Raw genomic sequence first — 57,671 nt, forward strand, 5'->3', positions numbered from 1 at the left:
ATTAATACAGCGTTGCTGCAAGGAGGAAATCATTGAAACATGCTTGAAAATTTGTGTCATGTTATAATGATTCCATTGATTGAGACAGCGTTGCTGATAGGAAGGAATCATTGAAACATGCTTGTAAGCTTGTGTCATGTTATAATGGTTCTGATGATTAAAAATGTTTAAAATTTCAATATAGGATAAACTATATTGTAAAGCTATATAAATTTATAATGTATAATTCTGTTTGTATAAAAAATAAAATAAATAAGGAGGCAAATATATGGCTGATATGTTAAAAAAGACGGAAGAGAAATCGAATGAACAGATAGATTCAAACTTTATTCATAATATGATAGATAAGGATATAGAGAATCAAGTTTACGGAAACAGAGATATCTATACAAGATTTCCACCAGAGCCAAATGGTTATCTGCATATAGGACATGCAAAATCAATTTGTTTAAATTTTTCAACTGCGCAAAAATATAAAGGGAAATGTAATCTTAGATTTGATGATACAAACCCTGTTAAAGAAGATACAGAGTATGTTGAATCGATTCAAGGTGATGTAAAATGGTTAGGATTTAATTGGAAGAAATTACTTTTTGCTTCTGATTATTTTGATAAAATGTATGAGTTTGCAGTTGAATTAATAAAAAAGGGAAAAGCTTTTGTTTGTGATCTCAGTGCAGATAAGATAAAGGAACTTAGAGGTACGCTTACTCAGCCAGGAAAAGAAAGCCCTTATAGAAATAGAAGTATACAAGAAAACTTAGAATTGTTTGAGAATATGAAAAAAGGTATGTTTGCTGATGGAGAAAAAGTATTAAGAGCGAAAATTGATATGTCATCTCCTAATATAAATATGAGAGATCCTGTCATTTATAGAATCGCACATACAAAACATCATAATACAGGCGACAAATGGTGTATTTATCCTATGTATGACTTTGCACATCCTATAGAAGATGCTATTGAGGGTATTACCCATTCAATTTGTACACTGGAGTTTGAAGATCACAGACCTTTGTATGATTGGGTACTTAAATCATTAAACTGGGAAATGCCTCCAAGGCAAATTGAATTCGCTAGATTGAATTTAACTAATACAGTAATGAGTAAACGTTATCTTAAGGCACTTGTGGATGACGGTGTGGTTGAAGGATGGGATGATCCTAGAATGCCGACAATTGCAGGATTGAGAAGAAGGGGATATACACCTGAGTCAATCAGAGACTTTTGTGAAAGAATAGGAGTTTCAAAAGCAAACAGTTTAGTTGACATAGCACTTTTGGAGCATTGTATAAGGGAAGATTTAAATCCAAAAGTGGAAAGCAGAATGGTTGTAGAAAATCCTATTAAAATAGTAATTACAAATTATCCTGAGGACAAAAGTGAAGAAGTTGAAATAGAAAATAAAGCGCAAGATCCAGATGCAGGAGTAAGGATGGTACCTTTCTCAAGAGAGCTTTATGTAGATGGACAAGACTTTATGGAAGTTCCAGTAAAGAAATATTTTAGATTATTTCCGGGAAATGAAGTTAGATTTAAAGGAGCATATTTTATTACTTGTAATGATGTTATAAAAGATGAAGAAGGTAATATAAAAGAACTTCATTGCACTTATGATCCCGAAACAAAAAGTGGAAGCGGTTTTTCAGGGCGTAAAGTAAAAGGAACAATTCATTGGGTGGATGCAAAAACCGCTGTAAAAATCAAAATTAGAGAATATGATCACCTTATGAATGAAGATGAAAACGGAGAAAATGTACTAAACGAAAATTCTGTTAATATTATTGATGCATATGCAGAACCAAGTATAAAAGATGCAAAAGCAGGAGAAAGATATCAATTTTTCAGACATGGATACTATATAGCAGATGAAAAGCTCACGACAGAAAGCAGTAAGGTATTTAATCGTATTGTAGATTTAAAGAGTTCTTGGAAGAAATAGCAATTTAACATTGCATTATGTAACAAATGATTGTAGGTACATATCAAGTAAGGTATTGTACCTACAATTTTATACTTATATTTTAAAATTGATAGAGGAGAGAAAATATGGATTACTATAAAGAATCATTAAAACTACATGCAGAACATAAAGGTAAAATTGCTGTTTCCAGCAAAGTACCACTAAATAATAAAGATGATCTCAGCACAGCTTATACACCGGGTGTAGCAGAACCATGCAAGGAAATACATAAAGATCCGAAACAAGTTTATACTTATACATCTAAAGGTAATACCGTGGCTGTAATTAGTGATGGGTCAGCAGTTTTGGGACTTGGCAATATTGGAGGGAAAGCTGCAATTCCAGTAATGGAGGGCAAAGCAGTTTTATTTAAATCCTTTGCAGATATAGATGCCATACCTATTTGTTTAGAAACTCAAGATACAGAAGAAATAATTAATATTGCGAAAAATATTTCTCCGACTTTTGGAGGCATTAATTTGGAAGATATTTCTGCACCTAGATGTTTTGAAATAGAAAGAAGATTGCAAGAGCTCGTAGATATTCCAGTTTTTCATGATGATCAGCATGGTACGGCAATTATTGTATCAGCAGCAGTTATTAATGCTCTTAAAGTTGTGAATAAAAATATTTCAGATGTAAAAATAGTAGTTAATGGAGCAGGTTCAGCGGGAAATGCAATAGTAAACATGCTGCTGTCCATTGGAGTTAAAAATATTATAGTTTGTGATAGAGCAGGAATACTTTGCAGAGAAGATAATACATTGTCTCCGCATATGATGGCACTTGCAGAAGTTACAAACAAAGAACTCCTCAGAGGAAATCTTGAAGATGCAGTAAAAGGAAGAGATTTATTTATAGGAGTATCGGCACCTAAGGTTTTGACAGAAAAAATGGTTTCCAGTATGGCAAAAGATCCTGTTATATTTGCTATGGCAAATCCGGAACCGGAAATTATGCCTGATTTAGCTAAAAAAGCTGGTGCAAGGGTTGTTGGAACTGGCAGATCGGACTTCCCTAATCAAATAAATAATGTTCTCGCTTTCCCAGGTGTTTTCAAAGGAGCATTAAAAGTACGTGCTAAAAGAATTACAGAAGCTATGAAAGTTGCGGCAGCTTACGCAGTAGCAAATGTTATCAAAGAAGATGATTTAAATGAAGACAATATAATACCTAGTCCTTTTAATAGAAATGTTGCTGAAAAAGTTGCAGAGGCTGTTGGAAAAGCGTGGGAAGAAGAGGTAAGAAAGTGAAAGAAAATATAGAAGAAAAAAATTACAGAATAGAACATGATTCCATGGGAGATATTAAAGTAGCAGTAGACAAATTGTGGGGAGCTCAGACTCAAAGAAGTTTACAAAATTTCCAAATAGGAACAGAAAAAATGCCTCTTGAGATTATTAAAGCTCTGGTAATTTTAAAAAAGGCGGCAGCCGTAAGTAATTTTGAATTACAATTAATGCCGCTTAATATTAAGGATGCTGTTATTTATGCATGTGATGAAATTTTATTAGGCAAATATAATGATCAGTTTCCACTTTCTATATGGCAGACGGGAAGCGGAACCCAAACTAATATGAATGTAAATGAAGTTATAGCTCATTTAGGGAATGATTATTTAGGAGAAAAAGGAAATATTCATCCTAATGATGATGTGAATAAAGGACAAAGTTCTAATGATACTTTCCCAACAGCTATGCATATGGTTACAGTTTTGGAAATTGAGGATAAGCTTATACCAGCTATAAAAAAATTAGAGGATACTTTTAAAGTTTTGTCAAAACAATATAAATCACTGAAAAAAATAGGAAGAACTCATTTGCAGGATGCTACCCCACTTACATTAGGGCAAGAAATAAGCGGCTGGGAATTCTGTTTAAATAAAACAAAATCTATGATAGAAAGCAGCTTAGAGTACTTAAGAGAGCTTGCTATAGGAGGAACGGCTGTAGGAACAGGAATAAATGCACATCCTGATTTCGGAAAAATGGTAGCTGAAAAAATCAGTTCCTTTACAGGAACAAAATTTGTTTCTGCTGAAAATAAATTTCATGCATTGACCAGCAAAGATGCGTTGGTTAATGCTCATGGAGCTATTAAAGCGTTAGCAGCGGATTTGCTTAAAATTGCAAACGATATTAGATGGCTTGCAAGTGGGCCAAGATGTGGAATTGGTGAAATTATAATACCTGAGAATGAACCTGGGAGTTCTATTATGCCAGGTAAGGTTAATCCAACTCAATGTGAGGCTCTAAGCATGGTTTGCTGTCAAGTTATGGCAAATGATACAGCGGTTGCATTTGCTGCGTCTCAAGGTAATTTCCAGCTAAATGTATATATGCCAGTAATAATTCATAACGTATTGCAATCAATTAAAATTTTAACTGATTCAATTAATTCTTTTAATAAGAATTGTGCTATTGGAATAAGACCAAACAGGAAAAAAATTAACTCAAATTTAGAATCTTCGTTAATGCTTGTTACTGTATTGACTCCACATATTGGCTATGATAAGGCTGCAAAAATAGCAAAATATGCTCATGAAAATGATTTGACTTTAAAAGAGTCTGCAGAAAAATTAAATATTTTAACTAAAGAAGAGTTTGATACGCTTATGAAATATTAATAAAGGTATTAAAAATTGATTTAATGGAAAGCAAGACATATATTGACTAGTATATTGAAATAATAGTGCTTCGGGAAATTTTATTTTAAAAATCTTATTAATGTTTAAGAATTGCGTTTTAATATTGAAAAACCATGTTTCAATCAGTGATGAGATATGCAAGTAATCTTTTTCGACAAAAAATTATAAAAAATTATAAAAAACTATTGACAAAGAATATTTTACGGAGTATTATATATTTATTCAATGAAAGGCAAACTATACGAAAGTATAGGGCGCAAAACTAAAGGGTCTAAGTTCTATTTATAGAATATGATTGCCAGATGCCGTTGCTTATTTCCTAGTAACGTTTTTTATGAAGATTGAGTTAATATCATATTATTTGATTTAAATATAAGAACGTTATTGATAATTTGAAACAAGTAACGTAAGAAATCGGTGCGATTACATCATTGATAGAGCATAGACGTACCATTAAGTTTTGCAAGCATCATAACCATAACCCACACATAAGTTAAAAGTCCGAACTTTGTTCGGGCTTTTAACTTATGTGTGGGTTTATTATTATAAGTAAATTCTATGAAATATAAATGTCATATCTAAAAGCACTTTAATAAAAAAGATTAAAAAAATAAAATGTTTTTTTATTTCATGCTATTCTTTAGAAAATCAATTTATTTCTAAACCATAAATACCTAAAAAATATAATACCACATTAATTTTAGATGTAAATTTTTAAGAAATAAGATTTTTATAATAAATCTTAAAATAAAGGATAATATTTACAAAGAAATATTGCATTTAATAGACCAATAATGATAATTTTATTACGTAATTTTCCCAGCCTTTCATAGAAAGCTCATCAAGTATTATATCTTCATAAAAATAAGGCCCTATATTTAATCCATGTTTTTTTGTATATTCAGCTAGATTTTGATAATCATTATAAATTCCATCATATCCTTTATGATAAATTACGGCATAGTTGCCAGCAGGTTTAATTGAGATTACGGAAGAAAGATTTGTATCAGAGGAATGAGAATAATCAGTTTTACTTAGTTTTGTATAAAAGTGTGAATAGTTATAATTTAAATCTTCTGGTATTTGTGTTGTAGGAATCATTCCGCCGATTGTATGGGCACTGTAAACATCTACACTGTGACAAAAATTTAAATGTTTAATAATAGCAGCTGCTATATCTTTTTCATTTTCTGAGCCCTTATAATCAGATACAATCATATACTCTTTTTTCGATTTTTCAATATAAATTTCTCCCGACTTTGCAGATAAGCCTGCTTTAGTTAATTGAGTTTTAGTATTAATGAAGCCTTTCATCCATTCCAGTTCTTCCATCTTTTTATTAATTTCTTTTTCTTGCTCATTGAGTAAGTCAATTAGAGCCTTAGGATTTCTATTATCTAAGTATTTTTTTATGTCTTTTAAAGGCATATTTAAATCTTTTAACATTGAAATAACTGAAAAAATTTCAAGTTGTCGATAGGAATAATATCTATAACCATTATTTGTTTTAATTTCCGGCGAAAAAATACCAATATCATCATAATGGAAGAGAGTTTGTTTTTTTACATTACATAATTTGGCAAACTCACCTGTTGTAAAATGACTGTAAGTATTCTTCTTTTGAATTTTATTCATTACTAAAAACACCACCTTATTACTTAGGTAAAATAATATTTAACATTAATTTACATGGACATTAATAGGATTACCAAATAATATTTTTTAAAATATATTATTGACTATATGGTTACCGTATACTTTATCATATTATATGAAAGGGGGCAATTAATTGTGGAAACAATATTTAACGACGAAATAACAGTTAAAAAATTTACTAAGTTTGTAACACCATCTGTGATAATGCTTGTGTTTATGGCTATGTATTATATAATAGATTCAATTTTTGTATCAAATATTGTAGGATCAGATGCATTGGCAGCAGTTAATATTGTCTATCCAATATGTGGATTGGGATGGGGTATTTCAGTTATGCTTGCCGCAGGTTCCAGTGCTATTGTAGCAATTAAAATGGGAGAAGGCAATGAACGTGAAGCTAATGAGAAATTTACACTTATTTGTATAGTATCAACTGTTTTATCAGTTATATTTGTGATATTAGGTTTGTTATTTTTGGATGAATTACTATCGTTTTTAGGTTCTACAGAAAAATTAGGGAGTTATTGTATCGATTATGCAAAGATTATATTGCTTGGAATTCCAGGAGTATTTTTAGGTGTTGTATTGGAATATTTTATCAGAATAGATGGAAGACCAGGGTTTACATTATTGTTATATACTTTAGGCGGTGCAGTAAATATTATTCTGGATTATCTTTTTATTGCAAAACTGCACTTTGGAGTTTCGGGAGCAGCCTGGGCAACAGTAGCAGGACAATATATGGTAATGATTATAGGAATTTTATACTTTATATTTCAAAATACAAGATTAAAGCTTGCGATTCCAAAGCTTGATATTAAATATATTAAAGATAGTATAGTAAATGGTTCTTCAGAAATGGTATCTGAGTCTTCCGCGGCTATTATAATTTTCATGTTTAACATTATAGCCTTAGGTTTTGCAGGAGAAGATGGTGTGGCTGCAATCAGTATTGTTATAAATGCGCATTATCTGCTTATCTCTATTCATTTGGGATTTATAACGGGGGTAGCGCCTCTTATAAGCTATTATTTTGGTGCTAAAGATTATGGAAAGCTAAATGTTTGTTTAAAGTATTGTAAAACATTTATGTGGGTAGCATCACTTGGAGTATCTTTACTTTGTTTGATCGGAGCACCGATTATTACTAGAATATATGTGGAATATGGCAGTGAAGTATATTTTCTGTCTGTAAGGGGAGTAAGATTTTTATCTGTAGCATTTCTCTTTACAGGAATTAATGTATTTGCATCAGGATTTTTTACAGCATATGCAAATGGTAAAATTTCAGCGGTCATTTCTCTAAGCAGAGGCTTGATCATGGTTGTTATAGGTGCAGCTATATTACCATTTATATTTGGTATTGACGGAATTTGGCTGGCTATTACTTTTGCAGAAGCTACAACTTTAGTTCTTTCTTTATACATGTTTAAAAAATATAAAGACGTATATCATTATACTTTTTTTAACGCATAAAGTTAATTTACAAAATATACGCTTTGAGAAAATTGAAATCTTCTTATAATAATAATAATAAATGCAGAGAAAGCCTTGCAAACTTAAAGCAAGGCTTTCTCTGCATTCAGAACAATTGACAGAAATCGTGAAAAATAGTATTATTATAAAATATGATAGAATTAGAAAAATGCAGGATTATAAAGATATAAATGAGTAAATAAATTAAAATAAAAAATTTAGACTAAACAGAAAGGACTAATATGATAACAAGTAAACAAAGAAGCTTTTTAAGAAGCCTAGCACATGATTTAGACCCAACTGTATATATAGGAAAATCCGGTATAACAGAAAATATTATAAAAGAAATAGAAATAGGTTTTGAATCGAGAGAATTAGTAAAAGTAAAAATTCAGGAAGGTTGTGAACTACAGCCTAAAGCTGTGGCAAATGATATAGCTGATAAATTAAAGGCTGAATTTGTACAAGCTATTGGCAGAAAATTTACATTGTACAGGGAATCAAAAGAAAAAAAACAAATTGAACTGCCCAGATAATTGATTTTTACTATATAAATAAGTTTTTATTAAATCAGATTTTTATAGCATAAAAATCTGATTTACTTATATTTAAAAATATGGAATGTGAATTTTATGATATTAAATAAAAGAAAAAAATACGTTTTAATATTGGTTATAGTATTAATTTTAATTATTTTAGTGCCATGTATTATTAATAAATATATGATATTAAAATCACAAAGTTATATTATAAATGGGGAAAGTTTTGAACAAATTTCAAATAAAACCAAAGCCCTTAATGCAGATTGTATTCTTGTTTTAGGAGCAGGATTAAAATCTGACGGTACACCAAATCATATGTTAGAAGATAGATTAGATGTTGGAATAAAACTATATCAAAGCGGTGGGGCACCTAAGATTCTTTTGAGCGGTGATAATGGACAAGATAGATATGATGAAGTAAATGCCATGAAAGCTTATGTTGTTAATAAAGGAATACCGTTAGAAGATATATTTTTGGATCATGCAGGATTTTCTACTTATGAATCCATGTACAGAGCTGGAGCAATTTTTAATGTAAAAAATGTAATTGTTGTGACACAAAAATACCATCAATATAGGGCTATTTATATAGGTAAGAGACTTAACCTTAATGTATATGGAGTAGTGTCTGAGCCAAGACAATATGTAGGGCAAGATTATCGCGATTTCAGAGAATTTCTTGCTAGGAATAAAGATTTTGTTAAAAGTATATATAAACCTAAACCTACTTACTTAGGCGATATTATTCCCATTAGTGGAAATGGTATAGCAAGCCATGATTAAAATATAAAGAACTGTATGTGATTTATTAAAACATGACACGTGCTTATAAACATGTTTCAATGGTTCCTTCATCCCAGCAACGCTGTTTCAATCATAGGAATCATTATGTATATTGAATATATAATAAATTTAAGGATTTATAAAGATGAAAAATATTCTTATTACAATAGAATATGACGGAACTAATTTCTTTGGATGGCAAAGACAGCCTGATAAACGTACGGTGCAGGGTGAGGTAGAAAAAGCCCTAAGCACTATTTGTGCTTCATCCATAAAAATAAACGGGACAAGCAGAACGGATGCAGGTGTGCATGCGTTTGGCCAGAGAGCAAGTTTTAAAGCAGATTTTAAAATTCCTGTAGAAAGAATAAAAGTTGCAGCTAACAATTTACTTGCAGGAGGACAAAACTCATTAGGTGCTGCCGCGGATGTACGAATTATTGAAGTTGCGGAAGTTCCTATGGATTTTCATGCGAGATTTAACGCAGTTGCAAAAACTTATATTTATAAAATAAGAAACTGCAAAGAAGCTGACGTATTTGACAGAAATTATTCATATCAAATAACAAAGCCACTTAATATTGGGGCCATGAAAAAAGGTGCTGCCCATATGGTAGGTACTCATGATTTTAAATGTTTCCAAGCGGCAGGCGGTAAAGAAATGGACTCCACAGTAAGGACTATTACAAGCTTGGAAGTTTGTGAGGATTATTTGGAAGACAATGATAAAATTATTACCATTGCAGTTACAGGAGACGGTTTTTTATATAATATGGTAAGAATTATTACCGGAACTTTAGTTGACATTGGTAAAGGTAAAATTTCTGAAGAAAAAATACCTGAAATAATAAAAGAAAAAAAACGTGAAAATGCAGGACATACAGCACCTCCACAAGGATTGTATCTTGCTGAGATTTATTATAAATAAGGAGAGTCACGATGAAAATAAAAGACTTATATGATATAAAAAAAACTGTGATATCATTGGAAATTTTTCCGCCCAAAATAGATTCACCTGTTGAGACAGTTTTTAAAACATTGGATGAATTAAAAGATATAAAACCTGATTTTATTAGTGTAACATATGGAGCTGGTGGTAAAGCAAAAGACAGAACTATTGAAATAGCATCAAAGATAAAAAATGATTATAAAATAGAAAGTTTAGCTCATTTAACTTGCATTTCAGCTACAAAAGAAGAGATTAAGTCTAATTTTATAGAAATGAAGGCAGGGAATATTGAAAATATATTAGCTATGAGAGGAGATCTTCCAGAGAACCCGGATTTTGAATTTCCTAATCCCCTTCAATATGAATTTGCTGCAGATTTAATAAAAGAGGTAAGAGAAGAAGAGAGCTTTTCCATAGGTGCAGCTTGTTATCCTGAAGGACATGTAGAATGTGAGAGCAAAGTTAAAGACATAAAGTATTTAAAAAATAAAGTTGAAATGGGAGCGGAATTCCTTATTTCTCAATTATTTTTTGACAATGAAATATTTTATAGATTCATGGAATCACTTGATTTGGCAGGTATTGAAGTTCCCGTTTCAGCAGGGATAATGCCTGTACTTAATAAGAATCAAATTATCAGAATGATAAAACTTGCAGGATGTAGTATTCCACCAAGATTTCAGAGAATTATTGATAGATATGAACATAATCCTGCGGCATTAAAAGAAGCAGGAGAAGCATATGCGATTGAGCAAATTATTGATCTTATGGCTTTTGGAGTAAGAGGTATACACCTTTATACAATGAATAAGCCTGATACTGCAAAGCGAATTATAGGCAATATAGAAAATATAAGGAGATTGCAAGATTAATAAAAGAATATAAAAACATATGAAACAAATAAAAAATATTTATGATGAAGGGAGGCATTAAATGAGTATAAGAGAATTAATTGGCAAAAAAATAGTAATTTGTGATGGAGCCATGGGCACCATGATACAAGAACATGGAATAAATACAGGAGAAAAACCTGAAGAAATAAATTTTGCTTATCCAGATGTAATTAAAAAAATTTATATGGATTATTTAGAGGCAGGAAGTGATTTTGTCGCTTCAAATACTTTTAGTGCAAACCGATATAAAATAGCAGGAACTGCTTATTCGGTTGAACAGGTTGTTACACAGGCCGTTAAGATAGCAAGAGATGCAGTTGATGAATATATGAAAAAATCATTAGACCTTAAAAATGAAGATTCATCTAATATATTCAAAAAATATGTTGCCCTTGATATCGCTCCTATTGGTAAACTTATGAAGCCTGTGGGAGATATGTCTTTTGATGAAGCCTATGATATATTTAAGGAACAAATCCTGGCAGGAGATAAGGCTGGAGCAGATTTAATTTTATTTGAAACATTTACGGACATACATGAATTAAAAGCAGGAATATTGGCAGCTAAAGAAGCTTGTGATTTACCTATATTTTGTTCTGTTACATTTCAAGAAGATAAAAGAATGCTTATGGGAACTGATCCTCTGACTGTTGTAACGATTTTACAAGATTTAGGTATTGATGCGTTAGGAGTAAATTGCTCCCTTGGGCCCAAAGATATGGTTCCCATAGTAAAGGAAATTTTAACTTATTCCAGAATCCCTGTTTTAGTACAGCCTAACGCGGGATTGCCTGATTATGTAGACGGAAAAACTGTATTTAATGTTGAAATTAAAGAATTTACAGATGCAATGCTTGAAATGATAGAAGCAGGTATTGCAATTGCAGGTGGCTGCTGCGGCACTAATCCTGATTATATAAGAGAATTGGCAAAGAAAATTAATGAGAAGAAAAAAGATACATTATTCCCGGCATTATCTCAAGATATAGAAAAAGAAAGAGCAAATAAAGCAGTTACTTCTGTCAGCTCAGGAACAAAAACAGTAGTTTTAGATGACAGAATCAGAATTATTGGAGAAAGAATTAATCCTACGGGAAAGAAATTGTTAAAGGAAGCTTTAAAAGCTGAAGATCTAGCATATATAGAGAACGAAGCTATCAATCAAGCTAATGTAGGAGCTGAAATTTTAGATATTAACGTTGGTCTTCCCGAAATTGATGAAAAAGAAATGATGATAAAAGTTATAGAAAAAGTATCGTCAGTAGTTAATATCCCACTGCAAATTGACAGTTCAAGTCCCGAAGTAATAGAAGCTGCAGTTAGAATTTACAATGGTAAACCTATTATTAATTCTGTAAATGGTAAACAGGAAGTAATGGATGCCATATTTCCAATAGTTAAAAAATACGGTGCATGTGTTATTGCACTTACTTTAGACGAAAATGGATTACCTAAAAATGCAGAAGAAAGGATAAAGATAGCACAGCGCATTATTAATACTGCAAAATCTTACGGAATTGGAAGAGAACGAATAATCGTTGATTGTCTCACATTAACAGTTTCTGCTCAGCAAAATGCAGGCAGAGATACATTAGAAGCTATTAGAAATGTAAAACAAAAATTTGGAGTAAAGACTACATTAGGAGCTAGTAATGTTTCTTTTGGTCTTCCACAAAGAAAATTACTCAACAGAACCTTTTTAGCAATGGCATTAGAAGCAGGATTGGATGCACCTATTACTGATCCATTAGTTTCAGAGTATGTGGATACAATAAGGGCTTTTGAAACTTTAAGTTGTAAAGACATTGAATCAAGAGATTTTATTGCCTATTACAGTGATCAAGAAGATAGTCATGTTTCTAAAAGTCAGTCTTCTAAAAATAATGTTGCGGAGCTTACTCTTGAAGATATAATAATTAAGGGTTATGAAGATAGAGCGGCAAAGGCAACAGAAGAACTTTTAAAGACAATGGAGCCTCTGGAAATTGTTGAACAAAAGGTTATTCCCGCATTAGAAGTTGTGGGGAAAAGCTATGAAGAAGGGAAAAGTTTTCTGCCTCAGCTTATAAAATCCGCAGATACAGTGAGGGGAGCTTTTGATGTGCTTAAAGCAGCCATGGAAGTTTCAGGACAAAATATATCCTATGGAAAAATAATTGTAGCTACAGTAAAAGGAGATATTCATGATATAGGGAAAAATATTGTAAAGGTACTTCTTGAGAATTATGGCTATGATGTAATTGATTTAGGTAAAGATGTAGAAATTGAAACAATTGTAAGAACAGCTAAAGAGCAAAATATAAAGATGGTTGGATTATCTGCTTTGATGACGACTACAGTTGTTAATATGGATGAAACAATTAAAGCTTTAAAAGAAGAAAATCTGGACTGCTGTACAATAGTAGGGGGTGCCGTATTAACTCCTGAATATGCAAAGCAGATCGGAGCAGATTTTTATTGTAAAGATGCCATGGATGCTGTTAGAGTAGCAAATAAAATATTTAAAGAATAAAAGGAGTAAAAATCATGGACAGACCAAGTTGGGATGAATATTTCATGGAAGTGGCAGAAGTAACAGCTAAACGCTCAACCTGTATGCGAAGGAAAGTGGGTGCTGTTCTTGTAAAAGATAAGCATATATTGGCTACAGGATATAATGGGGCACCTATGGGTATTAAACATTGTGAAGATCGAGGAGGATGCCTGAGAGAAAAATTAAATGTACCATCAGGACAAAGGCATGAGCTTTGTATGGCTCTGCATGCAGAACAAAATGCAATTATACAAGCGGCTGTACTTGGTCAAAGTATTTTCGGAGGAACTATTTATGTAACAAATCAACCTTGCGCAATTTGTGCAAAGATGATTATTAATGCCGGAATAAAACGTATTGTAATAAAAGATGGATATCCTGATGAATTAGCCCTCGAAATACTGGAAGAAGCAGGGCTGGAACTTGAAAAACTATAAAATGTATCAGCAGAGAAACAATTTAAGGTACTTGAAAGGGATAAGAGTATGAATTATTTTTTAGTTATTTTTTTAACAGCATTTGTATTATCATTAATTTTTTCTCCGGCTGCAATAAAGCTGGCACCTAAGATTGGGGCAATAGATATTCCTAAAGACAATAGGAGAATGCACACTAAAGCAATGCCCAGATTTGGAGGCATGGCCATTTTTATTGGAGTAATAGCGGCATTGATCGTACTTGAATTTTTTATAATGGGAAAAGTTCAAGTTATGGGGAAAATTATAAAGACTGATACTAGATTAACAGGAGTAATTATAGGCGGTGCTTTAATTTATATTGTTGGAATAATTGATGATTTAAAAGGGATGTCTGCAAAGGTAAAGTTTTTTTGTCAAATAATATGTGCAGTTATTGTTTTTCAATTTGGAATTCGTATAGAATTTTTTACAAATCATTTTGGAGAAGGGCACAGCTATATATCAGGAATAATAAGTCTTATCGTTACAGTAATTTGGATCGTTGGAATTACAAATACGGTAAATTTAATAGATGGATTAGATGGTTTGGCAGCGGGAGTTGCCTGCATAGCATCCTTTTCAATTGCATATACTGCATATATCCATGGAATGTATTTAGTGGCGTTGGCAATGCTTGCAATTGGAGGCGGAGCATTAGGATTTCTTCCTTTCAATTTTCATCCTGCTAAAATTTTCATGGGCGATGGAGGATCATTGTTTTTAGGTTTTTTACTGGCATCTATTTCGATTATTGGCCCTGTTAAGGGAGCTGCTATGATGGCAACAGTTGTACCTGTTTTGGTTCTTGGTGTTCCCATCTTTGACACGGCGTTTGCAATATTAAGAAGACTGATTAATAGAAGGCCTATTATGGAAGCTGATAAAGGACATTTGCATCATAGGCTTATGGCTGCAGGTTTAGGGCAGAGAAGATCTGTGCTTACTTTATATGGTATAAGCGGCATTATGGGAGTTGCAGCTATTCTTTTCAGCAGGGATTTATTTCTTGAATCAGCGGGATTGTTTATTATTGCATTATCATTTATTTATATCTATTTAACAGATGAAAGCAGTCCTTTTTTACAACTTAACATTAAGGAGAAAAAACAATGAAAGTACTTACGGTATTCGGAACAAGACCGGAAGCCATAAAAATGGCACCCCTTGTAAAAAAATTAAATGAAGAAAAAGATATAGAATCAATTCTTTGTGTTACTGCACAGCATAGAGAAATGTTAGATCAAGTTTTGTCATTATTTGATCTGATACCTGATTATGATTTGAATATTATGAAACCAAATCAGACAATAAGTATGATTACGGCAAATGTAATAACTAAAATTGAAGAAGTCTTTCTTAAAGAAAAGCCTGATATAGTACTTGTTCATGGTGATACAACTACTACATTTGCCACAGCATTAGCCGGATTTTATCAGCAAGTAAAAGTAGGACATGTAGAGGCAGGACTTAGAACATATGATAAATATTCACCCTGGCCGGAAGAGATAAACAGAGTTTTAACAGGGCATATTGCAGATTTACATTTTTCTCCAACGCAGAGAAATAAAGATAATTTACTGAAAGAGGGCATTTCTGAGGATTCTATTTTTATTACGGGAAATACCGTAATTGATGCATTACTTGAAGTAACAAATAAACCCTATGAGTTTGAAGAAGAAACTTTGAAAAACATAGATTTTGAAAATAAAAGAGTTATTGCGGTAACTTGCCACAGACGTGAAAATTTAGGTGAAAACATGGTACATATTTTCAGTGCAATAAGAGATATTGCAGCTGAATTTGAGGATGTTGAAATCGTTTATCCGGTTCATATGAACCCTAAAGTAAGAGAAACTGCAAATAAAGTGCTTGGAAATTCAAAAAGAATTCATTTGATAGAGCCATTACAATATCAGCCGTTTGTTAATCTTATGGCAAAATCTTATTTCTTAATTACAGATTCTGGAGGGATGCAGGAAGAAGCACCTTCTTTAGGAAAGCCTGTACTAGTTGTGAGAAAAGAAACGGAAAGACCTGAAGCTATAGAAGCAGGGACAGTAAAACTTGCAGGTGTAGAAAGAGACACAATTTATGAAATGGCAAAACAACTTCTATCTGATAAAAAAGCATATGAAAATATGTCCCATGCTGTAAATCCTTATGGCGATGGCCATGCTTGTGAAAGGATAGTAGAAATACTTAAACAATATGATGAAACAAACAATAGTAATAGAAAATAAATCATTATATAGAACATTAGCAAGCGTTGCTCTGCCAATTGCTTTTCAAAGCCTTATAGCTTCTTCATTAAGCTTAATAGATAACTTAATGGTTGGAAGCCTGGGGGAAATAGAATTGGCAGCTGTTGGGCTTTCCGTTCAGATTTATTTTATCCATTGGATGGTTATGTTTGGATTTACAAGTGGATCATCTACTTTTATGTCACAATTTTGGGGAAATCAAGATTTATTTAATATAAGAAAAGTAACGGGCTTTGCCATAACCGTTTGCTTTACTGTGAGCTTTATTATTTTTTTTGTTCCTGCTGTATTTTTCCCAGAAACAATACTTAGAATTTTTACGGATATTGATGAACCTATTAAATTAGGTGTAGAGTATATAAGAACAGCGGCAATTTGTTTTTTGGCAATTAGTATTACCGTTCCGTTTACGGCAGCATTGAGAGCAACTCAGCAGACGAGTATACCTTTAAAGATAAGTATTTTAGTTTTTACAACAAATACTGTTTTAAATTATATTTTTATCTTTGGCAAATTCGGTGCGCCGGAGCTAGGAGTAAAAGGTGCGGCACTTGCTACGGCCATATCCAGATGTTTGGAATTGCTTATCATGATACTAGTCGTATTTGTAGGTAAGAACAAAATAGCCGGTAAATTAAATGAGTTTTTTGGATGGTCAAAGATTTTAATGTTTAAAATTGTAAGTAATGCAGTACCTACTACATTAAATGAAACCATGTGGGGGATAGGAATGGCTACCTATAATGCCGCATATGGCAGAGTGGGAATTACAGAGTTTGCAGCAATTCAAGCCAGCAGCACTATAAATAATTTATTTGTAATGGCAATTTTTAGTCTTGGTGATGCTATTTTGATTCTTGTGGGGCAGAGATTGGGAAGAGGAGAACTTGAGTATGCGGTAGCTCTTTCTAAAAAGTTACTTAAAATAAGTGTGGTTATTGGAGTTATTGCCGGAATAGCACTTATCTTATCTTCAAAATTTATTATTCAGCTATTTAAGTTTACAAAAGAAGGTCAGCAGTTTACATTTCTAATTTTACTAATATATGGCTTATTTATGGCCCTTAAACTATTTAATGGAATTATGATTACAGGAACCCTTAGAAGCGGAGGGGATACAAAATACGCTATGTTGGCAGAAACCGGCTGTGTATGGCTAATTGGAGTGCCTTTAGTCTTTTTTGGAGCTCTTTATTTAAAACTTCCAATTTATTTTGTGGTACTTATGTCACAAACAGAAGAGATTGCTAAATTTATCACATTATATAGAAGATTTGTTTCTTTAAAATGGGTTAAAAATGTTATTTTTGATATATAATATATTTTAGTAGAAATTTTAACAAATCTTAATAAAAGTTTAAATTAAGGTTTAGATCGTTTAAATGTATTAAAGATCTAGCCTTATTTTATTATAGATAATTAAATTTTCAGAATGTTTATTTTTTAACTATCCTTTACATTTGAAAATATAGGATTATAATGTTATTTATTACGTTGATATTATATAATGCGGGCAATATTTTGAATTTTTGTTAATACAAAAAAAGAAAAGAATCGACATGAATGAAATGACAAAACTTAAAAATCAAATATTTAGATATGGTATTATTATAGCGCTTATTATTGAGCTGTGTTCCTTATTATTTTTAGGTTGGAATAAACAGTTTGCATATGGGCTGTTACTTGGTACAGTGATTTCCATAATAAATTTTATAATAATAGAAATATCCTCAAGAAATGTTTTACTTTCAGGTAATAAGTGGATAGGTCTTATAGGATATTTAGTTAGATTAATTATTTATGGCTTTACTTTTTACGTATCAATTAACGTGAGTAAAATCAGTGCCATGGGGACAATAATAGGATTTTGTACATTAAAAATGGGAATTTTTTACCTTTATGTAATAAAAACTAAATTATCTAAAATTAAAATTTTAAAATAAATGAAAGTTTTAGCTGGAAAAAATGGGTATATAATTAAAATGAAAAGAAAGAGAGGACTAAATTTATGGAATTAGGACCAAGAGTCATATTTAGTATCGGAAAAATCAACTTTACAGAAACTATTATATGGGCATGGATTATATGTATTGTATTGATTGCATTTGCATTTGTGTCTACTAGAAAAATGGAAAAAATTCCGAAAGGTTCTCAAGCGGTTGCAGAACTTATAGTTGAGTTTATCTACAAATTGGTACGAAATACAATGGGAAAAGAACATGAGAAATTTGCACCATATATCGGAACTTTATTTATGTTTTTAATATTGGCAAATTCCCTTGGTCTCATAGATCAAAGACCGGTTACAGCTGATATAAATACAACTTTTGCTCTTGCAGGAATTACCTTTTTCTTAATTCACTATAATTCAATTAGAAGCAGAAGTTTTAAAGGGTATATTAAGCATATGGCAGATCCTTATCCCTTTATGTTACCCATTAATGTGATTGGAGATCTTGCCTTTCCACTGTCTCTTTCTTTCCGATTATTTGGAAATATCACAGCAGGAATGATAGTTCTTACTTTGATTTATGGAGGATTAGAAGGAATTACACAATCTATGGGTATCCCTATTCCATTTTTGCAGATAGGAATTCCATTACCAGCACATGCGTTTTTCGATATATTTGAACCTATTTTGCAAGCGTTTATTTTTAATATGCTAACAATGGTTTTCATTGCTATAGGAATGATTTCTGCTAATGAAAGTCATTAATAGAATAAATTTTATCAAGAACTAAATTAGAAAAATAAAGGAGGACAATTATTATGTCAACTATTACACCAGAAGCTTTCATATTAGGAATGTCGGCACTCGGAGCAGGAATAGCTATGATTGCTGCTGTAGGTATTGGTATTGGTCAAGGTTTTGCTGCGGGTAAAGCGGTTGAGGCTGTTGCCAGACAACCGGAGGCTCAAGGAGATATTTTAAAGACTATGTTTATAGGGCAGGCTGTAACTGAAACTATGGGTATCTTTGCATTTATCGTTTCTATTGTATTGTTATTTGCAAATCCGTACGTATAGTAAAAAGAATCCTAACAATTTTCAACTTATAGTTTTTAAAGATCAAATGTTTAAGGAAGGAGTTGAATGCATTGCGTCAAGAATTAATCGAATTTAGCTGGACATTGCCGATGGTTGCCATTACAATGATCATCTTATATTTAATAATGAAGCATTTCTTCTTCGAAAAAGTGCATAATTTTATGCTTGCCAGACAAAATCTTGTTGTTGAAGCTTTTGAACAAGCAGATGAAACTAACCGCATGGCGGATGAGAAGTTATTAGAATATAATAATCAAATAGAAGGACTTGAAAATGAAGGCAGAGAAATCATTAAAAAAGCTAAAATAAAAGCAGAATCACAAGCAAAAGTAATTGTTGATGAGGCAAATAAAAAAGCGGGAGAATTACTTTTGCAGGCAGAAAAAGAAATCGAGCGTGAACGGCTTAAAGCTATTAATGAGATGAGGCAACAAATTACCGGTCTTGCCATTTATGCTGCAGAAAAGATTTTGGAAAAACAACTTCAAGAAGCAGGACAGGATGAAATTATAGAAAAAATCATTGAACAGGCAGGTAAATCGGAATGGCAGAGTTAACAGTTGATTTAACATATGGGCAGGCTTTATTAGAAGCTGCTATAGATGTAAATAAAACGGAAAAGATCCTGGAGGAAGGAAAAGAACTTTCAGCCCTTTTTCAAAGAGAGCCTGAATTTTTTGAATTTATTAATACTCCTGTAATTTCTGCTGCTGAGAAGAAAGAAGTTATTGATATCTTGTTAAAAGATAAAATTACAACTGAGATGTTAAATTTTATTTATGTATTAATTGATAAAAGGAGAACAAGACATTTTAGTAAAATTATAAACAGATATCAGCATTTAATCGAAGAACAAAATGGATTTTCATATGGAATTATTTTTTCGGTGAAACCTTTAACAGAGGAACAACTTAAAGTGTTTGAAGAAAAGACGAGCAAATTACTCAGAAAGAATGTAAAACTGGAAAATAAAATTGATACAAAAATAATAGGTGGTATTAGGATCTATATAGAAGGTAAAGTAATTGATGCTACAATTAAAAAACGCCTGGACAATCTTAAGGAAAGCCTAAAATAGAGGAAGGAGGATGCTAACTATGAACTTAAAACCAGAAGAAATCAGTGCAGTAATAAAAGAGCAGATAAAGAATTATAAAAATGAACTGGAAATATCTAACTTCGGAACAGTAATACAAGTTGGTGACGGCATTGCCAGAATCTATGGGCTTGATAACTGTATGGCAGGAGAACTGCTGGAATTTCCAAATGAAATATATGGTATGGCATTAAACCTTGAAGAAGATAATGTTGGTACGGTTATATTAGGACCGGACACTGAAATAAAAGAGGGAGATGTTGTAAAACCAACAGGAAAAGTTGTAGAAGTGCCTGTTGGAAAAGAATTAATTGGACGTGTTGTAAATGCATTAGGTCAGCCTATTGATGGAAAAGGTCCTATAAAGACAAATAAATCAAGGCCTATCGAGAATCTTGCACCAGGAGTACTTCAGAGAAAATCTGTAAGTGAGCCTTTGCAGACTGGTATTAAAGCTATTGATTCAATGATTCCCATTGGAAAGGGACAAAGAGAGCTTATTATCGGAGACAGACAGACGGGTAAAACGGCAATAGCCATTGACACCATATTAAACCAGCAAAATGAAGATGTTATTTGTATTTATGTTGCTATTGGACAGAAAAAATCTACTGTTGCACAGCTTGTTCAGACTTTGGAGAACAAAGGTGCAATGAAATATACAATAATAGTTTCAGCTACAGCAAGTGAAGTTTCACCACTTCAGTATATAGCTCCATATGCAGGATGTGCCATGGCTGAAGAATTTATGTATGATGGAAAAGAAGTTCTTATTATATATGATGACCTTTCAAAACATGCGGTTGCATATAGATCAATGTCATTGCTTCTTAGAAGACCACCGGGAAGAGAAGCTTATCCAGGAGATGTATTCTACCTGCATAGCAGACTACTTGAAAGAGCAGCTAGACTTTCAGATGACCTTGGAGGAGGATCCATTACAGCTTTGCCAATCATAGAAACGCAGGCAGGGGATGTTTCTGCATATATTCCTACAAATGTAATTTCTATAACGGATGGTCAGATCTTTTTGGAAACAGAATTATTTTTCTCAGGGCAAAGACCAGCTGTTAATGCAGGTATTTCTGTATCACGTGTAGGCGGAAATGCACAGATTAAAGCAATGAAAAAGGTTTCGGGCAAAGTAAAACTGGAACTGGCACAATACAGAGAACTGGCAAGTTTCTCACAATTTGGATCTGACCTTGACAAAGATACAAAAGCAAGATTAGATCATGGCCTTATTCTTATGGAAATTATGAAGCAGGGACAATACAGCCCCATAAGTGTAGAAAATCAAGTTATGATTATTTATGCTGCGATAAATCAATATTTAAAAGATATCCCTATAGAAGAAATTAAGGATTTTGAAAAAGCATTATATGATTATATGGGAACTCATCATCCTGAAATAGGGAAAGAAATAAAAACTACAGGGCAGCTTTCTTCTGAGTCTGAAGAAAAATTGAAATCAGCCATTGATGAATTTAAAAAAATAAGAGGGTAGGAGGTGCTTATATGGGCGCTAACAATATGCGTGATATTAAGCGTAGAATAAAGAGCATAACAAGTACAGAACATATTACAAATGCCATGAAGCTCGTTTCTTCTGCCAAGCTTAGGAAAGCTAAACGCACCTTTGAAAAAACAAGAGAATATTTTCACTATGTAACAGAGTCTATTGAAGAAATTTTTAATAATACATCAGAAGTTCCAGAACAATATTTGGAAGGGAACAGAGAAATAAAAACTACAGCCTATATTATTATTACAAGTTGCAGAGGGTTATGTGGTAGTTTTAATATTAATGTTATTAAAGAAGCTCAAAAAGAGATTGATAAAGATTGGGAAGAGCCTGTTATTATAGCGGTGGGAACTAAAGGTAAAGAATACTTTGAGAGAAGAGGATATAAAATCCAAAGTGAATATATATCACCTCCCGAAAATATATCTTTTGTGGAAACACATGATATAAGCAAACCTATTATCGATATGTATGATTCAGGGCAAATCGACGAAGTTGTTCTTATTTATACTTCGTTTGTAAGTGGAATTGAGCAGAGAGTTAGAACTGTAACTTTGCTTCCGTTTTCAATAGAGAGGGATCCTGAAATAGAACCCTTGGGCAAACAAGTAGAATATGAGCCATCCGCTGCTGCTGTATTCAACTATTTGGTTCCAAAATATGTTGAAATAATGATATATGGAGCAATTGTTGAATCTGCCACTTGTGAACATGCAGCAAGGCGTATAGCAATGGAAAATGCAACTGATAACGCAAGGGATATGCTAGATAACTTAACGCTTTACTATAACAGGGCAAGACAAGCGGCTATAACGAATGAGCTTTCTGAGATAGTGGGCGGAGCGGAAGCATTAAAAGGATAGGAGGATATGAAATATGAATCAACATAAAGGTATGATACATCAAATCATAGGCCCTGTAATAGATATAAAGTTTAAGCCAGATGAGATGCCGGAACTATTAAATGCCATTAAAATATACTTTGAAGATAGACAAATTGTAGCAGAAGTAGCACAGCATATCGGTGATGATGTAGTTAGATGTGTTGCCTTATCATCAACGGATGGATTAACAAGAGGTATGGAAGCTGTGGACACAGGTGCACCTATAAGTGTTCCTGTTGGTAATGATGTTTTGGGTAGACTATTTAATGTAATTGGCGAGACTATTGATGAAAAAGGACCAGTCAAAACTGATAAAAAGATGTCTATTCACAGAGAGGCACCCAGTTTTGAGGAACAAGATACAACAGCACAAATTTTTGAGACAGGTATTAAAGTAGTAGATCTTATTGCACCATATACTAAAGGTGGAAAAGTTGGACTTTTCGGAGGTGCCGGAGTAGGAAAGACAGTGCTGATTCAGGAATTAATTAATAATATAGCAAAAGAACATGGAGGTCTCTCCGTTTTCGCCGGAGTAGGAGAAAGAACGAGAGAAGGAAATGATTTATATTATGAAATGATAGAATCCGGGGTTATTGAAAAAACTGCCATGGTATTCGGACAGATGAATGAGCCTCCTGGAGCAAGAATGCGTGTAGCTTTGACAGGGCTCACTATGGCAGAGTATTTTAGAGATCAAGAAGGACAAGATGTACTTTTATTTATTGATAATATATTTAGATTTACACAAGCGGGTTCAGAGGTATCTGCACTTTTGGGTCGTGTACCGTCAGCAGTTGGATATCAGCCTACATTGGCAACAGAAATGGGTGCTTTGCAGGAAAGAATAACGTCTACAAAAAAAGGCTCCATTACATCCGTGCAGGCAATATATGTACCGGCAGATGACTTGACTGACCCGGCACCTGCCACAACATTTGCGCATTTAGATGCTACAACAGTACTTTCTCGAGCTATAACTGAGCTTGGTATTTATCCTGCAGTAGATCCACTTGAGTCTAGTTCCAGAATAATGGATCCTTATATAATTGGCGAAGAACATTATAATACGGCAAGAGGAGTACAAGAAGTATTGCAAAAATATAAAGATCTGCAAGATATAATTGCTATTTTAGGTATGGACGAGTTATCTGATTCAGATAAACTTGTAGTATCAAGAGCAAGAAAGATTCAAAGATTTTTATCTCAACCTTTTAGCGTGGCTGAGCAGTTTTTAGGAACTCCAGGAAAATATGTTCCACTTAAAGAAACAGTAAGAGGATTTAAAGAAATTCTTGAGGGTAAGCATGATGAAATACCAGAAGGTTTATTCTTATTTGCAGGTGGAATAGACGAAGTTGTGGAAAGGTTCAAAAATAATGGCTAAGAGTGTAACTTTAGAGGTGGTAACACCTTCAAAACTATTTTATAAAGGTGAGATAGAGCTTGTTATTGTTAGAACGTTAATGGGTGACGAAGGCTTTATGGCAAATCATGCTTGGGCCTGTAAACTTTTAGATACCGGGGAACTTTGGATAAAAGAAGCCGGACAAAAAGAGTATAAAATTGCGGCTATTGCAGGAGGCTATATTGATGTAAAAGATGATATAATTATTTTTACAGATGCAGCAGAATGGCCTTATGAAATAGACTTAGACAGAGCCAAAAGTGAAAAAGAGAGAGCTGAAGAATGGCTTAGAGTTCGTACCCCTGAAAATACAGATAACTTAGAAGTTGCTAAAGCAAAACTTGCAATTGCAAAATCCTTAAACCGTATGCAGGTAAAAGGCGGTGGAAGTATACAAAGAAAATAAGATTAGAAAAGTAATAGATAAAAAAATTCAAAGTAGTAAATCTTCTTTGGATTTTTTTATATGTTAGAAAATATCGCAAACCTAAAACCATTTACATTTTTTAAAATATATTATACTAAACAAAGAAACTAAAACACAGACTATAATTATTAAGGAGTAACCGTAGGTCCATTTATATTCAGGCATAGAGAAGTTCATACCATACCAGCCTACAATAAGCGTTAAAGGTAAAAATATAGCAGTTATTACAGTAAATAATTTCATAATACTGTTTTGATCAATATCAACTTGTGATTGGTAAGCTTCACGTACTTGAGAAACGTAATCCTTAAGGTTTAAAACAGAATTTGTCAGCCTCTTTGTTCGATCAGAAAGCATTTTAAAATAGCGTACCATGTCTTCGCTTATTAATTGGTTTTCATTGTCTTTTAAAGCGTAAGCAAATTCTTGAAGCTGATCATAATAACTTTTTAAAGCTAATAGATTCTTTCTGAAAGTAATTATTTCTTTAATATAATCTCTTTTTTTTGAAGTAATCAATGATTCCTCTAAATCAGAAATATCTTGCTCAATCGTTTCCAAATAAAAAGAGTCACTAATAGTTAATTGGTCAAAAAATTCATAAAGAACACGCTCTAAAGTAAGAATATTAATCTCTTTCATTTGTATTTTGGATATTATTCCGGAAAGGATAGAAAACTCAAAAGCTTCTTCACAAATAAAAAGAAGAATATTTTTTTTAAAGTATATGGAAATTCTACTTTCCTTTTTTAATAAATCTGTTTTGTCAGGTATGTGAAGAGCTATAAAATCAAAGCAATCGTGACTTTCAAATTTAGAAACTTGTCCTGTTAAACATTCGGAAAGAATTCGTTCATTAATACCTAAATGAGTTTCCCAGTTTTTAATCTCTGACTTATTTAAAATACCAATGCAAGGTAATTTTCCTATTATTTCATCTTCCTTTAAGCTGTTTTTATTTAATATACTACCATCTAAAAGATATATCATATATAATTTTCTCCTATAAAATACTTCAAGAACATTGATTTTTAATATCTTTAGTTATGATGTCATTTTATAAAGAAATTATGTAAGTCCTAAACCTAATATATAGGATTAAAGATATTAATAATTTAGTATAAAAAATAATTATCAAATTTAAAAGATTAATAAATTATACAAAAATCACTAATGCCGACCATTACTACATCCAATGGTCGGCATTAGTGATGATTATTCTCGCTTAACATTTCTGGTGGACTCACCTCTTTCTTTTCAGTGGGAAATAGGTAATAACAATGTATTTACAAAAGCATTTGGTTTATACTTCTTTATCCGATTTTTGTTTTTAAATTTTTTCCCACAAACTTTAAAATTTATAAATATCGGTTGTTAAAAACCATTTGCTATTTTGTATCTACAGTATAACAAACAATAAAATAAATTGCAAGAATATTTAGAAAAAACATTCAATTTTTTTAAAATAAAAAAAACGGACACTTTTGCCCGTTTTAATATGTTATTTTATTTAATTTAAAATAGGTTTAAAGATATTATAAAGGATCCAATTTTATAAATAAGAAAAGCCACAATCCAAGCTATTGTAGTTTGTGCAAAAACTACTAAAATGGCGTTTTTCCATCCACCCATTTCTCTCTTTACTGTAGCCAATGTAGCGACACATGGCATATAAAGAAGACAGAAAACTAAAAAAGCATATGCGGAAAGAGGTGTAAAGATGGATGTCAATAAAGTTGACAGTGATGCCTGATCGGATGCACCAATAAGTACAGCAAGAGTACTTACAACAGCTTCTTTCGCAGATAGTCCTGTAATTAATGCAGTTGCTGCTCTCCAATCTCCAAAGCCTAGAGGAGAAAAAATCGGTGCTGCAGCTCTACCTAAAGAAGCTAACATACTGTCTTCACTGCTTGTAACCATATTAAGACCAAAATCAAAGCTTCTGAGCAGCCATATCACAATGGTTGCAATAAATATTACTGTAAAGGCTTTCTTAATAAATCCTTTTACATTTTCCCACATACGAAGCCATACGCTTTTTGCTGCTGGCAATCTGTAAGAGGGGAGAACCATAACAAAAGGAACAGGATTTCCATTAAAAACAGTAAAATTTAAAATCCTTGCGATAATGATAGCTACTATAATTCCTGTTAAATATATACACATCATAATTACTGCTCTGTATTCTGTAAAAAATGCTGTAGTAAATATAGCATAAATAGGTAATTTTGCGCTGCATGACATAAATGGAATCAGCATTGTAGTCATACGCCGGTCTCTTTCACTGGGAAGAGATCTAGTAGCCATGATTGCTGGTACCGAACAGCCAAAACCTATCAGCATAGGAACAATTGATTTTCCGGATAACCCTAATTTTCGTAATAATTTATCCATTACAAATGCCACACGAGGCATATAGCCACTATCTTCAAGTATTGATAGAAAGAAAAATAATACTGCAATAATAGGTAAAAAGGAAATAACGCTTCCAACTCCTGCAAAGACACCATCTATTATTAAAGAATGTAATGCAGGACTTACATTTAAAGATAAGAGTAAATCAGAAACTGTATTAGTGAAAGCATTAATTCCTATTGAAAAAATATCGCTGAAAAAAGCACCTATTACCCCAAAGGTAAGCCAAAATACTAAAAACATTATTCCTAAAAATATGGGAATGGCAAAATATTTATGGGTTAATATCAAGTCCATTTTAATAGAACGTAAATGCTCTTTACTCTCTCCTGTGGTAGTTACTATTTTTTTATATAAATTATCAATATAAGAATAACGCATATCAGCCATGGCAGCTTCGCGGTCTGTCCCAAGGTGATTTTCCATATCTTTAACTATTTCATCTATAATTTTAAGTTCAGGGTCCATTATAGAAAGAGCCTTTGAGATTGGTTCATCACCTTCAACAATTTTTGAACTGCAAAATCTTAATGGAAGATTTTCTCTTTTTGCATCATCTTCAATTAAATGTGAAATTGAGTGCAGCGCAGTATGAACATAACCGGAACAAAAATCAATCTTTTGCGGTTTTTTGTTTTCTAAAACGGTTTTAATTCCACAGTCTATTAAATCATGAATACCATCATTTTTACTTGCAGAAATGGGAACTACAGGAATAGTTAGCTCCTCTGACAGTTTTATAAGGTCAATTGAAGCTCCATTTGAAACTACTTCATCCATCATATTTAAAGCTAAGACTATGGGAATTTCCAATTCCATAAGTTGAAGAGTTAAATAAAGACCACGCTGCAAGCTGGTAGCATCTACCACGTTTATTATAACATCAGGTTTACCATTAATTAAAATATTTCTGGTGGAAATATCATCAGCGGAATAAGAAGAAAGAGAATAAGTCCCAGGAAGTTCAATTACATTTACACCTTTATGTCTTCTTACAGGACCTTCCTTAGTTTTCATTGAAGAATTTGAAAAAAATCCTTGGTTTTGAGTTCCGCCAGTCATCTGATTAAAAACAGTTGTAAGTCCACTATTTGGATTGCCTATTAGTGCAAAATTGATTTTCAATTTATTACCTCCTCAACCTCGATAGCTTTGGCATCTATAAGTCTTATTGTCAATTCATAGCCTCGCAGAAACAGTTCCATAGGATCTCCAAGAGGCGCTATTTTACGAACCATAATTTTAGTATTAGGCGTTAAACCCATATCCAAAAGGCTGCGTCTTAATGCACCTTCTCCTCCTACGGATTTTATAATAGCCTTTTGACCGGCTTTCAATTTATCTAGTGTCATATGTTCTATCTCCATTGTTAGCTTAAGCTAACATTATTTTAAAATATATTCAGGCTAAATATTTAGCTTGGAACATAATATTCTATTTCTATTATTTTGTCAACTGATTATTAAATCAATAAGCTATGAAGAGTAAGATTTTTAAATTCATAGCTTTTTTAATTTTAATATGACATTTATTTATGAATTTAAATAGAATAAAAAAGCCCCCTGATAAATTATCTTATGTATACTTAACATGTAAGATATCTATCTTTAGGGGACTTCTTATTTTTACAGCTAATAAGTTTGTTTTTTATAAAATGAGGGCTTATACATAGTAATAAAAATTACTGTAATTCTGTAAAACGCTTAAGTATAGCGGCAACTTCACCACGAGTTACAATATTTTTAGGTGCTACTATAGTTCCATCGCCTGTGCCTGTTATAATACCTACACTGCAGACCCAATCAAAGCTATCTCGTACTTCCGGTGAAACAGCAAAAACATCAGAATAATTATATACGCCCGGATAGTTACCTTTTGTAACATCCATTTCTTTATATTTTGCATATTTCCATAGCATATCTGCTAACTGTTCACGTGTTACAGATTCATTTGGACCAAATTTTCCATCCCAATTTGCAGAAACAATATTATTAGTTAAACCCCACTGTACAGCAGATTTATACCAACCATTACCTACATCTTCAGGCAACTCAATATCTTCTCTTACCTCTGGTGCTTCTGCCATATTGTAAAGAGTATAAACCATCATTGTACGAGTCATAGGTGCTTTCGGCTCAAAAGTGTTGCTGCTTGTACCCTTCATTAGACCTTTTTCATATGCGTACATTACATAGTCAAAATACCAAGACTTTTTAGGGACATCAACAAATAGAGAATCAGCCTTCTCTTCTTCCATACTCAATGTATTTGTAAAAAAATTCGGCAGCATATTTGTAGCAAGTTTAACAGTTCCTGTGTCCTTATCATAAACGCAAGGCAGCTTCTGAAGCTTACCTGATTCATCTAAGAAATACAGATTTAAAGAATATGTTAGCTGTCCTTCTTCCGGAGTATACGGAAGGTTAATATTCATAGAATTTTTAAAACTTTTTAAAGTTACATCACTTAATTTCACATCTATATCAAATCTAATTTCATAAGTTCGGAAAAATGGTGCTGAATAATTACTAAGATTAATTTTCCCAATAATACCACATTCTCCACCAAGTCCTTTAAAATATCTGCAATCTGTAAGATTGTCAATAATATCATTTACTGTAACATTATATTCAGAAGTTTTAAGTATTTTTTCAAGCTCTTTATTTACTATTTTAACTTGTTCATCACTTTGATAGAAATTACTTGTTGGATATTCTTTTGAAGTCAAATAATTATTGAATAATGTTTTTCCGCCGCCTCGTATATAACTAATATCCTTTTCATAGGAAAAAATCAGACCCTTTAAAAATGCAATATCCGCCTTATCACTGCTGTTATCTCTGCTGCATAAATACAAATAACGTGAAATACCGTTACACAGAGCTAATCCTATGGAATTACCCACAGTTCCCCAACTGCTGTAAGCAAGCAGCATGCTCATTTCACATTCTCTTATCATTCGGTATTCCAAATTGCCGCCATATGCGCTGGGGGCTGAATTAATAACTATAGTGGGAATACCTTTAGCAATATTGCTGTTTATATAATCAATCATCTTATTTATGTATTTTGAGTTAAGTGTTGCTGTAGAAGGTGAAGTTAATACTACAATTTCCATATCAGCTTTATCTTTATCTACCAAATTAACACCGATACTTTTTAGATGTTTTTGAATATTTTCCTTTACTGTTTCCATATCATATACAGAACCCGATCCAGAACTTTCGGTATTTCCAAAATATACAGTTGCTGCATTAACATTGTGACCATAATAATCAATCATTAAATTAAGTACAGCCATCATTCCCAGTTCATCTGCTCCAGAATATATTAATCCTCGATCTCCCAGTTTTTTCTTTATATATTCTACTTCATTTGTCTGTATGGTATTTTGAGGATTTGAATCATCAATTCCAATAAAGTATTTCATTTTCCCCGAAGAATCCATTGATAATATATAATCTATAATGCTTAATTTTCTTTTACGAGTTTTTAGCTGATTCCTAACTTCTTTTGAGTATTTTGGATCAACGGTAATCATTCTTCCTTTTTCATCTCTTGTATAATCTGATATAATATTTCTAATATTAAGACCTTTATTATTCAATACATACCTTGGTGTTAAATTATATTGGCGAAGATAGTTATAAGTATCCAGTGTTGCTCCCTGATATCCAACTGTACATGATGCCAAGCGTGTAACTGTATCAGTTATGTATAAATGGTTATTCTGTGAAATTTCAACAATCTTATCAATCATCTTATACTCTTCAAAATAGTTACTATTATATAAGGTACGAGAATTAACTAATCCACCTGAAAGAAGCTGATCAAGAGATATTACAAAATAATCAGTTTTCTTGTCCATCTCCATAATCCACTCCATTAATTTTTCACTGTCCCCATATGCAGTTCCATTAGAGTTTAAAGGTTGGCCGTCAAGTCTGGTAGCATATAAATCTTCATCTGGCATCATGACTTTAAATCCTGCCGACTCCGCTTCATATATTACCCTGTCTACATTTACCGGTCTGTTATCTAAAGGTATGTACGCCAAAATCGGTTCTGATTCTGGTTTTATTTCAGGCTCTTCATCTATTTGCGTTTTCTCTTCTGTTGTTTTTGCCGTATCAGCCCATACATTTATTGTAGCACCTTGCAGCATGGTTAATAGCATTGTTATACAAAGTAAGAAGCTCAAAATCTTTTTTCTCATTTTCCCCTTATCCCTTCTGTCAAAATTCTTTATAATTAAATACTTTTCGCTATATAACTTTACTATAATATGGATATAAAAGCAACACTTTGCACTCTATCAACTATGAAGAGTAAGTTTTTTAACTTATAGTATTTTGTTAATTTTAAAATGACATTTATGTCAAATTATTATATATTTAAGTCACTTCTAAGATGCGGTTTTTCTATACTTGTTATAGTTGTATTATTTCATATTTAACATGTTTTGGCATAATTTTATCAAATATTATTCTGAAGAATTTTTACTCTTCATAGTTATAAATCAATAGTGCTACTTTGTTAAATAAAGGAATTAAAGGTATAGAGTTTTTCTATTGGTAAATACTAACCTCTAATTGGGAATTTATAATAAAATAGAAAGGGTTTACTATGAAGCAGAAATATGATATTACTGGAATGAGTTGTGCAGCATGTTCTGCAAATATTGAAAAAAGTGTAGAAAAGTTAAGTGGAGTTAAAGATATTAATGTGAATCTTCTGTCTAATACAATGACTGTGGATTACGATGAACAAAAAATAGATGAAAAAGAGATAATAAAGTCAGTAGTCAATTTAGGATATGGAGTTAATTTAGAAAAAGAAAACATTAAAATAAATGAACTAAAGAATATAAAAATAAGAATTCTAATTTCATTTATCTTTCTAATACCTATATTTTATATAGCTATGGGTCACATGGCAGAATGGCCAATGCCTGCTGTTTTAAGAGGAACAGAAAATTCATTAGTATATTCTTTTATTCAGTTTTTACTTTTAATACCTATTATATATGTAAACAGAAAATATTATATTGTTGGATTCAGTTCTTTGTTTAAAGGAAAACCTAATATGGATTCACTTATTTCAATAGGATCTTTTACAGCTATTGTTTATGGAATCTATGCAATCTTTAAAATAGGACATGGTCTTGGTCATGGTTATGAATCTGTGGTAATAAAATATTCCAGGGAATTATATTTTGAATCTGCAGCTATGATTCTAACTCTTATAACTTTAGGAAAATATTTCGAAACTATATCTAAAGGAAAAACTTCAGAAGCTATATCTAAGCTGGTTAATTTAGCACCTAAAATGGCTTCTGTTGTTATTGAAGAAAAAGAAATAGAGATTCCTGTACAAGAAGTTAAGATTGGCGATATAATCGTTGTAAAGCCGGGACAGAGTATTCCTGTTGATGGAGTAATTTTAGAGGGAGAGACTTCTATTGATGAAGCAGCCCTTACAGGAGAGAGTATCCCTGTATTTAAGAAAGCAGGTGATAATGTGCTTGCTGCCACTATAAATAAATCAGGTTTTATTAAATTTAAGGCTGTAAAAGTTGGAAATGACACAACTTTAGCTAAAATTATAGAACTTGTGGAGGAAGCAAGCTCTTCTAAAATTCCCATTGCAAAATTAGCAGATAAAGTAAGCGGTGTTTTTGTACCCATTGTTATTACAATCTCAGTCTTAGCAGCAGCGGCTTGGATTTTGCTTGGATATTCCGTAGAATTTGCAATTTCTATAGGCATTTCAGTATTGGTTATATCGTGTCCTTGTGCTTTAGGTTTAGCTACACCTGTGGCAATTATGGTGGGAACCGGAAAGGGTGCAGAAAATGGTATTCTTATAAAGTCAGGAGAAGCATTAGAGATTGCAAAGTCAGTAGATACTGTAGTCATTGATAAAACAGGAACCCTAACTGAAGGGAAACCGGTGGTAACGGATATTATTCTTAAATCATTAATATTTGAAAATGAATTATTAATACTAGCTGCATCAATGGAAAAAGCATCAGAACATCCTCTTGGTCAAGCAATTGTAGAAGAAGCGCTAAGTAGGGAATTAACAATGAAAGAAGTTTATAATTTTAAGGCTGTACCAGGAAAGGGAATTGAAGCAGAAATTGAGGAAAAGATATATATTGCAGGAAACCTTCAATTTATGCTCGATAATAATGTTGATATAAAAGAGTTTATTTATAGAGTTGATTCTTTAGCAGAGATGGGGAAGACTCCAATATATTTTGCAAGTGAAAATAAATTATTAGGTATTATTGCAGTTGCTGATATATTAAAGAAAACAAGTAAAGAGGCTGTAAAAAAACTCACATCTTTAGGTCTTGACGTAATAATGCTTACCGGTGATAATAAAAGGACAGCAGAAGCTATTAAAAAGCAGCTTGGTATAAAAACCTTTATTTCAGAGGTACTTCCTCAGGATAAGGAAAAAGAAATCAAGAGATTGCAGGAATCGGGAAATAAAGTAGCAATGGTAGGGGATGGAATTAATGATGCGCCGGCATTAATGCGTGCAGATGTTGGAATTGCAGTGGGAGCTGCAACAGATATAGCCATAGAATCTGCGGATATTGTTTTGATGAAGAGTGATCTTTTGGATGTTTTTTATTCAATTCAGTTAAGCAAAGCTGTTATTAGAAATATAAAACAAAATTTATTTTGGGCATTTTTTTATAATTCCCTTGGAATACCCCTTGCAGCAGGAGTTTTTTATACTTCACTTGGATGGGATTTGAATCCTATGTTTGCTGCTGCTGCTATGAGTTTAAGTTCTTTATGTGTTGTTGGCAATGCATTAAGATTAAAATTCTTAAAGTTTAAATCCCATATTGATTCACAAAATGACATAAATAATTTACTAAATTCAGAAATAAAAAATGAGAAAGAAGAGGATAAAAAAATGAAAAAGATAATGAAGATTAATGGAATGATGTGTGATCATTGTTCAAGAAGAGTAGAAGATGCATTAAATGCATTGGAGAATGTTAATGCCAAAGTTGATTTAGATCAGAAAATTGCAACTATTGAAACCGCAAATGATATAGAAGATGAAATTCTTATAAATACAGTTACAGCTGCTGGATATGAAGTTGTCTCTATAGAGTAAGGATAATAAAGCCTTTTACAAGAGCTTTTTTATATATTGTTGCAGTTGTCTTTTAATGGCTACAGTAATTCTTGTTAATGATGCTATAATTAACAGAGCTAAAGCAATACTTCCTGCCATAAATAATGTTTCTGATCCAACAGCTGCAGCTCCTTCTAAATCATTTTCCAAAACATACTGCATTGTATTATACATTCCGGCCCCTGGAACTAAAGGTAGAATTCCGGGAATGATAAACAGAGTTGTTGCATCTTTTCCTGCTCTTGAAAAAATTTCTGCCAGAAGGGCAACTAAGCAAGACCCGAGGAAACATGAAATTACATTTGATTCACCATTCATAACCAAATATTTAAAAAGTGTCCAGCCACAACCTCCAATAAAAGCTGAAGAAATTAAATGTTTCTTAGGAACATGAAAAAGAAAACAAAATCCAAGTGTTGAAAAGAATGCAAATATAAAATGGGCATAAAGGGGATAAGATGTCATATGCTAATTCCTCCAAACAGATATGATAGCTTAAGAATTAAGCCTACACCCCCGGCGATGGCTATAGCGGCAATAAAAGCTTCAGTTGCCCTTGCAAGTCCAGACAACATATCTCCTGAAAGCAAGTCTCTTGCTGCATTGGTTATGGCCACTCCAGGAAGGAATATCGTAATAGATCCAATAATAATTGGACTGGTATTCTCTCCTAATCCAATTTTTACTAAAATGAGTGTAGTAATTGTAGATAAGGCACAACTGAGAAAAATTGTAATAAATGGATTCAATTGAAGCTTTTCTATGCATGTTGATATTATATATGTTACTGATACTACTAAAAATGCGCATATACAATCTAAAGCTCCTCCGTTAAACATGAGACAAAAAAAAGAAGAAACCAATATAGAGCCAAGTAATCTAATTATGAAAGTATAAGGTTTTAAAGCAGCTATTTCTTTTATAATCTCTGAACCTTCATCTATTGATAAATCAGTAGTTGTAAATAACCTGGAAAATTTATTTATTCTTGATATTTTTTCAAGATCAATTTGAGTATTTTTTATTCTTTTTATAAAAGTATGCATATCAGCATCTTTATCTCCGCTGTCTAAAGATAAAAAGATACCAGTAGTAGTTGCAAAACATTCTACATAAGGGATTTTACATGCATGGCAAATTCTTGTTATAGTATCTTCTACACGATAGATTTCTGCACCACTTTTCATCATAATTTCACCTGCATGAAGGGCAAGTATGAGCACTTTTTTTTGTAGTTGATTAATCATAACCGAAATCCTTTCATTATTGAATTAATTATATCATTTATAAGAAAAATTGTATAGTATTGATAGGTGCAAGAAAAGATAATATTATTGACCAAAGTAAAAAAAATGATATAATTTTAGCGTGGCATAATTGCCCGTTTCTTCTTTGATATATAGAAAAGGCTCATGGCAGGGTAAGATAAATTCTTTCTAACACCGGAGCGGATCCTAGATATATTAAAGTATATTTAGAAAAAGAAAGGAAGAATGAAACTATGGAAAGATTAGTAGGAACAGTAGCAAGAGGTCTGAGAGCTCCTATCATCAGAGAAGGAGATGATCTGGAAAAAATTGTAGTAGATACAATTCTTAATGCAGAAAAGGCCGGTGAATTCAAAATCGGAGATAAAGATGTAATTGCAATAACAGAAGCCGTTGTAGCAAGAGCACAAGGAAATTATGCAACAACCGATCAGCTTGCGGCAGATGTAAAGGCAAAATTGGGTGGAGATACAATTGGTGTCATCTTTCCAATTTTAAGCAGAAACAGATTTGCAATTTGTTTGCGTGGGATTGCAAAAGGAGCAAAAAAAATTGTGCTTATGCTGAGTTATCCAAGTGATGAGGTTGGAAATCATCTTGTAGATGTGGATTTACTTGACGAAAAAGGAATTGATCCATATAAGGATATTTTAACAGAAGCGGATTTTGAAAAACTTTTTGGCAAATCAAAGCATACTTTTACTGGAGTTGATTATGTAAGTTATTATAAAGAATTAGTTAAAGAAGAAGGGGCAGAAGTAGAAGTTATATTTTCCAATAATCCAAAGACAATATTAAATTACACAAAAAATGTATTAGCATGTGATATTCACACAAGAGCAAGAACTAAAAGAATCCTTAAAAATGCAGGAGGAGAAGTTGTTCTTGGACTGGATGATTTACTTAATGAAAGTGTTAATGGCAGTGGTTTTAATACAAAGTATGGAATATTAGGATCAAATAAAGCAACAGAAGGTACAATTAAACTTTTTCCAAATGACTGTACTACATTAGTAACAAATATTCAAGATATCATATATAAAAACACAAAAAAACATGTAGAAGTTATGGTTTATGGAGATGGTGCATTTAAAGATCCTGTAGGTAAAATCTGGGAACTTGCAGATCCTGTTGTATCTCCAGGTTACACAATGGGCCTTGACGGAACTCCTAATGAAGTGAAACTGAAATATCTTGCTGATAATGATTTTGCAGATTTAAGAGGCGAGGCTTTAAAAGAAGCAATTTCTGAATATATTAAGAAGAAGGACAGTAATCTTGGTAATTCCATGGTAGCGCAAGGTACTACGCCTAGAAGATTAACAGATTTAATAGGATCTCTTTGTGATTTAACTTCGGGAAGCGGAGATAAGGGTACTCCAATCGTATATATTCAAGGATATTTTGATAATTATACAAAATAAAATAAAGTTAGAATCCTAGGAAGAAAGAACAGCTATAAATTAAATTGCTGTTCTTTTTATATACAAATTTATATTCAAAAAACTATGAGTTAGATACCTAGATGGTTATTTGTAATAAATACGTCGTGTTATATATGTAATAGTTAGAAAATATTAAAAGATATATTGATAATTGTTAAAGATTGGATTATTAACTGCCAATATGTCCAAATAGAAATATGTGATATCGTAAACCATATTTTTTTGTTAAAATATAATAAATAAAGGTAAGAATAATGTTATAAAGAAGAAATTGAGAAATAGATAAAATAAAAGAAAGGAATGTATATTATGGATAATCAAAAGGTATTTCGTATTGGCCCCATAAGACCGCCTAGTGAAGCAAACAGTCTATTATTACAAGTAACAGCTGGATGTACGTGGAATAAATGTAAATTTTGCCAGCTATACAGGCATACTAAATTTAAAGCATATACAGTAGATAGTATTAAAACAGATATTGATGTTATGGAATATTATAAAGATTTGATTATGAAACATCAACGAAATGATGGAAGTTTTGACCATAGGGATATAATGGATGAAATACTTTCTAAAAGGTTAACGTCTGAGGAACAAAATTGCTTTTATATGATATACAACTGGCTATTAAATGGAGGGAAAAATGTATTTTTACAAGATGGAAATACTTTAGCATTAAGTGCAGGACGTTTAACAGAAGTTTTATATTATTTAAAGAGCAAATTTCCAACTATAAAAAGAATAACATCATATGGAAGAGCAGAGACTTTATCGAAAGTAACAGCAAGTCAATACAAAGAATTAAAAGAAGCAGGCCTTGACAGAATTCATTCGGGATTTGAATCAGGGTCAGATTTAGTATTAGAATTAATCAATAAAGGAGTAACATCAGAGGAGCAAATTATTGCAGGAAAAAATATAAAAGAAGGAGGAATTGAACTTTCTGTCTATTTTATGCCGGGAATAGGGGGGGAAACCCTATCGGAAGAAAATGCACTTGGAACATCAAGGGTAGTAAGAGAAATAAATCCTGATTTTGTTAGAATAAGAACAGCCGTAATAAAGGAAGGAACAGAACTTTGGCAGGAGTATATAAACAATGGTTTTGAATTATGCAGCGACAATGATAAGGTTCTTGAAATTAGAAAACTAATAGAAAATACAAATAGCTGCCAAGGTATTCTAGTAAGTGATCATATTATAAATTTATTGCAAGATGTGACAGGCAGATTAGATAAAGATAACAAGAAGATGCTTAGTATAATTGATGAATATTTAAATCTGTCAATTATAGAACAAAGAAGATATCAATTGGCAAGGAGAGCAGGTCTTGTAAGTAGAATTGAAGATATGCAACTGTTGACAGACATACAGCGAAATCAAATTGACAAATATTCTAAGGATGTATTCAGTGAAACAGAATGGGATAAAAAAATGAATGAATTAATTATGAATTATATTTAGAAAGTTCTCACTTACGATATCGAAATATGTCAAATGTGAGAAAAAGTATTAATTTTAATACTTTTTTTTAATTTTGATACATGTAGAAATTTGTTGATCTAGTCAAATTAATTAAAAAATATAATAAATATTAAGAGAGTGAATGATAGGAATTGCATACGAATTCAGAATATTACACAGATTTTTTTAAAAAAATTTAGTTTTATTAGTAATGTTGGCATGAAATTTGAACATAATAAAAAAGTATAAACGTTAGCTTCCCCAAAAAGGGGAGAAAAAAAGTGAAAAAAATGAGGAGGTACATACCATGACTGTATGTAACAAAGAATTAGCTTTAAAAGAGGCAAAAAGAGTAGTAGGCTATATTGAAAGCGAAGCTTTAACAAAAGAACAAAAGGATACAATTGTTAAAGATTCTATTGCTAATTTTAATGAGAATGTAAACCCAGGTTGGTTAGAGTACAGAAAGTCTGTATCAACTGATGCTGCGTTCGTAGAATGGACAGATTCTCTTGACCATTTTGAAGACCTTTATGGTACACAATTCATTGACTGCTTAGGTGGATTTGGTATCTTTACTGCTGGACACAGAAATCCTGCAATTTTAAAAACTGTAAAAGCACAGTTAGATAAATATGCTCTTCACTCACAGGAATTACTTGATCCACTAAGAGGATATCTTGCAAAATTAACTGCAATGATTACTCCAGGAGATTTACAGTATTGTTTCTTTACAAACGGTGGTGCTGAAGCTGTAGAAATGGCTCTTAAGTTAGCTAGATTAGCTACTGGCGGAAGATGGTACATTTCAACTACTGGTGCATTCCACGGTAAATCAATGGGTGCTATCTCAATGGGTGGTAAAGGTGCTTACAGAGAAGACTACACTCCAATGATTCAGCAGGTACAACACGTTGAATATGGTAATGCTGACGCTATGGAAACTGCAATCAAGAATTTACAAACAGTAGGTGAAAAGGTTGCCGGAGTTATTATCGAACCTATCCAGGGTGAAGCAGGTGTAATCATCCCTCCAGCTGGATACTTAAAGGCTGTAAGAGCTATCTGTGACAAGTATGGCGTAGCAATGATTTGTGACGAAATCCAAACTGGTATGGGTAGAACTGGTACAATGTTCAGATGCGAAGTTGAAGACATTACTCCAGATATCATGACTTACGGTAAAGCATTTGGTGGTGGTATCATGCCTATCACTGGTATCATTGCTAGACCTTGCATGTGGGTAGACAAGCTAATTGAAAATCCATGGATTCTTGGATCACCTACATTCGGTGGAAACCCTCTTGCATGCTCTGCTGCAATTTCAACAATTGCTTACATGCTTGAAAATGACATCCCAGGAATGGCAAAAGAAAAGGGTGACTACATCATGGGTAAACTAGAAGAATTAAAGAAAAAGTACCCTACAGTTCTTAAGGAATACAGAGGTGCTGGTCTTCTTATTTGTATGGAATTCCCAGAAGCAGAAGTTGGATATGCAGTAACTAAGGGTCTATTCGATAGACACGTAATGGTAGCTGGTACTCTTGTAAATGCGAAGACAGTAAGAATTGAGCCACCTGCAGTATTAACTTATGAATCAATTGATAAGGTAGTTAAGTGCCTTGATGAATCAATTGCAGACGCAAAGAAAGAATTCAAACTATAATTGAATAAAATAAACCAATTTTAAATTAAAAATAGTAATAATATCGCGAAGGACCCCGTCATTGACGGGGTTTTTTGTGTTTTTTCAATTATAATCGAGGAAGTATGCAGGGGATACAATATAGGAACAGGGGGTATACAAACAAGAAAAATGTGGTATACTAATATAGTCTATATTTAAAGACAAAAAGAAAGAGAGGGAAAATAGATATGGCCAAGAAGCTTTTATCTGTGTGGCTTTCATTGACGATCCTACTTTTCTCATCAATTTCTATATATGCAGAAGAAAATGTTCAAGGAGATTTTTTTATTAAAAATATTAATATTAATGGAGAAAAGATTATAAATTACGAATTACAGTATTCATTTATCACTTATAATTCTGCAGTTTACTTACCGCTAACAGAGGATATGGGTAAAATCTGTGGATTTGAAGCACAAATGGACTGGGAAAGCCGCACATTAAAACTATTGAAAACTAATCCGACACAAAAAAATATTAGTGAAAGATGGTTAAAAAACGACAATAAGGATATTCAAACTCAAGTAGCAAATGATATAAAAGTACTTGCTTATGAAGAACCTGAGCTTGAAGATGACATTATGGCAGAGTTAGAGCTGTCAGTTGAGGAGCTGGACTTAGGGGGGCTCCCTATATTGACGAAAGGAAAAAGAATCTTTTTACCGGTAAGGGCATTGACTAAAAGTAAAATCTTTAACTGGGATTCTTACTTTGATTCATATTATGGTCTATGTATAAGTACAAAAGATGGAGTTGCTGCCAGCACTTATTGGAATCAGGCTGAGTCGAATTATAATAAAGGTCTTGTAAAATATATTAAAAGTTACAATAAGAATCACTCGACAGAATATGCTCAGGAATTAGTGTTTTTATTCCAGAGGGCAGCTGATGTCTATAATATTGACGAAAAAGTTTTGATGGCAGTAGCTCAAAAAGAAAGCACATTTTCACCTACAGCACAATCAAAACATGGAGCTTTGGGTCTTATGCAAATAATGCCGTCAACAGGGGCTTCATATGGACTATCCAAATGGCAATTGTTAGATGCTAAAACGAATATAGATTTTGGGGCAATGTATCTTAGCAATTCAATTGCAAATTATAATGGTAATGTTCCACTTGCTTTATCAGCCTATAATCAGGGTGCAGCAACTGTAAACAGGGGATCTTATTCAAGAGCATACGCAAATCGTGTATTAGGCGCAAAAGGGAATCTTGAAAACTTCTTACAATCATCAGGATATGGAACGGGAAATTAATAATTTTTTTAGCATATAGAAATCAAAAAACCGAAGTTAATTAACTTCGGTTTTTTTGATTAAATTTTACATTTTTATTAAAAGAATTTTTAAATTATATAGTAAACATTTATATAATTGGAAATAAATATTATTATAAGAAAAACGTTTTTATATAAATAATTCGTATTTTATTTGTACTTTTTATAATTATATGCTAATATAGTTAATGTAAAAAGAAAAAACACATAAAAACACGAACTATTAAATGAATTTTACGTATTAATATCCGAAAAATGGAGGTAAAGATGGTAAAACGTATTTATGTAGAAAAAAAACAAGGTTTTGATATTGAAGCGCAAAACTTATATAAAGATATAAAAGAGAACTTACATTTAAAAGAATTAAATTCTCTAAGGATAATTAACCGATATGATATTGAAGGTATTGATGATGATACGTATGAAAATGCAAAACATACAATCTTCTCGGAGCCGGCTATAGATTTTCTTTATATTGAAAACATAGAAATTAATAAAGAAGATAAATTCTTTGCTGCTACGTATTTGCCTGGACAATATGATCAGAGAGCGGATTCCGCAGAGCAATGTATCCGTTTAATGAATGTAAACTCAGAGGCATTAGTTAAATTTGCTAAAGTTATAGTAGTAAGCGGAAATATATCAGAAAATGATTTTAATGCTATCAAAAATTATTGTATCAATCCTGTGGATTCTTGTGAGGCAACCATAGAAAAGCCTGAGAAATTAGAGATGGATATGGTAATACCTGAAGATGTAAAAGTTGTAGATGGTTTTATTAATATGACAGATAAAGAACTTGAGCAGTATAGACAGTCTCAAGGTTTTGCTATGAGCTCAGAAGATATTAAATTTGTAAGAGATTATTTTAAGAAGGATGAGAACAGAGATGCTACGATTACAGAATTAAAAGTAATAGATACTTATTGGTCTGATCACTGCAGACATACAACCTTTCTTACAAACATAAAAGATGTGTATTTTGAAGAAGGTCCTTATGCAGATTTAATAAAAGAAGCATACAATGACTATTTGAATATCAGAAAAGAAGTTTATGGCAATAAAGAAAAGAATATGAGTTTAATGGATCTTGCTGTTATTGGAGCTAAGTATTTAAAGAAAAAAGGACAAATTCCTGATTTAGATGAATCAGATGAAATTAATGCTTGCAGTATAAAAGTTAAGGCAGTGGTTGATGGTAAAGAAGAAGACTGGCTTGTCATGTTTAAAAACGAAACTCATAATCATCCTACAGAAATTGAGCCATTTGGTGGGGCTGCCACTTGTCTTGGCGGAGCTATAAGAGATCCTCTTTCAGGAAGAGTATACGTTTATCAGGCAATGAGAGTTACAGGAAGCGGAGACCCAAGAGCGAACCTAGAAGAAACATTAGCAGGAAAGCTGCCTCAAAGGAAAATTACAACGGGTGCAGCAAAGGGTTACAGTTCATATGGAAATCAGATTGGTCTTGCTACAGGACAAGTTTCAGAGATTTATGATGAAGGGTATATTGCAAAAAGAATGGAAGTTGGAGCTGTAATAGGTGCCGCACCAGCTAAAAATGTAAAAAGAGAAAAACCCGCTGAAGGTGATTATATAATATTAGTAGGAGGAAGAACAGGACGAGACGGATGTGGCGGTGCTACAGGATCATCGAAAGAGCATACTGAGGAATCTATACTAAACTGCGGTGCAGAAGTACAAAAGGGAAATCCACCTGTTGAAAGAAATATCCAGAGACTATACAGAAGAGAAGAAGTTACAACATTAATAAAAAGATGTAATGATTTTGGTGCTGGAGGTGTGTCCGTTGCCATTGGAGAATTAGCAGATAGTTTAGATGTAAATTTAGATCTGGTTTTAAAGAAGTATGAAGGGCTTGACGGTACAGAACTTGCTATTTCAGAATCACAAGAAAGAATGGCGGCTGTTGTATCAGAAAAAGACTATAAAAAGTTTATAGAATATGCAAATGAAGAAAATCTGGAAGCTGTTGCAGTTGCCAGAGTAACCAATACTGGCAGATTTAGGATGTATTGGAGAAATAAAAAAATTCTCGACTTAAGCCGTGAATTTTTGAATACTAATGGTGTGAATCAAGAAACTAAAATAGTAATTGAAGAAAAAGATATATTTGACAAATTTGATGAAAACAGTGTAAAGAAAATTACTGTACATTTACAAAACTTAAATTGCTGCAGCCAAAAAGGACTAATTGAATGTTTTGACAGTACGATAGGTGCAGGTACAGTATTAATGCCTTTAGGAGGTAAGTCTCAATTAACTCCTTCTGTTGGAATGGCTGCAAAACTACCTATAACAAATGGTTATACAGATACAGCAACACTTATGACCTATGGATTTGATCCTAATATTTCAAAGTATAGTCCATATCATGGGGCTCTTTATGCTGTAATAGATTCAGCTACAAAAATAGTAGCTATGGGTGGAGATTACAGGAAAGCAAGATTAAGTTTTCAAGAGTATTTTGAACGATTAAGTGATGCAGAAAGCTGGGGTAAACCTTTTTCCGCATTGCTGGGGGCTTTAAAAGCACAGTTGGAACTGGGGATTCCTTCTATAGGAGGAAAAGACAGTATGTCAGGAACTTTCATGGATATTAAAGTTCCGCCTACTCTAATTTCTTTTGCAGTAGGAACTGTTGATGCAAGTAAAGTTATTTCACCGGAATTTAAGAAAACAGGAAGCAATATTGTTCTTATAGATAACAGATGGGATGAAAGACAGGTTATTGATTTTGAACAATACAGAAATAATATGGCACGCATAATAGAACTTACTGATAGGGGTAAAATCTTATCAGCAAATACTATTGAGCAAGGAGGAATTGTTGTTTCACTTGTCAAAATGGCTGTTGGAAATAAGATTGGTGCATCTTTAGATTATGTTACGGAAAAAGAATTACATGAGCAAAATTACGGTGCACTATTATTGGAAATAGAAAAAAATGAAGATTTAGAAGAACTTTTCCAAGGAATTGAATATAAGAAAATAGGTACAACAATTGAAAGACAGCAGATTGAAGTTCAAGTAGTAGATGCAGTGGGAAAACAAGTTGGAGTATCACTTGGAATTGAAATAGACGAAATCATTAAAGAGTGGACAAAGCCTTTGGAAAGTGTATTCCCAACAAAGACAAGCCCTATTGAGAAAGCAGAGAAAATTGAAACTGTTTCATTTGAAACCAGGAATACAAACAGACCAAATATAAAAATTGCAAAACCAAGAGTTTTTATACCTGCATTCCCGGGAACAAATTGTGAGATGGACTCTAAAAGGGCATTTGATAAAGTAGGGGCAATAAGCCAAATTCAAATTCTTACTAATTTAACTCCATCAGATTTAAACGATTCTATTAAAAAAATGGCTGAAAATATTAAGCAAAGTCAAATCGTTATGATCCCCGGAGGCTTTAGCGGTGGTGATGAACCTGATGGTTCTGCAAAGTTCATTACTGCTGTATTTAGAAATCAATTAATAAAAGAAGCTATTATGGATTTATTAGAAAATAGAGATGGATTAATGCTAGGTATTTGTAATGGATTCCAAGCTTTGATTAAATTGGGTCTTGTGCCTTACGGGAAGATTATAGAGACTGATGAAAATTCTCCTACATTAACATACAATCGAATTGGAAGACATGCATCTTGTTTAGTAAATACTAGGATTGCTTCTGTGAAATCTCCATGGCTTTCCAATGTACAAGTTGGGGATGTTCATACTATTCCTGTTTCACATGGTGAGGGAAGATTTATTGCAAATGATTCAGTTTTAAATGAACTAAAAAAGAATGGTCAAATTGCAACTCAATATGTAGATTTAGAGAAAGAGCCTACATTAGATATTAGATTTAATCCAAATGGTTCTGCAATGGCTATAGAAGGAATAACTTCACCAGATGGAAGAATTCTTGGTAAAATGGGACATTCTGAGCGTATAGGAGAAAATTTATATAAAAACGTGCCTGGTAATTATGATCAAAAAATATTTAAATCAGGTGTAGAATATTTTAAATAACAGGTTAATAAACAGGAGGAAATTAGAATGAAAATAGCTATAGTAATGGGTAGCAAGTCAGACTATCCTGTGGTGGAGAGAGCTGAAAAAATTCTAAAGGAATTTGGAGTAGAATATGAAACTAGAATTATTTCAGCGCACAGAACCCCAAGAGTTGCAGAAAAATTTGCAACAGAAGCAGATGAGAATGGAATAGAATTGATTATTGCAGCAGCAGGCAAAGCAGCGCATTTAGGCGGTGTAATGGCAGCATTTACCCCGATTCCGGTTATTGGTCTTCCAATTAAATCATCTACCATGGATGGACTTGATTCACTTTTATCAATAGTACAAATGCCTAAGGGAATTCCGGTTGCTACAGTGGCAATTGACGGTGCAGAAAATGCAGCACTTTTAGCAGTACAGATTTTATCAGTTAAATATACTGAACTTAGAGAAAAAATGAAAGATTATAAAGTGAAAATGGAGCAAGATATTATTAAACTTGATGAGGAATTCAATAAATAAACAACCATAAGGAAAAAATAATTTATTAATAGAATTTTTATATAAAAGGAGAAAATAAAATGAAAAAATTACAACAACTATACGAAGGAAAAGCAAAAAAAGTATTTGCTACAGATGATCCTAAGAAATATATTGTAGATTATAAAGATGATGCAACAGCATTTAATGGAGAAAAAAAGGGCCAGATTGCAGATAAAGGTATTGTAAATAATATAATGTCAAATATTATATTTCAAATGTTAGGAGAAAAAGGAATCCCAACTCATTTTATTGAACAGTTAAGTGAAAGAGAAACCCTTGTTAAAGCAGTTAAAATTTTACCTTTAGAAGTAATTGTGAGAAATGTTGCAGCAGGTTCATTTTCCAAAAGATATGGTGTAGAAGAAGGAACACCTTTGGCAAAGGCAGCACTAGAGTTTTCCTATAAAAAGGATGAACTTGGAGATCCATTAATTAATAATGACCATATTTTAGCATTAGAACTTGCAACAGAGGAACAACTAGCTACAGTAACAAAATATGCTTATGCCGTAAACGAAGCGTTAAAAGAATTCTTTTTAGAAAAAGGTTTAAAGTTAATTGACTTTAAAATTGAATTCGGTGTTTATGACGGAGAAGTAATTCTTGCAGATGAAATTTCACCGGATACTTGCAGACTATGGGATGTTAAGACAAATGAAAAAATGGATAAAGATAGATTTAGAAGAGATTTAGGAAATGTGGAAGAAACATATCAGGAAGTACTTTCAAGAATGAAAAAATAGTAGAAAGGATATGCAGAATCAATATGAATGAAAAATTAACATACAAAGATGCAGGTGTTGATACAAAAGAAGGTGAAAAAGCAGTCAAGTTAATGAAGGAACATGTTAAAAAGACTTTTAATCCAAATGTTTTAACTGGACTTGGCAGCTTTGGAAGTCTATTTAAGCTTGATCTAAATGGTATGACTGAACCTGTGCTGGTTTCAGGAACAGATGGAGTTGGAACAAAATTAAAGATCGCATTTCTTACAGATAAACATGATACAGTAGGCCAGGACTGTGTTGCTATGTGTGTAAATGATGTTTTGTGTCAAGGAGCAAAACCTTTATTTTTCTTAGATTATATTGCTACAGGAAAAGTAAAAGCTGAAAAAATTGCAGATATAGTAAAAGGAATTGCAGATGGTTGCGTTAAAGCGGAATGTGCTCTTGTTGGAGGAGAAACCGCAGAAATGCCTGATTTTTATTCAGATGGCGAATATGATATGGCAGGTTTTTGTGTTGGAGTTGCGGATCAATCAAAGATTATTGATGGCTCAAATATAAAAGAAGGAAATGTGCTTGTAGGTATTCCTTCAAGTGGTATTCACAGTAATGGATATTCTCTAGTAAGAAAACTATTTTTTGAGAAAGCAAAAATGAATGTTTCAGATTACGTTGAGGAATTAGGCATGACTTTAGGAGAAGCTTTAATTACTCCTACGAAGATTTATACAAAAGCTTGTAATTCAGTTCTTTCAAAAGTGAACGTCAATGGAATTATTCATATAACAGGTGGTGGTTTTTTTGAAAATATACCAAGAATTATTCCTAAAGGATTGGGCACAGAAATAAATGTAGGAAGCTGGGATGTTTTACCTATATTTAAATATATTAAGACTTGTGGAAATATAGATAAAGAAGAAATGTTTTCTACTTTTAATATGGGAGTAGGAATGATAATGGTTGTAGATGAGAGCAAGGCGGAAGAAGTTATGGAAATACTCTCTGAAGCAGGTGAAAGAGCAAGTATTATAGGAAAAATCGTTCAAGGCGAAGGTGTTAGTCTATGTTAAAAATAACAGTAATGGTTTCCGGTGGGGGAACTAATTTACAAGCTATTATTGACGGAATTGAAAGTGGACTAATAGAGGATGCTGAAATAGTAAAGGTTATTTCAAGTAATTCAAAAGCCTTTTCTTTAGAAAGGGCGAAAAAGCATAAAATTGACAGTATTGTTATAGGAAAAGAAAACTATCCGAGTCAGAAGGAAAGAACAAAAGCCATTATTAAAGCATTGGGTGATGCAGATACAGATATTGTTGTTTTGGCAGGATATATGAGCATTTTGGAAGCTGATTTAATAGAAGCATACAGAGGCAGAATAATAAATATACATCCTTCATTAATTCCTAATTTTTGTGGACCTGGCTTTTATGGAAAACATGTTCATGAAGCAGTATTAAAATCAGGAGTTAAAGAAACAGGAGCCACTGTCCACTATGTGGATGAAGGTGTAGATACGGGTCCGATTATTTTGCAAGAATCAGTACCTGTTTTAGAGGGAGATACAGTTGAAAAATTGGCTGCCAGAGTACTGATTACAGAACATAAAATTTTATGTGAAGGAATAAAAAAAGTAGTTGAGTCCATGTTGACATATGAAGGAGGAAAATAATGGGTGGATTATTTGGAGTAGTTTCAAAAACTGATTGCGTAATGGATTTGTTTTTTGGAACTGATTATCATTCTCATTTAGGAACAAAAAGAGGAGGCATGTCTGTATATGGTGAAAATGGATTCGATAGAGCCATTCACAATATAGAAAACTCACCTTTTAGAACAAAATTTGAAAAAGAAATAAACGTTATGGCAGGCACCAAGGGTATTGGAAGTATCAGTGATGGAGAACCGCAGCCTTTGACAGTATTCAGCGGACAAGGTGATTATTCCATTGGTACAGTTGGAAGAATTAATAACAAAGAACAATTGGTAAAAGAATTACTTTGCAGCGGATGTAATCAATTTATGTCAATGAGCGGTGGAGGAGTAAATAATACAGAACTGGTTGCAGCTTTAATTTCTACAGGAAGTAATATTGTTGAAGGAATACGCTATGCACAAGAAAAAATAGAAGGTTCAATTACTATTTTGCTTATGACTTCTGAAGGATTATATGCGGCAAGAGATAAATTTGGCAGAACACCTATGATTATTGGAAAGAAAAAAGGCAGCTATTGTGCAGCATCGGAATCTTTTGCATTTATAAATCTAGGATATAAAAAAGAAAAAGAACTTGGACCAGCAGAAATTGTATTTATTACACCTGATGGCGTTGAAACAGTAAGTGAACCACAAAAGGAAATGAGAATATGTACATTCTTATGGACTTATTTCGGGTATACCACATCTTGCTATGAAGGACTGAATGTTGAACAAATGAGATACAGAAGCGGGGCAAGTATTGCAAAAGGCGATGAAGGCATTGATGTGGATTATGTGGCAGGTGTACCTGACAGTGGTACTGCACATGCTCTGGGATATGCAAATAAATCAGGCATACCATATGCAAGACCTTTAATAAAATACACTCCAACTTGGCCAAGAAGTTTTATGCCGCAAAATCAAAAAGCAAGAGAGTTAATTGCAAGAATGAAGTTAGTTCCTGTATTTGAAATTATAGATAATAAAAAATTTGTTTTAATAGATGATTCTATTGTTAGAGGTACACAATTATCTGAAACAGTAAAATATTTATATGAAAATGATGCTAAAGAAATACATGTAAGATCAGCATGCCCTCCTATTATGTATGGATGTAAATATTTGAATTTTTCAAGATCAGTCAGTGAGATGGATTTGATTACAAGAAGAGTAATTAAAAAGCTAGAAGGCGGGGACGTTACACCGGAAATTTTAGATGAATATGTGGACAGTAAGAGTGAAAAGCATGCAAAAATGGTAGAGGAAATAAGGAAGCAGTTAAACTTTACCAGCCTGAGATATCATGAATTGGAAGATACTCTAAAATCAGTGGGACTTGAAAAATGTAAGATGTGCACTTATTGTTGGAATGGAAAGGAATAAGATAATATGAGAGCGTTAATCAGTGTATCAGATAAAACGGGAATTGTAGAATTCGCCAAAGAGTTAGAAAACTTAGGTGTTCAGATTATCTCAACAGGAGGTACACATACAAAGCTTAGCGATAATGGCATTGATGTTGTTGGGATTTCTGATGTTACAGGTTTTCCTGAATGTTTAGACGGCAGAGTTAAAACATTACATCCGGCAGTACACGGAGGTATTTTAGCTATGCGTGATAAGCCTGATCATATGAAGCAATTAGAAGATTTAAATATTGAAACTATCGATATTGTAGCAATAAATCTATATCCTTTTAAAGAAACTATTTTAAAGCCTGATGTAACTCTTGAAGATGCTATTGAAAATATTGATATTGGTGGTCCTACTATGCTTCGTTCAGCAGCAAAGAATCATAAAGATGTAATTGTTATTTGTGATCCCAAAGATTATGCAAGTGTAATTACTGAGATGAAGGAAAAAAAAGCAGTATCATATGATACAAAATATAGATTAGCATTAAAGGTATTTCAGCATACAGCAGCTTATGATGCAATGATATCGGATTATTTAAGAAAACAAATAAATGGAGAATTACCTGATAATCTTACATTAACTTTTGAAAAAGCTCAAGATTTAAGATATGGGGAAAATCCTCATCAAAAAGCTTATTATTATAAAGGTATTAAACCATGTGAAGGAGCGCTTACAACAGCTGTCCAATTACACGGAAAAGAACTTTCTTTTAACAATATAAATGATACAAATGGCGCTTTAGAAACATTAAGAGAGTTTGATGAACCAGCTATTGTTGCAGTAAAACATGCAAATCCATGCGGAGTAGGTACCGCAAATAATATATATGAAGCTTATATAAAAGCTTATAAAGCCGATCCTATTTCCATATTTGGAGGAATCATAGCCTCTAATACAACTATTGATGAAAAAACAGCAGCGGAAATCAATAAAATCTTTATTGAAATAGTTATTGCTCCTGATTTTTCAGAAGAAGCTATTAAGATATTAACTCAGAAAAAGAATATTAGATTATTAAAATTAGAAAATATAAATTCAAAATTGCCAAAAAATGATATTGACATTAAAAAAGTAAGTGGTGGTATTTTAGTTCAGGAAATAGACAGCGAACTATATAATGAAGCAGAGCTTAAAGTTGTAACTGACAGAAAGCCTACAGAAAAAGAAATGGAAGATATGAAATTTGCAATGAAGGTTGTAAAGCATATTAAATCGAATGGAATTGTTATTGCAAAAGATGGAAAAACCATTGGAGTAGGACCTGGTCAGGTAAACAGAATTTGGGCAGTGGAAAATGCCATTAAACAAGCAACAGATGATACAAACTCAGCTGTATTAGCTTCGGATGCTTTTTTCCCATTTGATGACTGTGTTACAGCGGCGGCAGCAGCCGGAATATCTGCTATTATTCAGCCGGGAGGATCTATGAGGGACGAAGATTCCATAAAGAAAGCAAATGAACTTGGAATTGCCATGGTATTTACAGGTATGAGACATTTTAAACACTAAAATTTCCAGTAGGTTATGAGACGTTTTGATAATTTAGAAAAATAGGTGGTTACATGAAAATACTAATTGTAGGTGGTGGCGGCAGAGAACATGCCATTGCATGGAAACTTGCTCAAAGTAAAAGAGTAGACAAGCTTTATTGTGCTCCTGGCAATGCGGGAATTGTAGATGTTGCAGAGTGCATTGATATTAAAGCTGAAGACATAGAAAGCATTTGCAAGTTTGCTAAAGAAAAAGAAATTGACATGACAGTAATAGGACCTGAAGTACCTCTTTCCATGGGGATTGTAGATGCTTTAGAAGCAGAAGGGTTAAAAGCATTTGGTCCAAATGCAGAATGTGCTCAGCTAGAAGGAAGTAAATCATTTACTAAGAGTTTTTTAGCTAAGCATAAAATTCCAACAGCAGGATATCTTGAATTTACAGATAAAGAAAAACTCAAAGATGCCATCGGGGTATTTGGATATCCTATGGTAATTAAAGCAGATGGTCTGGCAGCAGGGAAAGGTGTAGTAATTGCAGAAGATGCAGTTCAGGCAGAAAAAGCTATTGAAGAAATGATGGGCGATAGAGTTTTTGGCTCTGCAGGAGATAAAGTTGTGGTAGAAGAATTCCTTACAGGAATAGAAGCCTCTATGTTATGCTTTGTGGATGAAAACTCTATTGTTCCTATGGAGTCGGCGCAAGATTATAAGAGAATATTTGACGGTGACAAAGGACCTAATACAGGTGGAATGGGCACATATTCACCAAGTCTGATTTTTACAGATGAACTTAAAAAGCAGATTAAAGAAAGAATCTTACAACCAACATTAAAGGGTTTTCAAGAGGATGGTTTAAAATTTAAGGGAGTTTTATTTATTGGGCTTATGATTGGAGAAGATGGACCAAAGGTTATAGAATTTAATAACAGGTTTGGTGATCCGGAAACTCAGTCAGTTTTATCCCGTTTGGAAACAGATCTTGTAGACATTTTCGAATCTGTCATTAACGGAACTTTAAAAGAACAGCCAATAAATTGGAGCAGTAAAAAAGCGGTATGTGTTGTTCTTGCTTCGGGAGGTTATCCCGGCAGTTATGAAAAAGGCAAGGTTATTACAGGACTAAATGAAGTAGATGAAGATGTTATAGTTTTTCATGCAGGAACTAAATTCGGACAAGCAGGTAATAATGAAATCCTAACTTCAGGAGGAAGAGTTTTAGGTGTGACTGCAATTGGAGAAACCCATGAGGAAGCAAAGAAAAAAGCATATGATAATGTAAAAAAGATTAATTTTGAAGGAGTTCAATTCAGAAAAGATATTGGAATTATACATTCTTTGGAATAAGCATGATTAAAAATGGGATGCCTTTGTCATCCCATTTTTTAATATAAATTTTAGCAGTGCAAATTTCGAAAAAATAATTTTTATGAATTTTCTAAAAATTTATTTTTGAGGATACTTGACTTTGTTTTGTATATAATATACATTGTACATGATGGAATTTTTCGACAATAATGAATAGTGAAAAAAATATAAAACTAAGGAGGAGATTCTTATGAAATTACAATGGTTTAGAGTTCCAAAAGATATTGTATTCGGGACAGATGCACTTGAGTATCTATCGACTTTAGAAGGAAAAAAAGCAACGTTGGTAACTGGTGGCAGCTCAATGAAAAAATTTGGCTTTTTAGATAAAGCAAAACAATATTTAGAAAAAGCAGGTATGGAAGTATCTATTGTCGATGGTGTTGAACCTAATCCCTCTGTTGAGACAGTAATTAGAGGCGGGAAGGAAATGGAAAAGTTTAACCCTGATTGGGTTATTTCCATAGGCGGTGGGTCTGCCATTGATGCGGCAAAAATAATGTGGGTATATTATGAATACCCAGAGACAAAATTTGAAGATTTGATTGCCGGTAAATTCCCTAAATTAAGAACAAAGGCTAAGTTCATTGCAATTCCTTCTACTAGTGGTACAGCTTCAGAAATCACGGCATTTTCTGTAATAACAGATACAAATAATCATATTAAATATCCATTAGTTTCATATGAAATAACACCAGATATTGCATTACTGGATGCTGCATTACCAGCAAAAATGCTTCCGCATATTACTGCCAATACAGGTATGGATGTTATGACTCATGCAATAGAAGCATACGTATCTACTAATGCAACTTCTTTTACGGATCCACTGGCTATGGAAGCAATTAAACTAGTATATAACCAACTTCCAGTTGCTTATGCCGACGGAAGTAATATGAAAGCAAGGGCTGATATGCACAATGCTTCTGCACTTGCAGGAATGGCATTTACAAATGCATCTTTAGGTATTGTGCATAGTTTAGCTCATAAAATCGGTGGAGAATTTGGAGTAACCCATGGATTGGCTAATGCTATATTATTACCATATATAGTGGAGTATAATAAAGAAGGTACAGATAAATATAAAGAAATTGAAAAACAGCTTGGGATAGAAGACTTAGTAAAAACTTTAAAAGAACTAAATAAGAGTTTAGGTATTCCTGAAAGATTTAGCGAAATCACAGAAGTTGAGATTACAGAAGATAAATTTAATGAAGTGTTAGACAGAATGAGCAAAAATGCTCTTGAAGATCCGTGTTCTTTAACAAATCCAATAAATCCATCTGTAGAAGCTGTTAAAGAGATATATAAAGCAGCATTTTAAAATTAAATTGTTAAGAAATTAAAAATTAATCATAAATGGTGGCAATTACTCCTATTGGATATAAACTTAATATAAATAATTAGATTTTAGTACCCAATAAATTTTAAATTTATTGGGTACTAATCATATAATAAAAAGTAAAGATAAAAAATATAAAAACGTTATTTAAATGAAAATTAAAGAGGTCATCTGTTTTAACTAATAATCAATTATAATAAGTGTTTTTACATTTTTGAAATATTCTATAATTTTAGTGTAGCTTTACATGGTAAATAATTTAGAATATAATAAATTTTATTTAAAAGGAGTGGTTTTAGATGGAAAAAGATAAGCTTTATATCTTATGGACGACAGACAATAAGCTGACGTCATTAAATATGGTTTTAATGTATTCTTTAAAAGCCAGCAAAGAAAAATTTTGGAAAGAGATCAGATTAGTAAGCTGGGGAGCATCAAATGTTTTAATTAATGAAGATAGAGAAGTACAAGAAAGACTAAAAGAGGTACAAGAAAGCGGAGTAATAGTTAAAGCGTGCATTAGATGTGCTGAGAATTTAGGAATAACCGATTCTCTGGAAAAATTAGGAATTGAGTTGGATTTTATGGGTCAGCCTTTAACAGATTGTCTCAAAGATGATTCTTGGGCTATAATAACAATATAACAATAAAAATAATAGGAGAAAGTACATATGGACATTTTAAATATTGCACCATTGAAATACGAAAATGATAAATTATTAATTCTTGATCAAACGCTGCTGCCGGGGAAAACGGAATATTTGGAAATAAATACAAAGGAAGATGTTTGGGATGCTATTCACAAGCTTAGAGTAAGGGGTGCACCAGCTATAGGAGTTGCTGCGGCTTATGGTTTGTATGTTTCAGCAAAAAACATACAAACTGATAACAGAGATGAATTTATTAAATCTTTTAAAGAAATAAAAGATTATTTGGCATCGTCAAGACCTACAGCAGTAAATTTATTTTGGGCGCTTGATAGGGTAGAAAAATGTATATATGAACTAGGAGATGCATCAGTAAATACAATAAAAAGTGCTATTTTTGAGGAAGCAGAAAAAATAAGAAAAGAAGATGAAGAAGCATGTTATGCTATGGGAGAATATGGACTTTCTCTTTTGAAACCGGAAATGGGGATACTAACTCATTGCAATGCAGGGACAATTGCAACAGCGAAATACGGAACTTGTTTGGCACCACTTTATGTAGGGCATGAACAGGGATACAATTTTAAAGTTTTTGCAGATGAGACAAGACCTCTATTACAAGGTGCTAGACTGACTTCTTGGGAATTAAATCAAGCGGGAATAGATGTAACCCTTATATGTGACAATATGGCTTCTATTGTAATGAAAAACGGTTGGATAGATGCTGTTTTAGTGGGTTGTGACCGGATGGCAGCAAATGGAGATGGTGCAAATAAAATAGGTACATCAGCAGTTGCTGTTTTAGCAAAGGAATATAACATACCTTTTTATATGTTTGTTCCTACCTCTACAATTGATTTAAATACAAAATCCGGAGCCGATATTCATATTGAACTTCGTAATGGTGAAGAAATATATAAAATGTGGTATGAAAAAGATATGGCACCTGAAGGCATTAAGACATATAATCCCGCTTTTGATGTAACTGATGCGAAATATATTACTGCTGTAATTACAGAAAAGGGAATCGTATATCCTCCTTATGATGAAAACCTAAAAAATTTATTTGTATAAAATTAAACGTAATTTAGAAAGATAAAATTTAAAGGGATAATAAGGAGAGAAAGTCGGCTATGAATTATAAGATTGGAGATATTTCATATAAAAATCATCTTGGCACATGGCGTATAGTTGGATATAATGTAAAAACACCTAAACACGGTATTATTGAAGTTGAATTTGAATACAGTGATTTATTAAAACAAAAAGAAAATAAAAAGCTTGTTCGTGAATTTTATTATGTGACAAATTTAGATATAGCTGCCAAATTAGAAGCAAACGAAAAAATCGATTTATCCTTCTCCTATATAAAAGATTTTAATATTTCCGTTATTCAAAGTCACTGTAAAAAAGAAGTATCATTTTATTCTTTTAAAGCAGAGTATGCTTGTTTTGACGGAGAGACAGCATTTGATAATGCTAAAATGGATGATGGAGAAATCTCATTTGATTATGCCATATTTGGAAATGGAGATACATCTTTTTTCAATACTAAATTCGGGGATTCAGATGTTTCTTTTTATAATGTAGATTTTCAAAGAGGGGCGGTATCTTTCGCAGAGGCCAATTTTGGAAAAGGAAACATTGATTTTGAATATACTATATTTGGCAGTGGTAATGCTGCTTTTACTTTAGCCATATTTGGCAGTGGAAATGTTTCTTTTGATGGAGCAATTTTTGAGACAGGAGATGTTTTGTTTTTAGATACTAACTTTGGAGAAGGAGATGTATCTTTTGAATATACAAACTTTGGACAAGGCAATATAATTTTTGACAGAGCTGCTTTCGGATGCGGAGAAGTTTTATTTGATCATTGTATCTTTGAAAAAGGCTCAGTAAAATTTTTAGAAACAGATTTTAGTTTCAGCAAAGTTATATTTAATAAAATTAAATTTGAAAATGCTAGTCTTGATATGACAGGAAGTATTGCTGAGTCAGTAAGCTTCCAAAATTGTAACTTTGATAATCATAATAAACTAAATTTTTTATATGTAGATAGCCTAAAAGTTTTAAAATGTATTATAAATAAAACTCTAAAGATTACAGGCGCAAAAACATTATCTTTAAAAGGCAGTATAAATTTAGGCAGTATATATTGTAATTGGGAAGAAGAAAAAGTTTGTGAAGCAATCAAAAATAATGAAGATGAAGAAAAGGATAAAAAACATCAATTTTTAATGTTAAAACTAAATTATCATAAAATAGGTGAATATTTAGAAGAAGATAAAGCTTTTGTAGAATATATGAGATGCAGAAGGAAGGAATTAAAATCTAAATGGAGAATCTCACTGGATAAGTTGATTGATATTATAGGAGTTTATGGTACAAAACCCGGGAGGGTTGCTATTACAATGCTACTTATTTGGATTTTTTTTGGTATAGTTTTTACTGTAATCGGTAATATTGATGGGGCGTTAACACAAGGATTTTCTGATCATTGGATTAACGGATTTTATTTTAGTGCAGTTACATTTGTAACTATTGGTTATGGTGATGTGGTTCCCCTTTTAGCAGTAGCTAAAATATTGGCACCCATAGAAGGAGTAATGGGATTGTTTTTGATGTCGTATTTTACAGTTGCAGTAGTAAGGATTACATTAAGATAATGTTGAATTATAACTTTTGAAATATTTGAATAATATAATAAAAATACTTGACAATATATTAATTAATATTATAAAATATACAAAATATAAATAAAACCGATGATTAAGAATAGTAAGCTTATAATTGAATTTAAAGAGAGTCGTAGATGGTGGAATTATGATAAAGAGATTTAAGCTGAATGGACTTATGAGGGTAGGACGAAAAGCTAAAACTGCTTAGTAGCGCCTAACGGGATCTCCACTCGTTATTAAGGGAGCATGTATAGAGTCTTTGTTTTATATGAAGTATGAAGTTCTGTACATAGAAGAAGCGGATGCGAAAGCATCAATTAGGGTGGTACCGCGATTTTTATATCGTCCCTGAAGCGAATAATAGCTTCAGGGATTTTTTATTACACAGAGATATTTTTGCAATATTGACTGAAAAAGCAGATTAATAATAATTGCTAGTATTTTAATTAATTAATAGTTAG

Annotated in this window: 46 protein-coding genes, 1 riboswitch and 1 other annotated feature; of the genes, 39 read left to right on the forward strand and 7 right to left on the reverse strand. The window is 32.5% G+C overall.

Annotation, left to right across the window (positions count from 1 at the left end):
• Positions 1–277 precede the first annotated feature (277 nt).
• The 3 genes from K292_RS0114490 to fumC all read left to right on the forward strand — a co-directional run bounded on the left by K292_RS0114490 (position 278) and on the right by fumC (position 4,589).
• Positions 278–1,942, forward strand: coding sequence for a glutamine--tRNA ligase/YqeY domain fusion protein (locus K292_RS0114490; protein WP_051280846.1), 1,665 nt, complete (start codon positions 278–280; stop codon positions 1,940–1,942).
• Positions 1,943–2,049: 107 nt separating this feature from the next.
• Positions 2,050–3,216 carry an NAD(P)-dependent malic enzyme gene (locus tag K292_RS0114495; protein ID WP_027400436.1) on the forward strand — a complete coding sequence of 389 codons (1,167 nt, stop codon included), beginning with the start codon at positions 2,050–2,052 and terminating at the stop codon, positions 3,214–3,216.
• Complete coding sequence (gene fumC, locus K292_RS0114500) at positions 3,213–4,589, forward strand: class II fumarate hydratase (RefSeq protein ID WP_027400437.1); 1,377 nt, start codon at positions 3,213–3,215, stop codon at positions 4,587–4,589. Before K292_RS0114495 ends, fumC begins: the two co-directional genes overlap by 4 nt.
• A 242-nt stretch (positions 4,590–4,831) precedes the next feature.
• Positions 4,832–4,920, forward strand: a riboswitch (cyclic di-GMP riboswitch).
• Positions 4,921–5,390: 470 nt separating this feature from the next.
• On the opposite strand, the gene K292_RS0114505 is transcribed toward fumC, so the two are convergent.
• Positions 5,391–6,245, reverse strand: coding sequence for a MerR family transcriptional regulator (locus K292_RS0114505; RefSeq protein ID WP_027400438.1), 855 nt, complete (start codon positions 6,243–6,245; stop codon positions 5,391–5,393).
• 156 nt (positions 6,246–6,401) lie between these two features.
• On the opposite strand from K292_RS0114505, the gene K292_RS0114510 reads away from it, so the two are divergent.
• The 19 genes from K292_RS0114510 to atpC all read left to right on the forward strand — a co-directional run bounded on the left by K292_RS0114510 (position 6,402) and on the right by atpC (position 24,528).
• On the forward strand, positions 6,402–7,742 hold the full coding sequence (locus tag K292_RS0114510; RefSeq protein WP_027400439.1) for an MATE family efflux transporter: 1,341 nt from the start codon (positions 6,402–6,404) through the stop codon (positions 7,740–7,742).
• Positions 7,743–7,984: 242 nt separating this feature from the next.
• Positions 7,985–8,278, forward strand: coding sequence for a ribosome assembly RNA-binding protein YhbY (yhbY, locus tag K292_RS0114515; RefSeq protein WP_027400440.1), 294 nt, complete (start codon positions 7,985–7,987; stop codon positions 8,276–8,278).
• 96 nt (positions 8,279–8,374) lie between these two features.
• Complete coding sequence (locus K292_RS0114520; RefSeq protein WP_037373326.1) at positions 8,375–9,067, forward strand: SanA/YdcF family protein; 693 nt, start codon at positions 8,375–8,377, stop codon at positions 9,065–9,067.
• A 145-nt stretch (positions 9,068–9,212) separates the two neighbouring features.
• Positions 9,213–9,995 carry a tRNA pseudouridine(38-40) synthase TruA gene (truA, locus tag K292_RS0114525; RefSeq protein ID WP_027400442.1) on the forward strand — a complete coding sequence of 261 codons (783 nt, stop codon included), beginning with the start codon at positions 9,213–9,215 and terminating at the stop codon, positions 9,993–9,995.
• An 11-nt stretch (positions 9,996–10,006) separates the two neighbouring features.
• Positions 10,007–10,888 (forward strand): methylenetetrahydrofolate reductase [NAD(P)H], encoded by an 882-nt coding sequence (metF, locus tag K292_RS0114530; RefSeq protein WP_027400443.1) that lies wholly within the window; start codon positions 10,007–10,009, stop codon positions 10,886–10,888.
• A 61-nt stretch (positions 10,889–10,949) separates the two neighbouring features.
• The gene (locus K292_RS0114535; protein ID WP_027400444.1) at positions 10,950–13,421 is read left to right on the forward strand and encodes a homocysteine S-methyltransferase family protein; all 2,472 of its coding nucleotides are present in this window, start codon (positions 10,950–10,952) and stop codon (positions 13,419–13,421) included.
• 14 nt (positions 13,422–13,435) lie between these two features.
• Positions 13,436–13,879, forward strand: a complete 444-nt coding sequence (locus K292_RS0114540; protein WP_037373328.1) for a deoxycytidylate deaminase — start codon at positions 13,436–13,438, stop codon at positions 13,877–13,879.
• 48 nt (positions 13,880–13,927) lie between these two features.
• A complete protein-coding gene (locus K292_RS0114545; RefSeq protein WP_027400446.1) occupies positions 13,928–15,013 on the forward strand; it encodes an MraY family glycosyltransferase in 1,086 nt (361 codons plus the stop codon).
• Positions 15,010–16,140 carry a non-hydrolyzing UDP-N-acetylglucosamine 2-epimerase gene (gene wecB / locus K292_RS0114550; RefSeq protein ID WP_027400447.1) on the forward strand — a complete coding sequence of 377 codons (1,131 nt, stop codon included), beginning with the start codon at positions 15,010–15,012 and terminating at the stop codon, positions 16,138–16,140. Before K292_RS0114545 ends, wecB begins: the two co-directional genes overlap by 4 nt.
• Positions 16,109–17,479 (forward strand): MATE family efflux transporter, encoded by a 1,371-nt coding sequence (locus K292_RS0114555; RefSeq protein ID WP_084146036.1) that lies wholly within the window; start codon positions 16,109–16,111, stop codon positions 17,477–17,479. Before wecB ends, K292_RS0114555 begins: the two co-directional genes overlap by 32 nt.
• A 241-nt stretch (positions 17,480–17,720) precedes the next feature.
• Entirely contained in the window at positions 17,721–18,104 is a 384-nt protein-coding gene (locus K292_RS0114560) for an ATP synthase subunit I (protein WP_027400449.1), read from the forward strand.
• A gap of 65 nt (positions 18,105–18,169) precedes the next feature.
• Positions 18,170–18,877: a F0F1 ATP synthase subunit A gene (gene atpB / locus K292_RS0114565; RefSeq protein WP_027400450.1), complete on the forward strand. Its 708-nt coding sequence runs from the start codon at positions 18,170–18,172 to the stop codon at positions 18,875–18,877.
• A gap of 53 nt (positions 18,878–18,930) precedes the next feature.
• On the forward strand, positions 18,931–19,188 hold the full coding sequence (atpE, locus tag K292_RS0114570; protein WP_027400451.1) for an ATP synthase F0 subunit C: 258 nt from the start codon (positions 18,931–18,933) through the stop codon (positions 19,186–19,188).
• A gap of 71 nt (positions 19,189–19,259) precedes the next feature.
• Positions 19,260–19,766 carry a F0F1 ATP synthase subunit B gene (atpF, locus tag K292_RS0114575; RefSeq protein WP_051280829.1) on the forward strand — a complete coding sequence of 169 codons (507 nt, stop codon included), beginning with the start codon at positions 19,260–19,262 and terminating at the stop codon, positions 19,764–19,766.
• Positions 19,754–20,287: an ATP synthase F1 subunit delta gene (atpH, locus tag K292_RS0114580; RefSeq protein WP_027400453.1), complete on the forward strand. Its 534-nt coding sequence runs from the start codon at positions 19,754–19,756 to the stop codon at positions 20,285–20,287. The genes atpF and atpH overlap by 13 nt, the downstream gene beginning before the upstream one ends.
• A 19-nt stretch (positions 20,288–20,306) precedes the next feature.
• A complete protein-coding gene (gene atpA / locus K292_RS0114585; RefSeq protein WP_027400454.1) occupies positions 20,307–21,812 on the forward strand; it encodes a F0F1 ATP synthase subunit alpha in 1,506 nt (501 codons plus the stop codon).
• A gap of 11 nt (positions 21,813–21,823) precedes the next feature.
• Positions 21,824–22,693: an ATP synthase F1 subunit gamma gene (gene atpG, locus K292_RS0114590; protein ID WP_027400455.1), complete on the forward strand. Its 870-nt coding sequence runs from the start codon at positions 21,824–21,826 to the stop codon at positions 22,691–22,693.
• Between the two features lie 13 nt (positions 22,694–22,706).
• Positions 22,707–24,101: a F0F1 ATP synthase subunit beta gene (atpD, locus tag K292_RS0114595; RefSeq protein WP_027400456.1), complete on the forward strand. Its 1,395-nt coding sequence runs from the start codon at positions 22,707–22,709 to the stop codon at positions 24,099–24,101.
• Complete coding sequence (gene atpC, locus K292_RS0114600) at positions 24,073–24,528, forward strand: ATP synthase F1 subunit epsilon (RefSeq protein ID WP_051280831.1); 456 nt, start codon at positions 24,073–24,075, stop codon at positions 24,526–24,528. Before atpD ends, atpC begins: the two co-directional genes overlap by 29 nt.
• A gap of 81 nt (positions 24,529–24,609) precedes the next feature.
• Here atpC and K292_RS0114605 read toward each other — a convergent pair whose 3' ends face one another.
• The 4 genes from K292_RS0114605 to K292_RS18110 form a co-directional block, all read right to left on the reverse strand.
• Positions 24,610–25,539, reverse strand: coding sequence for a magnesium transporter CorA family protein (locus K292_RS0114605; protein WP_027400458.1), 930 nt, complete (start codon positions 25,537–25,539; stop codon positions 24,610–24,612).
• Positions 25,540–26,064: 525 nt separating this feature from the next.
• Positions 26,065–28,092 carry a ferrous iron transport protein B gene (gene feoB, locus K292_RS0114610; protein ID WP_330365011.1) on the reverse strand — a complete coding sequence of 676 codons (2,028 nt, stop codon included), beginning with the start codon at positions 28,090–28,092 and terminating at the stop codon, positions 26,065–26,067.
• Positions 28,089–28,319 (reverse strand): FeoA family protein, encoded by a 231-nt coding sequence (locus K292_RS0114615; protein ID WP_027400460.1) that lies wholly within the window; start codon positions 28,317–28,319, stop codon positions 28,089–28,091. The genes feoB and K292_RS0114615 overlap by 4 nt, the downstream gene beginning before the upstream one ends.
• Before the next feature lie 329 nt (positions 28,320–28,648).
• Positions 28,649–31,183 (reverse strand): DUF4127 family protein, encoded by a 2,535-nt coding sequence (locus tag K292_RS18110; protein WP_027400461.1) that lies wholly within the window; start codon positions 31,181–31,183, stop codon positions 28,649–28,651.
• Positions 31,184–31,593: 410 nt separating this feature from the next.
• Between K292_RS18110 and K292_RS0114625 the strand changes: the two genes are divergently transcribed.
• Positions 31,594–34,110: a heavy metal translocating P-type ATPase gene (locus K292_RS0114625; RefSeq protein ID WP_027400462.1), complete on the forward strand. Its 2,517-nt coding sequence runs from the start codon at positions 31,594–31,596 to the stop codon at positions 34,108–34,110.
• Positions 34,111–34,125: 15 nt separating this feature from the next.
• On the opposite strand, the gene K292_RS0114630 is transcribed toward K292_RS0114625, so the two are convergent.
• Positions 34,126–34,596: a threonine/serine exporter family protein gene (locus K292_RS0114630; protein ID WP_027400463.1), complete on the reverse strand. Its 471-nt coding sequence runs from the start codon at positions 34,594–34,596 to the stop codon at positions 34,126–34,128.
• Positions 34,593–35,378 carry a threonine/serine exporter family protein gene (locus K292_RS0114635; RefSeq protein WP_027400464.1) on the reverse strand — a complete coding sequence of 262 codons (786 nt, stop codon included), beginning with the start codon at positions 35,376–35,378 and terminating at the stop codon, positions 34,593–34,595. The genes K292_RS0114630 and K292_RS0114635 overlap by 4 nt, the downstream gene beginning before the upstream one ends.
• Positions 35,379–35,632: 254 nt before the next feature.
• Here K292_RS0114635 and K292_RS0114640 point away from each other — a divergent pair, with 254 nt between their 5' ends.
• The 16 genes from K292_RS0114640 (at position 35,633) to K292_RS0114715 (ending at position 57,198) form a co-directional block, all read left to right on the forward strand.
• The gene (locus tag K292_RS0114640) at positions 35,633–36,823 is read left to right on the forward strand and encodes a coenzyme F420-0:L-glutamate ligase (RefSeq protein ID WP_027400465.1); all 1,191 of its coding nucleotides are present in this window, start codon (positions 35,633–35,635) and stop codon (positions 36,821–36,823) included.
• Positions 36,824–37,153: 330 nt separating this feature from the next.
• Positions 37,154–38,308, forward strand: coding sequence for a radical SAM protein (locus tag K292_RS0114645; RefSeq protein ID WP_027400466.1), 1,155 nt, complete (start codon positions 37,154–37,156; stop codon positions 38,306–38,308).
• 307 nt (positions 38,309–38,615) lie between these two features.
• A complete protein-coding gene (locus K292_RS0114650) occupies positions 38,616–39,977 on the forward strand; it encodes a putrescine aminotransferase (protein ID WP_027400467.1) in 1,362 nt (453 codons plus the stop codon).
• A 209-nt stretch (positions 39,978–40,186) separates the two neighbouring features.
• Complete coding sequence (locus tag K292_RS18115; RefSeq protein ID WP_051280833.1) at positions 40,187–41,257, forward strand: lytic transglycosylase domain-containing protein; 1,071 nt, start codon at positions 40,187–40,189, stop codon at positions 41,255–41,257.
• Positions 41,258–41,544: 287 nt separating this feature from the next.
• Entirely contained in the window at positions 41,545–45,315 is a 3,771-nt protein-coding gene (locus tag K292_RS0114660; RefSeq protein ID WP_027400468.1) for a phosphoribosylformylglycinamidine synthase, read from the forward strand.
• Between the two features lie 27 nt (positions 45,316–45,342).
• Positions 45,343–45,822, forward strand: coding sequence for a 5-(carboxyamino)imidazole ribonucleotide mutase (gene purE, locus K292_RS0114665; RefSeq protein ID WP_027400469.1), 480 nt, complete (start codon positions 45,343–45,345; stop codon positions 45,820–45,822).
• Positions 45,823–45,881: 59 nt separating this feature from the next.
• Positions 45,882–46,586, forward strand: a complete 705-nt coding sequence (gene purC, locus K292_RS0114670) for a phosphoribosylaminoimidazolesuccinocarboxamide synthase (RefSeq protein WP_027400470.1) — start codon at positions 45,882–45,884, stop codon at positions 46,584–46,586.
• 23 nt (positions 46,587–46,609) lie between these two features.
• Positions 46,610–47,641: a phosphoribosylformylglycinamidine cyclo-ligase gene (purM, locus tag K292_RS0114675; RefSeq protein ID WP_037373334.1), complete on the forward strand. Its 1,032-nt coding sequence runs from the start codon at positions 46,610–46,612 to the stop codon at positions 47,639–47,641.
• The gene (gene purN, locus K292_RS0114680) at positions 47,635–48,243 is read left to right on the forward strand and encodes a phosphoribosylglycinamide formyltransferase (RefSeq protein WP_027400472.1); all 609 of its coding nucleotides are present in this window, start codon (positions 47,635–47,637) and stop codon (positions 48,241–48,243) included. Before purM ends, purN begins: the two co-directional genes overlap by 7 nt.
• Positions 48,243–49,652, forward strand: coding sequence for an amidophosphoribosyltransferase (locus K292_RS0114685; protein WP_027400473.1), 1,410 nt, complete (start codon positions 48,243–48,245; stop codon positions 49,650–49,652). The genes purN and K292_RS0114685 overlap by 1 nt, the downstream gene beginning before the upstream one ends.
• Positions 49,653–49,658: 6 nt before the next feature.
• The gene (gene purH / locus K292_RS0114690) at positions 49,659–51,194 is read left to right on the forward strand and encodes a bifunctional phosphoribosylaminoimidazolecarboxamide formyltransferase/IMP cyclohydrolase (protein ID WP_027400474.1); all 1,536 of its coding nucleotides are present in this window, start codon (positions 49,659–49,661) and stop codon (positions 51,192–51,194) included.
• 53 nt (positions 51,195–51,247) lie between these two features.
• Positions 51,248–52,522, forward strand: coding sequence for a phosphoribosylamine--glycine ligase (gene purD, locus K292_RS0114695; RefSeq protein ID WP_027400475.1), 1,275 nt, complete (start codon positions 51,248–51,250; stop codon positions 52,520–52,522).
• Positions 52,523–52,733: 211 nt separating this feature from the next.
• Positions 52,734–53,867, forward strand: coding sequence for an iron-containing alcohol dehydrogenase (locus K292_RS0114700; RefSeq protein WP_037373335.1), 1,134 nt, complete (start codon positions 52,734–52,736; stop codon positions 53,865–53,867).
• A gap of 317 nt (positions 53,868–54,184) precedes the next feature.
• Positions 54,185–54,529 carry a DsrE family protein gene (locus tag K292_RS0114705; protein ID WP_027400477.1) on the forward strand — a complete coding sequence of 115 codons (345 nt, stop codon included), beginning with the start codon at positions 54,185–54,187 and terminating at the stop codon, positions 54,527–54,529.
• 27 nt (positions 54,530–54,556) lie between these two features.
• Positions 54,557–55,606 (forward strand): S-methyl-5-thioribose-1-phosphate isomerase, encoded by a 1,050-nt coding sequence (mtnA, locus tag K292_RS0114710; protein ID WP_051280835.1) that lies wholly within the window; start codon positions 54,557–54,559, stop codon positions 55,604–55,606.
• 59 nt (positions 55,607–55,665) lie between these two features.
• Positions 55,666–57,198 (forward strand): potassium channel family protein, encoded by a 1,533-nt coding sequence (locus K292_RS0114715; protein WP_027400479.1) that lies wholly within the window; start codon positions 55,666–55,668, stop codon positions 57,196–57,198.
• A gap of 90 nt (positions 57,199–57,288) precedes the next feature.
• Positions 57,289–57,563 (forward strand) — a binding site (T-box leader).
• Positions 57,564–57,671: the final 108 nt, after the last annotated feature.

Source organism: Anaerovorax odorimutans DSM 5092 (assembly GCF_000426305.1).
Taxonomy (GTDB): Bacteria; Bacillota; Clostridia; order Peptostreptococcales; family Anaerovoracaceae; genus Anaerovorax; species Anaerovorax odorimutans.

Coding starts and splice junctions, on each gene's coding strand:
- atpA (WP_027400454.1), top strand. CDS start 20,307: ATGAACTTAAAACCAGAAGAAATCAGTGCAGTAATAAAAGAGCAGATA.
- purN (WP_027400472.1), top strand. CDS start 47,635: ATGTTAAAAATAACAGTAATGGTTTCCGGTGGGGGAACTAATTTACAA.
- K292_RS0114715 (WP_027400479.1), top strand. CDS start 55,666: ATGAATTATAAGATTGGAGATATTTCATATAAAAATCATCTTGGCACA.
- K292_RS0114535 (WP_027400444.1), top strand. CDS start 10,950: ATGAGTATAAGAGAATTAATTGGCAAAAAAATAGTAATTTGTGATGGA.
- purE (WP_027400469.1), top strand. CDS start 45,343: ATGAAAATAGCTATAGTAATGGGTAGCAAGTCAGACTATCCTGTGGTG.
- K292_RS0114625 (WP_027400462.1), top strand. CDS start 31,594: ATGAAGCAGAAATATGATATTACTGGAATGAGTTGTGCAGCATGTTCT.
- K292_RS0114640 (WP_027400465.1), top strand. CDS start 35,633: ATGGAAAGATTAGTAGGAACAGTAGCAAGAGGTCTGAGAGCTCCTATC.
- truA (WP_027400442.1), top strand. CDS start 9,213: ATGAAAAATATTCTTATTACAATAGAATATGACGGAACTAATTTCTTT.
- K292_RS0114560 (WP_027400449.1), top strand. CDS start 17,721: ATGAATGAAATGACAAAACTTAAAAATCAAATATTTAGATATGGTATT.
- mtnA (WP_051280835.1), top strand. CDS start 54,557: ATGGACATTTTAAATATTGCACCATTGAAATACGAAAATGATAAATTA.
- K292_RS0114645 (WP_027400466.1), top strand. CDS start 37,154: ATGGATAATCAAAAGGTATTTCGTATTGGCCCCATAAGACCGCCTAGT.
- K292_RS0114650 (WP_027400467.1), top strand. CDS start 38,616: ATGACTGTATGTAACAAAGAATTAGCTTTAAAAGAGGCAAAAAGAGTA.
- atpB (WP_027400450.1), top strand. CDS start 18,170: ATGGAATTAGGACCAAGAGTCATATTTAGTATCGGAAAAATCAACTTT.
- purH (WP_027400474.1), top strand. CDS start 49,659: ATGAGAGCGTTAATCAGTGTATCAGATAAAACGGGAATTGTAGAATTC.
- K292_RS0114505 (WP_027400438.1), bottom strand. CDS start 6,245: ATGAATAAAATTCAAAAGAAGAATACTTACAGTCATTTTACAACAGGT.
- purM (WP_037373334.1), top strand. CDS start 46,610: ATGAATGAAAAATTAACATACAAAGATGCAGGTGTTGATACAAAAGAA.
- K292_RS0114660 (WP_027400468.1), top strand. CDS start 41,545: ATGGTAAAACGTATTTATGTAGAAAAAAAACAAGGTTTTGATATTGAA.
- atpG (WP_027400455.1), top strand. CDS start 21,824: ATGGGCGCTAACAATATGCGTGATATTAAGCGTAGAATAAAGAGCATA.
- K292_RS18115 (WP_051280833.1), top strand. CDS start 40,187: ATGGCCAAGAAGCTTTTATCTGTGTGGCTTTCATTGACGATCCTACTT.
- atpE (WP_027400451.1), top strand. CDS start 18,931: ATGTCAACTATTACACCAGAAGCTTTCATATTAGGAATGTCGGCACTC.
- atpD (WP_027400456.1), top strand. CDS start 22,707: ATGAATCAACATAAAGGTATGATACATCAAATCATAGGCCCTGTAATA.
- K292_RS0114605 (WP_027400458.1), bottom strand. CDS start 25,539: ATGATATATCTTTTAGATGGTAGTATATTAAATAAAAACAGCTTAAAG.
- K292_RS0114495 (WP_027400436.1), top strand. CDS start 2,050: ATGGATTACTATAAAGAATCATTAAAACTACATGCAGAACATAAAGGT.
- K292_RS0114520 (WP_037373326.1), top strand. CDS start 8,375: ATGATATTAAATAAAAGAAAAAAATACGTTTTAATATTGGTTATAGTA.
- yhbY (WP_027400440.1), top strand. CDS start 7,985: ATGATAACAAGTAAACAAAGAAGCTTTTTAAGAAGCCTAGCACATGAT.
- K292_RS0114705 (WP_027400477.1), top strand. CDS start 54,185: ATGGAAAAAGATAAGCTTTATATCTTATGGACGACAGACAATAAGCTG.
- K292_RS0114555 (WP_084146036.1), top strand. CDS start 16,109: ATGATGAAACAAACAATAGTAATAGAAAATAAATCATTATATAGAACA.
- K292_RS0114635 (WP_027400464.1), bottom strand. CDS start 35,378: ATGATTAATCAACTACAAAAAAAAGTGCTCATACTTGCCCTTCATGCA.
- K292_RS0114615 (WP_027400460.1), bottom strand. CDS start 28,319: ATGACACTAGATAAATTGAAAGCCGGTCAAAAGGCTATTATAAAATCC.
- purD (WP_027400475.1), top strand. CDS start 51,248: ATGAAAATACTAATTGTAGGTGGTGGCGGCAGAGAACATGCCATTGCA.
- wecB (WP_027400447.1), top strand. CDS start 15,010: ATGAAAGTACTTACGGTATTCGGAACAAGACCGGAAGCCATAAAAATG.
- K292_RS0114700 (WP_037373335.1), top strand. CDS start 52,734: ATGAAATTACAATGGTTTAGAGTTCCAAAAGATATTGTATTCGGGACA.
- atpH (WP_027400453.1), top strand. CDS start 19,754: ATGGCAGAGTTAACAGTTGATTTAACATATGGGCAGGCTTTATTAGAA.
- K292_RS18110 (WP_027400461.1), bottom strand. CDS start 31,183: ATGAGAAAAAAGATTTTGAGCTTCTTACTTTGTATAACAATGCTATTA.
- K292_RS0114630 (WP_027400463.1), bottom strand. CDS start 34,596: ATGACATCTTATCCCCTTTATGCCCATTTTATATTTGCATTCTTTTCA.
- metF (WP_027400443.1), top strand. CDS start 10,007: ATGAAAATAAAAGACTTATATGATATAAAAAAAACTGTGATATCATTG.
- K292_RS0114685 (WP_027400473.1), top strand. CDS start 48,243: ATGGGTGGATTATTTGGAGTAGTTTCAAAAACTGATTGCGTAATGGAT.
- K292_RS0114545 (WP_027400446.1), top strand. CDS start 13,928: ATGAATTATTTTTTAGTTATTTTTTTAACAGCATTTGTATTATCATTA.
- purC (WP_027400470.1), top strand. CDS start 45,882: ATGAAAAAATTACAACAACTATACGAAGGAAAAGCAAAAAAAGTATTT.
- K292_RS0114490 (WP_051280846.1), top strand. CDS start 278: ATGTTAAAAAAGACGGAAGAGAAATCGAATGAACAGATAGATTCAAAC.
- K292_RS0114540 (WP_037373328.1), top strand. CDS start 13,436: ATGGACAGACCAAGTTGGGATGAATATTTCATGGAAGTGGCAGAAGTA.